The sequence below is a fragment of the Pseudoalteromonas sp. S16_S37 genome (genome assembly GCF_014694405.1).
Taxonomy (GTDB): domain Bacteria; phylum Pseudomonadota; class Gammaproteobacteria; order Enterobacterales; family Alteromonadaceae; genus Pseudoalteromonas.
Genome location: NZ_JAAUWV010000024.1, coordinates 1 through 57,671, shown reverse-complemented (window position 1 = coordinate 57,671; position 57,671 = coordinate 1). Strand labels below are relative to the sequence as shown.

Annotated in this window: 49 protein-coding genes; 19 read left to right on the top strand and 30 right to left on the bottom strand. The window is 42.3% G+C overall.

Features of this window, described 5'->3' with window-relative positions; all coding sequences use genetic code 11:
• The first annotated feature begins 134 nt into the window (after positions 1 to 134).
• On the top strand, positions 135 to 290 hold the full coding sequence (locus HC733_RS12150; protein WP_190365308.1) for a hypothetical protein: 156 nt from the start codon (positions 135 to 137) through the stop codon (positions 288 to 290).
• A gap of 26 nt (positions 291 to 316) precedes the next feature.
• Positions 317 to 877 carry a hypothetical protein gene (locus tag HC733_RS12145; protein ID WP_190365307.1) on the top strand — a complete coding sequence of 187 codons (561 nt, stop codon included), beginning with the start codon at positions 317 to 319 and terminating at the stop codon, positions 875 to 877.
• Positions 878 to 971: 94 nt separating this feature from the next.
• On the opposite strand, the gene HC733_RS12140 is transcribed toward HC733_RS12145, so the two are convergent.
• Entirely contained in the window at positions 972 to 2,363 is a 1,392-nt protein-coding gene (locus tag HC733_RS12140) for a YHYH protein (protein ID WP_190365306.1), read from the bottom strand.
• A gap of 254 nt (positions 2,364 to 2,617) precedes the next feature.
• Here HC733_RS12140 and HC733_RS12135 point away from each other — a divergent pair, with 254 nt between their 5' ends.
• Positions 2,618 to 4,261, top strand: coding sequence for a methyl-accepting chemotaxis protein (locus HC733_RS12135; protein WP_190365305.1), 1,644 nt, complete (start codon positions 2,618 to 2,620; stop codon positions 4,259 to 4,261).
• Positions 4,262 to 4,311: 50 nt separating this feature from the next.
• Here HC733_RS12135 and HC733_RS12130 read toward each other — a convergent pair whose 3' ends face one another.
• Both HC733_RS12130 and HC733_RS12125 read right to left on the bottom strand, forming a co-directional pair.
• Positions 4,312 to 5,382, bottom strand: a complete 1,071-nt coding sequence (locus tag HC733_RS12130) for an SGNH/GDSL hydrolase family protein (RefSeq protein WP_190365304.1) — start codon at positions 5,380 to 5,382, stop codon at positions 4,312 to 4,314.
• 189 nt (positions 5,383 to 5,571) lie between these two features.
• The gene (locus HC733_RS12125; protein WP_190365303.1) at positions 5,572 to 7,032 is read right to left on the bottom strand and encodes an alpha/beta hydrolase; all 1,461 of its coding nucleotides are present in this window, start codon (positions 7,030 to 7,032) and stop codon (positions 5,572 to 5,574) included.
• Positions 7,033 to 7,052: 20 nt separating this feature from the next.
• On the opposite strand from HC733_RS12125, the gene HC733_RS12120 reads away from it, so the two are divergent.
• Complete coding sequence (locus HC733_RS12120) at positions 7,053 to 8,735, top strand: LytR/AlgR family response regulator transcription factor (RefSeq protein WP_190365302.1); 1,683 nt, start codon at positions 7,053 to 7,055, stop codon at positions 8,733 to 8,735.
• Between the two features lie 181 nt (positions 8,736 to 8,916).
• Here HC733_RS12120 and ahpF read toward each other — a convergent pair whose 3' ends face one another.
• Both ahpF and ahpC read right to left on the bottom strand, forming a co-directional pair.
• Complete coding sequence (gene ahpF, locus HC733_RS12115) at positions 8,917 to 10,491, bottom strand: alkyl hydroperoxide reductase subunit F (RefSeq protein WP_190365301.1); 1,575 nt, start codon at positions 10,489 to 10,491, stop codon at positions 8,917 to 8,919.
• A 67-nt stretch (positions 10,492 to 10,558) separates the two neighbouring features.
• A complete protein-coding gene (ahpC, locus tag HC733_RS12110) occupies positions 10,559 to 11,128 on the bottom strand; it encodes an alkyl hydroperoxide reductase subunit C (RefSeq protein ID WP_190365300.1) in 570 nt (189 codons plus the stop codon).
• Between the two features lie 259 nt (positions 11,129 to 11,387).
• Here ahpC and HC733_RS12105 point away from each other — a divergent pair, with 259 nt between their 5' ends.
• From HC733_RS12105 to HC733_RS12095, 3 genes are all read left to right on the top strand, one after another.
• On the top strand, positions 11,388 to 11,813 hold the full coding sequence (locus HC733_RS12105) for a DUF3429 domain-containing protein (protein WP_190365299.1): 426 nt from the start codon (positions 11,388 to 11,390) through the stop codon (positions 11,811 to 11,813).
• A 138-nt stretch (positions 11,814 to 11,951) separates the two neighbouring features.
• The gene (locus tag HC733_RS12100; protein ID WP_190365298.1) at positions 11,952 to 12,752 is read left to right on the top strand and encodes a Rossmann-like fold-containing protein; all 801 of its coding nucleotides are present in this window, start codon (positions 11,952 to 11,954) and stop codon (positions 12,750 to 12,752) included.
• A 202-nt stretch (positions 12,753 to 12,954) separates the two neighbouring features.
• On the top strand, positions 12,955 to 13,809 hold the full coding sequence (locus HC733_RS12095; RefSeq protein ID WP_190365297.1) for an EamA family transporter: 855 nt from the start codon (positions 12,955 to 12,957) through the stop codon (positions 13,807 to 13,809).
• An 83-nt stretch (positions 13,810 to 13,892) separates the two neighbouring features.
• Here HC733_RS12095 and HC733_RS12090 read toward each other — a convergent pair whose 3' ends face one another.
• The 3 genes from HC733_RS12090 to HC733_RS12080 all read right to left on the bottom strand — a co-directional run bounded on the left by HC733_RS12090 (position 13,893) and on the right by HC733_RS12080 (position 18,006).
• Positions 13,893 to 14,852 carry a S41 family peptidase gene (locus HC733_RS12090; protein WP_190365296.1) on the bottom strand — a complete coding sequence of 320 codons (960 nt, stop codon included), beginning with the start codon at positions 14,850 to 14,852 and terminating at the stop codon, positions 13,893 to 13,895.
• A gap of 223 nt (positions 14,853 to 15,075) precedes the next feature.
• Complete coding sequence (locus HC733_RS12085; RefSeq protein ID WP_190365295.1) at positions 15,076 to 15,471, bottom strand: hypothetical protein; 396 nt, start codon at positions 15,469 to 15,471, stop codon at positions 15,076 to 15,078.
• Between the two features lie 18 nt (positions 15,472 to 15,489).
• Entirely contained in the window at positions 15,490 to 18,006 is a 2,517-nt protein-coding gene (locus HC733_RS12080) for an alpha/beta hydrolase family protein (RefSeq protein ID WP_190365294.1), read from the bottom strand.
• Positions 18,007 to 18,312: 306 nt separating this feature from the next.
• On the opposite strand from HC733_RS12080, the gene HC733_RS12075 reads away from it, so the two are divergent.
• Positions 18,313 to 19,548 (top strand): glycosyltransferase, encoded by a 1,236-nt coding sequence (locus tag HC733_RS12075; protein WP_342366012.1) that lies wholly within the window; start codon positions 18,313 to 18,315, stop codon positions 19,546 to 19,548.
• Between the two features lie 121 nt (positions 19,549 to 19,669).
• On the top strand, positions 19,670 to 20,896 hold the full coding sequence (locus HC733_RS12070; protein WP_190365293.1) for a threonine/serine ThrE exporter family protein: 1,227 nt from the start codon (positions 19,670 to 19,672) through the stop codon (positions 20,894 to 20,896).
• An 18-nt stretch (positions 20,897 to 20,914) separates the two neighbouring features.
• On the opposite strand, the gene HC733_RS12065 is transcribed toward HC733_RS12070, so the two are convergent.
• From HC733_RS12065 to HC733_RS12045, 6 genes are all read right to left on the bottom strand, one after another.
• Positions 20,915 to 21,454 (bottom strand): M48 family metallopeptidase, encoded by a 540-nt coding sequence (locus HC733_RS12065; RefSeq protein ID WP_342366014.1) that lies wholly within the window; start codon positions 21,452 to 21,454, stop codon positions 20,915 to 20,917.
• 9 nt (positions 21,455 to 21,463) lie between these two features.
• Positions 21,464 to 21,886 carry a hypothetical protein gene (locus tag HC733_RS12060; RefSeq protein ID WP_190365291.1) on the bottom strand — a complete coding sequence of 141 codons (423 nt, stop codon included), beginning with the start codon at positions 21,884 to 21,886 and terminating at the stop codon, positions 21,464 to 21,466.
• Positions 21,887 to 21,932: 46 nt separating this feature from the next.
• Positions 21,933 to 22,421 (bottom strand): DUF898 family protein, encoded by a 489-nt coding sequence (locus tag HC733_RS23400; protein ID WP_342366011.1) that lies wholly within the window; start codon positions 22,419 to 22,421, stop codon positions 21,933 to 21,935.
• Positions 22,422 to 22,461: 40 nt separating this feature from the next.
• The gene (locus HC733_RS23395) at positions 22,462 to 23,001 is read right to left on the bottom strand and encodes a YjgN family protein (protein WP_274602027.1); all 540 of its coding nucleotides are present in this window, start codon (positions 22,999 to 23,001) and stop codon (positions 22,462 to 22,464) included.
• Between the two features lie 119 nt (positions 23,002 to 23,120).
• Positions 23,121 to 23,747 (bottom strand): response regulator, encoded by a 627-nt coding sequence (locus tag HC733_RS12050; protein ID WP_194710045.1) that lies wholly within the window; start codon positions 23,745 to 23,747, stop codon positions 23,121 to 23,123.
• Complete coding sequence (locus HC733_RS12045) at positions 23,728 to 24,882, bottom strand: sensor histidine kinase (RefSeq protein ID WP_190365290.1); 1,155 nt, start codon at positions 24,880 to 24,882, stop codon at positions 23,728 to 23,730. Before HC733_RS12045 ends, HC733_RS12050 begins: the two co-directional genes overlap by 20 nt.
• Before the next feature lie 167 nt (positions 24,883 to 25,049).
• Between HC733_RS12045 and HC733_RS12040 the strand changes: the two genes are divergently transcribed.
• Positions 25,050 to 26,195, top strand: coding sequence for an acyltransferase family protein (locus HC733_RS12040; protein ID WP_190365289.1), 1,146 nt, complete (start codon positions 25,050 to 25,052; stop codon positions 26,193 to 26,195).
• A 53-nt stretch (positions 26,196 to 26,248) separates the two neighbouring features.
• On the opposite strand, the gene HC733_RS12035 is transcribed toward HC733_RS12040, so the two are convergent.
• The 6 genes from HC733_RS12035 to HC733_RS12010 form a co-directional block, all read right to left on the bottom strand.
• A complete protein-coding gene (locus HC733_RS12035; RefSeq protein WP_190365288.1) occupies positions 26,249 to 26,707 on the bottom strand; it encodes a helix-turn-helix domain-containing protein in 459 nt (152 codons plus the stop codon).
• A gap of 270 nt (positions 26,708 to 26,977) precedes the next feature.
• On the bottom strand, positions 26,978 to 27,367 hold the full coding sequence (locus HC733_RS12030) for a hypothetical protein (RefSeq protein ID WP_190365287.1): 390 nt from the start codon (positions 27,365 to 27,367) through the stop codon (positions 26,978 to 26,980).
• Complete coding sequence (locus HC733_RS12025; RefSeq protein WP_190365286.1) at positions 27,355 to 30,171, bottom strand: reprolysin-like metallopeptidase; 2,817 nt, start codon at positions 30,169 to 30,171, stop codon at positions 27,355 to 27,357. The genes HC733_RS12030 and HC733_RS12025 overlap by 13 nt, the downstream gene beginning before the upstream one ends.
• Before the next feature lie 166 nt (positions 30,172 to 30,337).
• A complete protein-coding gene (locus tag HC733_RS12020) occupies positions 30,338 to 31,840 on the bottom strand; it encodes a trehalase family glycosidase (protein ID WP_190365285.1) in 1,503 nt (500 codons plus the stop codon).
• 9 nt (positions 31,841 to 31,849) lie between these two features.
• Positions 31,850 to 33,112, bottom strand: a complete 1,263-nt coding sequence (locus tag HC733_RS12015; protein ID WP_190365284.1) for an MFS transporter — start codon at positions 33,110 to 33,112, stop codon at positions 31,850 to 31,852.
• 107 nt (positions 33,113 to 33,219) lie between these two features.
• Entirely contained in the window at positions 33,220 to 34,227 is a 1,008-nt protein-coding gene (locus HC733_RS12010; RefSeq protein ID WP_190365283.1) for a substrate-binding domain-containing protein, read from the bottom strand.
• A gap of 299 nt (positions 34,228 to 34,526) precedes the next feature.
• Between HC733_RS12010 and HC733_RS12005 the strand changes: the two genes are divergently transcribed.
• From HC733_RS12005 to HC733_RS11990, 4 genes are all read left to right on the top strand, one after another.
• Positions 34,527 to 36,776: a TonB-dependent receptor gene (locus tag HC733_RS12005; RefSeq protein WP_190365282.1), complete on the top strand. Its 2,250-nt coding sequence runs from the start codon at positions 34,527 to 34,529 to the stop codon at positions 36,774 to 36,776.
• A gap of 122 nt (positions 36,777 to 36,898) precedes the next feature.
• Entirely contained in the window at positions 36,899 to 37,396 is a 498-nt protein-coding gene (locus HC733_RS12000) for an MgtC/SapB family protein (protein ID WP_190365281.1), read from the top strand.
• Positions 37,383 to 37,850, top strand: coding sequence for a redox-sensitive transcriptional activator SoxR (soxR, locus tag HC733_RS11995; protein ID WP_190365280.1), 468 nt, complete (start codon positions 37,383 to 37,385; stop codon positions 37,848 to 37,850). Before HC733_RS12000 ends, soxR begins: the two co-directional genes overlap by 14 nt.
• Positions 37,851 to 38,009: 159 nt before the next feature.
• On the top strand, positions 38,010 to 40,175 hold the full coding sequence (locus HC733_RS11990; RefSeq protein WP_190365279.1) for a cation:dicarboxylate symporter family transporter: 2,166 nt from the start codon (positions 38,010 to 38,012) through the stop codon (positions 40,173 to 40,175).
• Here the strand turns inward: HC733_RS11990 and HC733_RS11985 are convergent.
• The 7 genes from HC733_RS11985 to HC733_RS11955 all read right to left on the bottom strand — a co-directional run bounded on the left by HC733_RS11985 (position 40,164) and on the right by HC733_RS11955 (position 50,061).
• Positions 40,164 to 40,562: a DUF1294 domain-containing protein gene (locus HC733_RS11985; RefSeq protein WP_190365278.1), complete on the bottom strand. Its 399-nt coding sequence runs from the start codon at positions 40,560 to 40,562 to the stop codon at positions 40,164 to 40,166. The two genes, HC733_RS11990 and HC733_RS11985, sit on opposite strands and share 12 nt — an antisense overlap.
• Before the next feature lie 61 nt (positions 40,563 to 40,623).
• Positions 40,624 to 41,631 carry a tetratricopeptide repeat protein gene (locus tag HC733_RS11980; RefSeq protein WP_238937534.1) on the bottom strand — a complete coding sequence of 336 codons (1,008 nt, stop codon included), beginning with the start codon at positions 41,629 to 41,631 and terminating at the stop codon, positions 40,624 to 40,626.
• 84 nt (positions 41,632 to 41,715) lie between these two features.
• Positions 41,716 to 43,875 carry an exonuclease domain-containing protein gene (locus HC733_RS23535; protein WP_190365277.1) on the bottom strand — a complete coding sequence of 720 codons (2,160 nt, stop codon included), beginning with the start codon at positions 43,873 to 43,875 and terminating at the stop codon, positions 41,716 to 41,718.
• Between the two features lie 42 nt (positions 43,876 to 43,917).
• Positions 43,918 to 47,244: a PAS domain-containing hybrid sensor histidine kinase/response regulator gene (locus HC733_RS11970; RefSeq protein WP_190365276.1), complete on the bottom strand. Its 3,327-nt coding sequence runs from the start codon at positions 47,242 to 47,244 to the stop codon at positions 43,918 to 43,920.
• Positions 47,241 to 48,437: an ABC transporter substrate-binding protein gene (locus HC733_RS11965; RefSeq protein WP_238937533.1), complete on the bottom strand. Its 1,197-nt coding sequence runs from the start codon at positions 48,435 to 48,437 to the stop codon at positions 47,241 to 47,243. Before HC733_RS11965 ends, HC733_RS11970 begins: the two co-directional genes overlap by 4 nt.
• Before the next feature lie 183 nt (positions 48,438 to 48,620).
• Complete coding sequence (locus HC733_RS11960; protein WP_190365274.1) at positions 48,621 to 49,472, bottom strand: alpha/beta fold hydrolase; 852 nt, start codon at positions 49,470 to 49,472, stop codon at positions 48,621 to 48,623.
• Positions 49,462 to 50,061, bottom strand: coding sequence for a TetR/AcrR family transcriptional regulator (locus HC733_RS11955; protein ID WP_190365273.1), 600 nt, complete (start codon positions 50,059 to 50,061; stop codon positions 49,462 to 49,464). The genes HC733_RS11960 and HC733_RS11955 overlap by 11 nt, the downstream gene beginning before the upstream one ends.
• Before the next feature lie 381 nt (positions 50,062 to 50,442).
• Between HC733_RS11955 and bla the strand changes: the two genes are divergently transcribed.
• Positions 50,443 to 51,159 (top strand): subclass B1 metallo-beta-lactamase, encoded by a 717-nt coding sequence (gene bla / locus HC733_RS11950; protein WP_190365272.1) that lies wholly within the window; start codon positions 50,443 to 50,445, stop codon positions 51,157 to 51,159.
• Positions 51,160 to 51,235: 76 nt separating this feature from the next.
• On the opposite strand, the gene bfr (HC733_RS11945) is transcribed toward bla, so the two are convergent.
• The 3 genes from bfr (HC733_RS11945) to norR all read right to left on the bottom strand — a co-directional run bounded on the left by bfr (HC733_RS11945) (position 51,236) and on the right by norR (position 54,223).
• The gene (bfr, locus tag HC733_RS11945) at positions 51,236 to 51,721 is read right to left on the bottom strand and encodes a bacterioferritin (protein WP_190365271.1); all 486 of its coding nucleotides are present in this window, start codon (positions 51,719 to 51,721) and stop codon (positions 51,236 to 51,238) included.
• A gap of 3 nt (positions 51,722 to 51,724) precedes the next feature.
• On the bottom strand, positions 51,725 to 52,195 hold the full coding sequence (gene bfr / locus HC733_RS11940) for a bacterioferritin (protein ID WP_190365270.1): 471 nt from the start codon (positions 52,193 to 52,195) through the stop codon (positions 51,725 to 51,727).
• Between the two features lie 465 nt (positions 52,196 to 52,660).
• Entirely contained in the window at positions 52,661 to 54,223 is a 1,563-nt protein-coding gene (gene norR, locus HC733_RS11935; RefSeq protein ID WP_190365269.1) for a nitric oxide reductase transcriptional regulator NorR, read from the bottom strand.
• A gap of 160 nt (positions 54,224 to 54,383) precedes the next feature.
• Here norR and HC733_RS11930 point away from each other — a divergent pair, with 160 nt between their 5' ends.
• The 4 genes from HC733_RS11930 (at position 54,384) to HC733_RS11915 (ending at position 57,581) form a co-directional block, all read left to right on the top strand.
• Positions 54,384 to 54,608, top strand: coding sequence for a hypothetical protein (locus HC733_RS11930; RefSeq protein WP_190365268.1), 225 nt, complete (start codon positions 54,384 to 54,386; stop codon positions 54,606 to 54,608).
• Positions 54,608 to 55,825 carry an NnrS family protein gene (locus HC733_RS11925; protein WP_190365318.1) on the top strand — a complete coding sequence of 406 codons (1,218 nt, stop codon included), beginning with the start codon at positions 54,608 to 54,610 and terminating at the stop codon, positions 55,823 to 55,825. The genes HC733_RS11930 and HC733_RS11925 overlap by 1 nt, the downstream gene beginning before the upstream one ends.
• A gap of 21 nt (positions 55,826 to 55,846) precedes the next feature.
• The gene (gene hmpA / locus HC733_RS11920) at positions 55,847 to 57,010 is read left to right on the top strand and encodes an NO-inducible flavohemoprotein (protein ID WP_190365267.1); all 1,164 of its coding nucleotides are present in this window, start codon (positions 55,847 to 55,849) and stop codon (positions 57,008 to 57,010) included.
• Between the two features lie 118 nt (positions 57,011 to 57,128).
• A complete protein-coding gene (locus tag HC733_RS11915) occupies positions 57,129 to 57,581 on the top strand; it encodes a helix-turn-helix transcriptional regulator (protein WP_238937532.1) in 453 nt (150 codons plus the stop codon).
• Positions 57,582 to 57,671: the final 90 nt, after the last annotated feature.

Genomic DNA, 57,671 nt, shown 5'->3' with positions numbered 1-57,671 from the left:
GAATATAAATAATTTTATACAAACCAAGCCGTTAGCCCAAAACTAGATTGATTATTTTGTTGCTAGTTTGTGTACCAAGAGTTAATATTGGGCAGTGAGGTGAGGAATGTATACCAGATATAAGGAATTGGATAATGAAAACCTCAATTAAATTAAATATCAAAGCTAAAAAATTAAAAGAGCTATCGAAAGACAAAGCTAAGTTGGTTGGTGGTGGTGCAGAAGATACATCTAGGCCTCATCAGATACAGGGTAGCTATTGGCCAACACTATTTACATGTAATTGCTAGGAAAGTAAAAAGCTTAAGGAGAGATCATGAATGAGATTTTATATAAACTAGGATGGGTTTTAAAAGGAGTAGAATTTTTAATATTACTTTTTTGGCTTCATAAGTTTACAAAAATGCGCTGGAAGTTGTTTTTTGGTGTTAAAAAAGATTTGGCTTCTGTGCAACATCATGAACTTTATTCCTGCTTTTTAACCGCCTTTTGCGTTCTAGTTTTTCACTTACTCGACTCCGAGTTAGATCAGTTTATTTTGAGCATAGAAATGGATAAGCTAGAACACATTAAACTATTTTATACTGCAGGCATTATTATGCAATTTTCCCTAATTGCAACTCTCTTTTGCTTACACCTAGTTCGTGGATGTACCTTTTCTTCTACAGCTCGAATATGCACATACACAACGCTGGTAATTATGATGATGCAGGGAACTGAATTGATTGTAAGAGCCTACTACGATTATCATGAGTTAGGGCTTATTTACATAATAGTCGGTTGGACATGTAACATCATTGCAACTGCTGCATTGGCAACCTACCCCATCCGTTCTCTCAAAGAGCACTTTAAGCAAAGGCGCGCTGCCGCTGAGTAATCTATTTCCAAAACTAAAATTTCATTCATGCAAAAATGGCGACTTGGGTCGCCATTTTTATTACCTACAGATTTATTGCCAATACTAATAAATGTTAATGACTATGACTTACGCCACCTAAATGACGGTGGTCATGTAATAAGTTGTCTAGTGCTTGGCCAGATGGTCTGAACGAGCTATTAACTTGCCCTCGATAACACCCCACCACCCAAGGGTAACTGTCGGTAATATAGTAACCATATTGACCGTTAACGACCATGCCATTACATTCATCAAGGTCGCCCGCACCGCTAATATATTCCCAATCAGAGCGAAACTGCCCATCGTAGTTATTGCTGGCAATCTCCCCAACCCCTGCTTGAGGCGTTTGATAACCTGAGACAGCTTGCCTTGGCCCGCCATTATTTTTTAGTTGGTAACTCGCGCGTGCGGCTCTCACCTCGCCATTTGCTTCAATACAAGGGCCAAAAATAGGAAAGCCATCAGCCGCAAAGCCAATCACAGGCGACACCACTTGGCAGTCAAGATTAAACAAAGCTTTTGGATTACCATGATAGTGATAACGGCCATTGGGTTGCGGATGAGCATTATGACTGTCGGTGCCAAACGAGTTTAGCGGCGACATAGGGTCATAGCGCCACGGGTGATCTTGTTGGTTTGCGCCGCAGCCTATCTTCTCGCGACCTAAAGGCTCATTGCCCACCCCGTAACAAGCTGCGGCCATAATATCCACGCTCACACCATTGAGAAACACGCCGTTTGATACACCAATTTCAACCTCGGTCTTAGTTGCCGACATAGCGGGACTTACTGGCACCGTGTAGCTTGCACTTTGGGTGCTTACATTAGTGGCAAATTGTGCTTGTTCATCGTTAAAATCATGATTTGGGATCTCATTAACCGCAAAGGTGCATTCACTACCATTGCTAGTAATTGACACCTGACCGTTAAAATCCAGCCCTCTTTTAATATCGATAACATACGACTCGTAATCGCCAACATAAGCAGCACAAGAGGCATCACTTTTTACCAGTATTGCATTGGTAATATCTTGACTGCCCGTAGATGATTGTAACGCATTAACAACCACCTCATCTTGTGCGCTATCGGTGCCATCGCTCACGGTCAGTATAAATGTATACACACCTTCAACATCGGGTGTGATCGATGCCGATACGCTCGCGTTGTTGACCAACACCGACTGGCTGTTGGCTGGTGCTGTAGTTATTTTCCACAGATAGCTCAACTCATCCCCATCGGCGTCTTGACTGGCGCTACCGCTGAGCGCTACAGTTTGCCCCACACTAACGCTTTGATCTTGCCCCGCATTAGCCTGCGGCGGTGTATTAACAACAGTAACAGGTTGATTGGTATCACTTGGCTGAGCACTTGTACTTTGGCCACTTGCGCCGCCACAGCCACTTATAGCAATGCTTAAAGCCAACATCGCTATTTTAAGTTCACTATTATGAGAAGAAGCGTGCATATATCCACCTTTGTCGTCGTATATCGCTGGTTGTTAATTGTAGGCTAGTCATACAATGAGGAAATAATATGAAAGTAAATCGCACCATAAAAGGTACACACGCACTTGCTATGCTAATGCCCAATTGGTTTACGTCAGGTTGTTGTTAACCATGCTAAAAAAACGATTGCGGTGATTGATAATAGTTAATTGAATTAGCTAGGTTACCCGCTAGACTTCAGTACACTGTGCTTAACTTAGAGAAGATCATAACAATGGATTTCTTAACAAAAATGACGGTTAAAAGCCGTTTATTCACCGGGTTTGGTTTTATTTTAGCTTTACTTATGCTGTTGACTATTCAAGGGATCCAAAAGGTAAACTTTATCGACCGCACGCTGAGCGAAATTACGGATGTAAATTCAGTCAAGCAGCGCTACGCCATTAACTTTCGCGGTAGTGTTCACGACAGGGCTATTGCCATTCGCGATATAGCCATTGCAGATAATAATGCGCAAATAAATCAATTTGTTAAAGAGATAAGAGAGCTCGAGAAGTTCTATCGCGAATCAGAAGTTAAAATGAACAAAATGCTCAGTGAGGACAGTAGCCAGTTCTCAAGCCAAGAGCGCAATATCCTCTCCCGTATTGACGATATACAAGATGAAACTCTGCCACTGGTTAATAACATCATTGCAGCAAAACAAGCAGGCAACGATGTCTCTAAACAGGTTTTAAACGACGCGCGCCCAGCCTTTATTGATTGGCTGAACACTATTAATGAGTTTATCGATTATCAAGAAAATCAAAACCAAAAAGCCACGCCTGAGGCGCGCTCTGTGGCTGGTGGGTTTCAAAATCTTATGCTGATCTTGTGTGCTATTGCAATTGCCGTTTCCATATTCGTTGCTCTACTGATTGAGCGCAGTTTACGGGCTACACTGGGTGGCGAACCGTTTGAAGCACAAAATGCTATCAATATCACTGCCAAAGGTGATTTAACTCAAACGATTAATTCACCTTACCCGCAGAGCATTATAGGCGCTATTGCTGATATGAATAAAAAAATTATCGGTATTGTCAGCAATATTATCGATGCATCAAATAGTGTTGCAACACAAGTTGAACATGTATCACAGGGCTCTAAGTCGGTACTTAACGCAGCAAAAAATCAAGCAAAGCTAACCTCACAAACCGCTGTAAAACTCAGTGAGATGCGTGAAAGTATCGATCAAGTGTCGCATATTGCCCACCACACCGAGGAAAACTCGGAGCTAACGGCCAAATACGCCGAACAAGGCAGGGAAATAGTTGACGCAACCGCCACCGAAATGGAAAAGATATCGCAAACGGTAAACACAACAGTTGAGCAGATAAGCAAGCTTGAGGAATACACTAAACAAATCGGCGGCATTATTAATGTGATAAGTAGTATTTCAGAGCAAACTAACTTATTGGCATTAAACGCCGCCATTGAAGCCGCACGCGCAGGTGAGTCTGGTCGAGGCTTTGCCGTTGTTGCCGATGAAGTACGTCAGTTAGCACAACGCACAGGCGAAGCCACGTCACAAATAGAGTCAATGATCAACGACGTACAAGCGCAAACTGTGGCCTCGGTGAGAGCAATGGAAACCGTACGACCCCAGGTTGAAAGTGGCAAAGAAAAAACCGTAAAAGCCACAGAGCTACTGCTTAATATTGAACAACAAGCCAGTGATTCTTTAAAGCGTGTTAGAGAAGTTGCACAAGCCTCGTCTGATCAAGTGGCTGTAATAAGCGATATTAACTCTACCATGGAAAAGATAGCTGCGATGTCTGAAGACTTTATAGATTCTATGCAACAAAACGACGCTTCAACAAATACCCTTACTAAGCTTTCTACTAAGCTTAAAAACGACATTTCATTCTTTAAGATTTAAATCGACAACCCCCTGTCACTGGCATAGAAGACAGGGGGCATAACAGCAAACTACATAACCTTATTTAACTTTATAAAGTTAACTAGCTGCTCAGCAATTGCTTTATGCTCTTGCTCGTTAGGGTGCCACACACAACCGCTTAATGCAGAGTAAAATGTATGGCTATACAAATCTGACTCACCTTTGGCTTTGAGCTGCGAAATCGCTTCATTGGTTGCCGGAATAATAAAGTCATATGGGTAAGCTGGACGAGGCATAAATACGATAGGCTGTTTTGGATAACGCGCACGGATAGTGCCAACAAATTCAACCATGCGTTTTATCCAAGCTTGTTTTACTTCTTGAATAGTTTGCCACGGCTCGTGGGCCTGAGGATCGGTACTGAAGTCATTTGTACCTACTTCAATTACGATTAAATTAGGAAACCGGTCTTCAAATTCGCGGTTATCTTCAAACAGAGCGCCTGCTTTATCTAAATAATGTGTAATCGTATGATGGGGTTGGTTACCACTCCAGTTGCGGATCAAGCCAAGACCAGACATAGACACTTGCGTTAAAGTTGACTCTAACATTTGCGCACTGACGTAAGGAAAGGCAAGTCGTGCATTGCTGGTTTGTTGTACTTCTTGCCAAGTGCATTCCCGCTTATTTGACTCGCTGCCAAAGCCAGCACTGATGGAATCACCGATAAATAAAATATGGTTTTGTTGCTGCCATATGCCTTGCAAACTGCCGTCAACATCAAAGCTGAGTATTTCGCTAAAATTGGTAGTATCTTCCGAACGTTTAACCACTTCAATTTCAACCGTTTTGGACGCCAAAGCGCTAAACAGTTCAATTTTTTGTGGCTGGGGGCTATAGTCGGTGACTATTTTTTTATGCAGCTGACCGTCAACCAACACATCAAATTGATTACCCAAGCCTACAATTGTGGCATGTAAGCTTTTGCCTGTTAGTTTTGTTTTAAAATTACTTCCAGGCCAGTTAATGCTGACGTGCCCCTGGTCGTATTGTTTTACTACCCTGCCTTCATAAATCACGCCATGATGCGTTGCGGGGACTGATGCCGCAAACGACGCAGTGCTCAGCAGCGCGCTGAGTAACATTATTGCCTTGTACATGTTGTATGTTCCTTTTTTATGGATTGAAAATACAACATAAATTTAACTTTTGAACAAGGCAATGGAGTTTTCTTCATATTAAAACAGTATGACAATAGTTACGCCATTCACCAGCGAATAAAGCTTTGCCAAACAAGCTGTGCAGAATGTGTTCTGCACTCTTTCTCAAAAATGCTATATATGACTACTTTATTGATTGAAGCTCAAATCAGGAGTAGGTAAATCTATATGCGATTGAGTTACTTTTTCGCCAGCTAAAAACAATTTCATAACATCAAGTACTTCTTTTGAAGAGGTATATAAGTTATGACCCGCATTTTTTACCATTACCTGCGTCAAATTAGTTAGGCCTCGCACTGCAGAGCGCTGCTCCTGTGGGTATGTTCTACCATCGAGTGTGCCTGTAAATAACAAAGTAGGAATATTATTTTTTGGTGCCTCTCTGAAGGTATCACCAAGGTCAAAACTTGCATCAAAGCGATTGAGCATAGGCATCGGAAAGTTTAGCATATCGCCAAGCAAAGATGTTTTAGCTTGTTGATTTACAAGTTTAAGTCTTGAGTCTGAAATCCCTGAAGCGACGTCCATAACTAAGGGCATTAGCTTAAAGCTGATTGCTTCGTCTTTAAATATGCCTCGCTGCAAGACCTGTACGAGCAAATCTGTATTACCGCTATCGATCCCCAAATAAATATGTATCAACATGGCCAAATACTGGTTTGGATCGGCAATCATCATACTCGATAGCATTCTCATATGCTGCTTTTGAAACAGCATGGTCAGCTTACTGCCATCTTTGTTTGGTACTTCCAAAATGATTGGCTTGATATCTAATTTATCATGTACCCGCTTAATCAAGGTTGGCAGATTTGGCACCAAGCCTTTTAATGGCTGTTGATCTATAACCGTTTGTATATCTGTAAAATATTTGTCGCTCATAGCAGGCTGCTTAACTGTTTGTTCTAACCCTTCTGCACTTGCGATAATGACTTTATCAAGGCGCTCTGGGAATAGTTTCATCGCGGCAAGCGCTAAATGACTGCCATAGGATATGCCCCACAGTGTCACTTTATCTGCTTGCAGGTGTTCACGCAGACTATCAATATCATATGCATTTTGAACTGTATTATAAGCTTTAACATCAACACCTTGTGATTTCCAATGGGCTACACATTGATTGGCAGCTTGATGGTATTTGGCACTTATTGTGGCCTCACTGACTTTTTTATTGAGCGGTATTTTTACATCCGAGGTACATGCATCTGGTTGCTGTGACGCGCCAGTACCTCGTTGATCAAGTGCAATCACATCACCATATTCTCGCAGCGCCATAAACAAAGGAAAACGCCGCCACTTAGCCGTCGCAATACCTGAACCACCGGGGCCTCCTGCCAAATATACAATGGGCGCACCTTTAATTTTGCCCGTTGCGCTAAAACGCACATAGTTTACTCTGATCATACGACTAGTCGGATTATCACGGTTTTCTGGCACCATGTAATAGCCTTCGATAGCCTGAGTCTGTTCACCACTGTTGGCAATAAACTCAATGTGCTTTTCATTTTTATATAAACTTGGTGTGGCCAGCCCCCATTGGCTAACAGTTATTAGTCCTGTGCAAACCAGATATATTGCAGTTTTTAGTCTCATAAAACCTCTCCTCAACAAACATGATGACTATTGAGCTGCTAACTGAAAAACAAAGCCAGCAGAATTCTTTAAACGGCTTTAAAACACTGACTTACATGCTAAACGGTAGTAATATCTCGACAAACGGACATGTGGATAGTGCAATTATGATAAGAATCACACTAATAAATGCGATACTTTTACTGGTGTTTTGTGCGCTTTCGTTCGTGGCACATGCTCAAGATAAACTCCTATTCTTACCTTATAACCACGGTGCTACCATATGCGATGTTGACGACCAGATTACTGAAAATACGTTGTTATCGTTTAATGACCTTGGCTGTGTTCACACTACTCTGAAAAGTATTAACCCTCAGTCAAAAAGTATCTGGGTAAAAAGCTATTTCGATTTACCTAATGAGTGGCTGCAACGCCAAAAGCCATATGGCTTATATATTTCAGGCAAAGCGGCAAGTCTTGTATATCTCAATGAACAGCTACTTGGCGCAAATGGATACCCAGCAACTTCGCCACCCGGCACTGAGCCCCAAGAAATCGCTGGCAAAATGGACAGTGTCTTCTACATTCCCGATAACTTGCTAAAAAATGAAAGTAACGAACTTATTATGTATATGTCAGGGCATCACAGTCTTATTGAACTCGATAGCCCTATGCATCTGTTTGCGATTGGGCAATATGGCTCACCGAAACGGTTTATTCAAAACCATAGTGAGTTAGGACTTATCTTGGTGGGCGCATTTTTTGTCGGTGCGCTGTATTTTTTTATTTTGAGCCTTGGTGGCACTGATATTCCCGCTTATAGAATTTTTGCTGCCATGTGCTTCATCGCTGCATGCCAATTGAGTGCTGAAATATCCCGAAAGTTCATCGATTATAGCTATATGTGGCATGACATTCGGCTGATATCGATTACAACGCTATCATTTATATTCGGTACGCTCGTGCTGTTATACAGTTCTAAAAAGCTGGCCAGAAAACACGCTGTTCACTGGGTGTATATAGGGGTTTTAACAACCGCGATTGTACTTGTTTTTGCGCCGGGGTTTGACACTAAAACCACTGCAGCTATTTTCATCCCTTTATTGATAAGCTTAATCCAGCTCATGTATTACTGGCTCAAAAATAAAAGTACACAAACTCTTCGCTGGCTGCTCTTTCAGTTTAGTGTTGCTGTAACTATTGTTATCAGTGCAGCAAGCTTTCACGAAATAATCCATTTTATTATTATCGGCTTGTTACTTTGTTATTTGTTTATTCAACAAGCAGGTGACATTCGTGAACAACAAAATAGACTTCATTATGAACAAGCAAGACTGGCAAAGTTAGAGTATAAGCTTGCCCAAAACACGCAAGCTAAGGTGCCAACAAAGTTAGAAATTTCGATAGCTGGCAAGATTGAATATATCACGACAACCGATATCGCCTTTTGCAAGGCCGCTGGCGATTATGTCGAGATATTTCTCAAAGATAGATCAGAGAAACTTTTTTCAGGCTCTTTAAAGCATCTAGAAACGGTATTGCCAGACACGTTTTTGCGCGTACACCGATCTTACATTGTAAACCTTGCTGAAGTGGTATCACTGTCATCTAATATGACACAAGAAGGGGGCGTAAATATGATCACTTTGACGACACAACACACCGTCCCTGTCAGTAGGCGATTAATGCCAACGGTAAAAGATACCCTTAAACAACAAATTTAATGAACTAAATTGTTTTTGTGTTGCCTACTATTATGATGCTACTAAAATACTAGTTTATGAGTTCAAATGCCAAGGCTTGCCTTGGCATTTTTATGTGTAAAAAAGCCACTCCAGACGAAGAAGTGGCTTTGAATTGCTGGGTGTTGCCAGCTACCTAACAAGCTGGCATGCAATGTTGGGTTTACGCAGCTTGCTCTGATTTTTGTTCGCTATGGCGAATAAGGTAATCAAAAGCGCCTAAGCTTGCGGTGGCGCCAGAACCCATCGCGATTATAATTTGCTTGAATGGTTCAGTTGTCGCATCTCCTGCTGCATACACTCCCGGTACTGACGTTGCACCTTTGTTGTCTATTTCAATTTCGCCAAACTGAGTTAAGGTAACCGGTGAATCCTGCAAAAACTCGGTATTTGGTACTAAGCCAATTTGTACAAATATGCCGGCTAAAGCGACTTCATGCTCCTGCTTAGACACTCTATCGGTATACCGCAAACCCGTTACGCGCTTTCCATCACCAAGCACCTCTGTGGTTTGTGCATTTTTAATAATAGTGATATTGCTCAAGCTCTTCGCTTTTTTAACGAGCACTTCATCAGCGCGCAAGGTGTCGGCGAACTCTAGCACCGTCACATGCTCAACTATATTTGCTAAATCAATCGCCGCTTCAATACCTGAATTACCACCGCCTACCACTGCTACAGGCTTGCCTTTAAATAGCGGCCCATCACAATGCGGGCAGTAAGCAACGCCACGACCTTTGTACTGTGCCTCTCCTGGTACATTCATGTTTCTCCATCGTGCCCCAGTGGCCAAGATTACGGACTTAGCTTTGAGTGTTGCGCCACTTTCAAGTTCTATATTGATTAAGTTATCTAAACTTAATTTTGCTGCACGCTGGCCAGCCATTACGTCAACATCATATTGCTTAACGTGCTCTTCTAGCTGAGCAACCAGCTTAGGGCCTTCTGTGGCTTTTACTGAAATAAAGTTTTCTATGCTCATAGTATCAGCCACTTGGCCGCCAAATCGTTCGGCAACAACGCCGGTATTTAGCCCTTTACGCGCTGCATATACAGCAGCGGATGCACCTGCTGGGCCACCGCCCACAACTAGTACGTCAAATACCTCTTTATCGTTGAGCTTTTGGGCTTGTTTAGCTGCGGCGTTACTGTCTACTTTATTTAAAATATCAGTAAGCGTTACAGCTCCTTGCGAAAATAGTTTGCCATTTAAATACACCGCAGGTACTGCCAGTACATTACGCTCGCTTACTTCGTCTTGGAACAAGGCGCCATCAATCATGGTTGTCTTAATCAACGGGTTTAGTGCCGCCATTAAATTTAACGCCTGAACAACTTGCGGGCAGGTTTGACAACTCAAAGAGATATATATTTCGAAGTTTAATGGCGAATCAAGCGCCTTTATCTGGTCAATGTCATCACTTGACGCTTTAGATGGATATCCGCCAGTTTGTAATACAGCAAGTACCAGCGACGTGAACTCATGTCCCATCGGTACCCCTGCAAAGCGAATATCAGTATCACGTACAGGTGAGTGCACTGTCATACTTGGTTTTCGCACGCTGATATCAGGGTTATTCGTCACAGTGATTTGCTCACTTAACGAGGCAAAATCACTTGCTAGGTTTTCCAACTCCTTTGACTTGTTGCTGTCATCAAGTGCAATGACCAGCTCTACAGGGTCTTTTAAGGCGCTGAAATGGCTTTTTAATTGGTTTTTTAAGTTTTGGTCTAACATGATAGGTCATCCTCACAACAACAAAGATTCAAAGTAAGCTGAGGGTGGCAAAGCCACCCTGTTGTTATTAGATTTTTCCTACTAAATCTAAAGAAGGTGCTAACGTCTCTTCACCTGGCTGCCAAGATGCGGGACATACTTCACCATCATGACTTGCAATGTATTGAGCTGCTTGTACTTTACGTAGTAGCTCTTTTGCGCTGCGACCAATACCTAGGTCGTGAGTTTCTACCACTTTGATCTCGCCTTCAGGGTTGATAACAAATGTGCCGCGAAGCGCTAACCCTTCTTCTTCAATCATCACACCAAAGTTACGGGTAATACGCCCTGTTGGGTCGCCAATCATAGGGAACTGAATTTTCTTAATGGTATCTGAGGCATCGTGCCAAGCTTTGTGCGTGAAGTGTGTATCAGTTGATACCGAGTAAACCTCTACGCCCATTTCTTGGAGCTGTGCATAGTAGTCCGCTAAATCACCAAGCTCAGTTGGGCACACGAAAGTAAAATCAGCTGGGTAAAAGAATACGATTGACCATTTGTCCAGTAAGTCTTGTTCGCTTACTTGTACAAAGTCACCATTGTGGTAAGCAGTTGCATTAAAAGGTTGAATTTTTGTGTTAATCAACGAAGTAGTCATAGTTTTCTCTCTCAGTTAACATAATTAAATAGTGAATTTAAGCAGCGCCATGCTGCTCGTTTTGCTTGACTACTAAGATAGAGAGAATGAACCAATAAATAAAATGGCTTATTTAGATTAAATCAATCAATTTTTTAGATTGCTTTGTGTTTTGCGCTGTAAAAGTGATCTTTTATGAAAAGTTTTCCATAGAAATTATTACCCTAGTCTTGGCTAGGTTATACTCGCACTGTTAATACTAATGAGGAATGAGAGCGCAATGCATCCATATATGAATCACATCCAATTAGGCTATTATGGCGTACTCCCTTTTTTAGCATGTGTGTTTTGGCCGTTATTGTTAGGCTCATCGCCACAAGCGATTGATGCCTTTAGCTTGTATAGTATGGGTATTTTGGCGTTTATGGCGGGCACTTTATGGCGAGCAGGTGAGCAATCGTACACCCATGCAGTTATGGCCGTATTAGTGGTTATTCCTTTTCCGCTACTGGTTTTTGCATCAGCAACTACCACGCTTATTTACTTGGCAGTGTGCTTTCCAATTGTGCTGCTATTTGAACGAGGTATGCCCCCTTGGCAGCAGTATCACAAGGATTATCACAAAATGCGCTTTATCCTTACCTCTGTAGTGTTTGTTTGTCATTTATTTATGATTGCGCAAAGTATTGAGCTTGCAAGAGGTTAAATGACTCATGCCAAATTTAGCGAGTTACATAAAAATTTAACTCAATCCGTTTTCAATAGCAGCGATGTAAGGCAACTATGTCCTGTTTATCAGCAATCGGTGATACAATCCCCGGCGTTTTAACTTAGATGTAGCACTATGATTTTAGAAAAACACTGGCGAGTATTAACCGTTGGCGATGGCGATTTAAGCTTTTCACATGCCTTGCATTCCCTTATACCCTGCGGCCAAGTTACTGCAAGTACGTATGACAGCGAGCAAACTATTCGTGATAAATATCAATATCATGTGCTTGAATTACTAGCCAAAGCAAACATACCTTATGTTGACGAATTTGATGTCACAGACTCAAATGCATGGCAGCGTTTAGCACCACAAAAGTACGATTTAGTGATCTTTCAGTTTCCTCTGATCCCCGCATTTTCCAGTCACAAAGAGTTTCAAGCATCTGAGCTATCGGTCAACACCTTAAACCGGGCTTTACTTCGCCAATTTTTAGATAATGCTCACCACTTTGCACTAGACCCAAATGGTCCCATGCTGTGTTACATCACCTCAAAAGATGTTAAACCATACTGTGAATGGGATTTAGAGGGAGCACTCACCGACAACTCAACCGTTCAATATTTAGGCCAGCAGCCATTTAACATTGCGCAGTTTCCTGGCTATAAAATCCGCAATGTGGACCGTGACAAGCACGTTAAAGATACCAGTGGTATCACTTATGTATTTTCAGCAAAGCCAAATCAAGCGCTGGTAAAACACCTCCATGTACCTCTCTACCTAGGCGATAATCACTGCAGTATTTGCAGGGCGGGCCCATTTTTCAGCGAGACAGACATGCAAGCGCATCTTGATTCCAAAAAGCACAAAGCGATGCAAAAACACCAGCAAGCTTGGTTGAATTATCTGGCAAATTACCAAAGCAATTTGGTTTAGCATTTATCACCTTTTACACCCTCTTAGGAATGATTTTAACAACAGAGGTAACTAGGAAATCGCAATAAAGTTACATCTTGTAAACACAGCGAAATTATCTGGTAAAGACCGTGAATAATGTATACAAAAAACTTGATAGCAAGTGTTTAGCCCTTTAGACTAGCCACCTTCGCATGATCGACCCATTAGAGACCAATACTGGATGAAACTCGCTAATAGAGACTTTTTATTTGCCGTATTTTGTTTATTAATTGCAATGGTGACTATTCAGTCTGGTGCCTCTATCGCTAAACAATTATTCCCTCATGTTGGTCCTGAAGGCACAACGGCCTATCGGCTTGGGTTTTCAGCTTTAATTTTGTGCTTGGTGTTTCGTCCTTGGCGTTACATTCCAGCCAATAAAAAATCTATTTTGGTTTATGGCCTGTGTTTGGGTGGCATGAATATCACCTTTTATTATGCGATAGAACGCATTCCGCTTGGTATCGGCGTCGCATTAGAGTTTACCGGCCCATTGGCTGTGGCGTTGTTTGCTTCTAAACGAAAGCGTGACTATATCTGGGTGTTATTTGCCTTACTTGGCATCGTATTGCTGTTACCTGATATGAGTGCAGCAGATGGACTAGACCCTATCGGTGTGGTTTTAGCCTTAGTTGCAGGTGCGTGCTGGGCTGGATATATCTTGTTTGGTAAAAAAACAGGCAATCAAGGCTCTGGAGGTGCAACGGTCGCATTAGGCATGAGTGTAGCTGCGATAGCGGTTGTGCCTTTAGGTGTGGCATCGCAAGGTAGCGCGTTGCTCAACTGGGAGCTTATACCTTTGGGTATTATGATTGGTGTGCTCTCCAGTGCCTTGCCTTATAGTTTAGAAATGGTGGCTCTGCGTAATATGCCAGCCCAAGGCTTCAGTATTATGATGAGCTTGGAGCCCGCAATTGCTGCATTAGCAGGCTTTATCATTCTAGGTGAACTGCTAAGCATCTGGCAGTGGCTAGCTATTTTTATGGTGATCGTTGCGTCCGTTGGCAGCTCATTGGCAAGTACAAAAGCACATTAAAGAAAATGGCTAGGCTAATGAGTGTCGTTATCAGATCTTTCAAGTGAAATACTGTGACAGCAAGCTGCCACAGTAAACATCTATTACAGTGTCGTCAGCACCCAATCGAGCGCTAACTCTTTTCTCATCTCTACATCTGGTTTAACACCTACTTGTTCCCAGTTGGTTTTAGTAAAAGGGTTTACTGGGCGCATCAATGGTAATCTCAAAACTAGCCAATCATTCACTTTGCGCACACCTGTGGCATGGGCCAGTCCTTCAGTTTGCTCACCCACAATACGGGCTCGTCCCAAGTGCTTTAAGGTGTAAGTGAACAACTCAGCTGCACTTATAGACTTATGTCCAATTAAAATTGTGATCGGTATATCCAGCAGTTTTGCTTCTCTTGCAACAGCGTAGCTGTGTACACGATCAGCAAGTACATTTCTTTGATAAATATCCCAAAGGTGTGTTTTTTCCTTCACAAAGTGGCTAATTAAATGAGTAACCAGCTCCATTGAACCACCCGTACTTTGGCGTAAATCAATGATAAGATGCGATGTATTACTCAAAAAGTTAAGCCCGTAGCTTGCAACCTGCTTAGCCTGCTCATCTGGATGAAACTTATTCAGTTTCAAATAGCCAATATTACCGGGCAAAACTTTCGCCTGCTCCAAAGCAAAGTTATTGATACGTATTTCATCGTGCTCTTGCAAAATATGAGTCACTTTTTTATCGCTACGCATGGCGGTAAGCCCCAGATGACCATCCTTACTTTTTTCACGCAAAAACTGGCCTATTTCGTCTATAAACTGCTTTTTGCTATTTATGTGGCTGAACTTTCCCTGCTTTTGGGCACTTTTAAGTGCCGCAGCAACATCCTCACCTACTTTTGGCAATACATAACTGCTGATGATGTACTGCTCTATCCCATTTAACGCCGCTAAGCGCTCACTTCCAGATAGTTGATCTGAATGGCTATTAGCATAAGCTTCGCTAATTAACGACACGCATAGATAAGCGACACACAAGAGCGTGCTTACAAATAATCGAATTGTTTTCATTTTGATTTCCTTTAATTTGTTATTAGCCTCAGATTTGGATAAGCGTTTTGAGATGAAAACTTTTTGAAAACTGGCATTGCCTTAAAACCAATAAAGATATTTTGTTCAATTACAAGATGCTGTCACACAGTAATAACAACACAAGCAATGGTAAAATAGCTTAGTTCAGCAAGTTCACATATCCAGATCTGAATTTAGTTAATTATTTGAATTAAATAACAAATTAAAGGGCAAGCGAATGGCTTGTTTGGCGAATTAAAATATTGCTATCTCGCCATAAAGACACTCGTAGTTTATTGGGTGCGTGACAACGCCAATACCATGGCAACAAATGCAAAAAAATCAACGCATCGTAGGGCAAAAGCCTCACACACAAAAGCGCAAACACAAATAACAAAACAACTTGTGGAGAATTTTGTAGCTCATGCAAAAACTGTTGTGCTTTAGAGAGTTGCCTTATTGGCACAAGGCTTTTCAATTCGCCTTCTTGAGTCTGTGACACCGCAGTATTGACCAATGTGTCATGCCCACCAGCAAAGACCCCCTGCGAGTTTACTAACAAACCACATAACACAAGTGCTGCGACAATCCCCAGCACTATTATGAATTTTGCTAGCATTCTCTTCAACGGCATTAATTAACGATTCTCAGTGAACGTTTCTAAACTACTCTGAGGCGTATTATCCTCAGCGCCTGAGTTTTGCATGTCTTCTTGCTGCTCTTGGCTTTGCTCCACCTGTGCTTTAGGGAACAAATACTTTTTAAGCCACTGCTCCTGCTCCCATAATACGTGAAGAATGCTTTCACGCGCTTTGTAGCCATGGCCTTCGTTCGGCAACATTACTAAACGCGCCTGTTTACCTAGGCCATTTAAGGCCGCAAACATACGCTCAGACTGCATAGGGAATGTGCCGGAATTTGGGTCGTCCTGACCATGGATCATTAACATTGGTTCGTTAATTTTCTCAGCATGAAAAAACGGCGACATGTTGGCATATATCTCTGTGGCCTGCCAAAAATCGCGCTCTTCGCCTTGAAAACCAAACGGTGTTAAAGTTCTGTTGTACGCACCACTGCGTGCAATTCCAGTTACAAACAAGTCCGATTGAGCCAGTAAGTTGGCAACCATAAAGGCGCCATAGGAATGACCAGCAATCGCTATTTTGTCTTTATCTGCAATGCCTTTTTCAACTAATACATCAACGGCCGCTTTAGCACTGGCAACTAATTGCTTTCTAAAACTGTCGTTTGGCAATGCATTACCCTCTCCAACAATTGGCATTTTAGGGTCGTCAAAAACAGCAATGCCGTTGGCAAGATAAGGCATTGGCCCCCAATAGCCAAAATAGGGAAACTCATACTGTGATTCACGAACCTGAGAGGCTACTTTTTTGTCTTTATACTCAAGTGGGTATGCCCACATAAGCACAGGAATTGGCCCCTGCGTCACGTCATAGTTGGCTGGCAAATATAAGTTACCCGTTAATTCAACACCGTCATCTCGCTTATACTTTAGCTGCTCTTTTTTAACGCCATTAAATTCAGGGTAAGGGTGAGCAAAACGCGTCAACTGGGTTAGCGTGTCAAAATTCAAATCACGGATAAAAAAGTTAGGCTGCTCTGTTTGTGACTCTCGAATCGTTACAAAACGCATCCCTTCGTCATCGAGTAACCCTTTCACGCGCTCATAATACGGCGTTTGAGATTGCCAAATTCGCGTTGAGCTGTTGGTTTTTATGTCGTACCTATCTAAAAACGGTTTACTACCGTCTTTTGATGCGCCTTTACCATGTAAGAATAAGTAGCGTCCTCCCACTAATTTCAGCACTTCAGAGCCAAGATCGCTGCGGGTCGTGATAAATTTACCGGGGTTTTTATATGCATCGTTGTAGCTGCGCTCAGAAAACACCACTCTATTTACATCGGCCGCTCTTGGGGTGATCACTGAGGTGCGCATTGAGCGGTCGCTAAAGCGCCACTCTGTTAATAATGCAACCTCATCGTCCGCCCATAGTATCGACGAAAAGCGGTTTTCTACTTTTGCAAATAATTCAGGCTCGCGTTTAAACGGAGCGCTAATAGAATACAAATAATCATGATGGGGCACATCATTTTTCATATTGCCTTCATCTTGTGCCTGAGCCCAAACTACCGTTGCGCCCTCATCAGCTCGCCACTGAAACTCTCGCGGTCCTGTGCGCACACTGTCAAACCCTTGAGGAATATTGTCAGCTAATGGCTGTTTAGCCAGCTCATAAAGTGGGAAGCCGGTCATCCCCCATACTTGCCAAACACTTGCAAAGCGCTCATATGGCACTTGATAAGAAAATGGTTCAGCAATCATTCCTACAATTAAGCTTGTAGAATCAGGTGATACACTAAAAAATTTAACCAACGTTGGCTTACCAATCGCTTTTGCTGGCGTATTTAATGAAATTTTTGCCAACTGCCCTTGCGCATAAAACTTAAATTGCGCTTCATCAAAGGGACTCTTTAACAGGTTTTGATAAGTTCTTGCCGGTGCTTTCTCTCCACGACTTTGCTGAATAACTGGCACGGTTTCTTGCGCTTTTGGCGCTAAAGGGGATTGCCCATGGTTGATAGCAAAGTTAACCACAATTGCTTTGCTATCAGGCAGCCACTCATAGGGTGTTTCTGTCACAATACCATTAAGGGTTGATTGAGTTAGCTGTTTAGTCTCTCGTTCTTTAATATCATAAACCCAAAGTGTGGCGTCGTTGTCTTGTTCAACGACAAAGCTCAAATAACGACTGTCAGATGACCACTGTGGATAACGTATTACGCCATTTGTAGGTAAGCCAGTAGGACGTAAAACAGAGCCGGTATCAACATGTTTAAACTCTAATGACACATAGCTGTTCCCTGACTTGCGCATAAACGTTTGTGGGTTGAACTTTATACCAGCCAGTGCTAATTCAGGGCGATTCAGTTCGCTCAGTGGCACCACGCGCTTTTTATCTAATAAAGCCAACCACTTACCATCTGCACTTAAAAAACTACTGGGAATTAATTTGGCATCTACTAATTTTGCTAGTGCAGGGCTTGGGGTTTGATAACCTGTTGCTTGCTCTGCTTTACCAAGTGCTGGCATTAAAGTGACGATGATTAGTCCTAACAGCCAAATTTGCTTCATTATTTTTGTCGCCCTAACTCAATTCGAACCTATATATCAACGCTGCATAATATACCTAAAAATGAAAAATTTCAGCCCCCTAAGCACTTTTACCTGAAGCTAGAACTTTTTCTACTACAGTGTTTACGATATTATATGGGCTTGCCAAGCATTACCCAATGGGTGGATGAACTCACCTTTTAATGCGCTACTGGCTGGTCAAACATCACTTCTTTGAACGTTATCGTCGGACTGGGTGTTATTAATAAAACCTTAAGTACACACCTTAGTAGTAGATGTGTCGTAGTAAATTTGAGAATCATCACTGTGTGTAAACAAGTTTTAGTTATTGGCTATGTGTGGCCAGAACCCAACTCATCGGCTGCTGGCAGTCATATGATGTCGCTGCTGCGTTTTTTTAGGTCGCAGCAATGGCAAGTTGAGTTTGCAAGTCCGGCGCAAACAACTGAGCACATGGTGGATTTATCTCAATATGATATCACCAGCAAACATATTCAACTCAATTGCGCTAGCTTTGATGAGTATGTGCAAACATTACAACCAGACATTGTGATGTTCGACCGCTTTATGATGGAAGAGCAGTTTGGCTGGCGGGTAGATAAATATGCGCCTAATGCCCTGAAAATTCTCGACACGGAAGATCTACAATGCCTTCGCAACGCTCGACATGAAGCGCACAAAGCGCATCGCGAGCTTGTAAAGGATGATCTGCATTCAGACTTGGCAAAAAGAGAAATAGCCGCCATTTCACGGTGCGATTTAAGCCTCATCATCTCAAGTTATGAAATGACCTTGTTAAGTGACATATACAAAGTCGACCCAGCGTTATTACATCATTTACCATTTATGGTCGAGCTGAATAACTTGCCAAACGCACTACCCACTTATAGTGAGCGCCAGCACTTTATGACCATTGGTAACTTTCGCCACGCGCCAAATTGGGATGCCGTACTTTACTTACAAGAAATATGGCCGCTTATACGCAAGCAACTACCCAAAGCAGAGCTGCACATTTATGGCTCGTACCCGCCGCCTAAAGCAACAGCGCTCAATAACCCTAGAACAGGCTTTTTAATTAAAGGTTGGGCCGAAGATGCGCTGCAAGTGATGCAAAACGCCAGAGTGTGTCTAGCGCCTCTTCGCTTTGGTGCCGGCATCAAAGGTAAGTTACTTGAAGCCATGATCACGCAAACACCAAGTGTCACAACCGCAATTGGAGCAGAAGGTATGCATGCAGACTTGCCGTGGTCAGGTAGCATCGCGACTAGTGCGCAAGAGTTCGCAGACCAAGCAGTTGCACTTTATAATGACGAACAAGTGTATACTCAAGCGCAAATGGCTGCAAAAAATATACTGAGCCAAATCTATGATAAAAGCCTTCTTGAGCCTCAGCTACTCAAAAAAATAAACAATATAATCAATAATATAAAACAACATCGCCGCGATAATTTTGTTGGCCAAATGCTGAAACACCATACCATGCGCAGTACTCAATATATGGCACAATGGATTGAAGCAAAAAATGTCAATAAAATTCGTTAAATAGCCTAGACTTTGCAATGAAAGCGATTAGAATGCGCAGCAATCCAATCGCACCATTTATTGCCTTTTATCTCATAGATGATAAATGGTTGGTCATTCTCTAATTTTAGGTTTCACGCAGTTGAACACAGCTACCTTTACTCAAAAGCGCAAGTTTATTGTAAAACTTGGTAAGATGTTGCACAAATATGGTACGCCCGCATACCGTCTTGAGGCGCACCTTATGGAAGTTGCAACACACTTAGGCTTAAAATCGTCATTTGTCATGTCTCCCACGTCAGTGACATTTGTGATTTGGACTGAAGGCCACGAGGAAGAATATACCCATGTGGCGCGTGTAGAACCAGGCGATCATGACCTTGGCTCATTAGCAGATACCGATGACGTGGTGAATAAAATGCTCTCAGGTCAACTCACCGTTGAGCAAGCCGATGCCGATTTAGAAGCCATCAGTAAACAAAAAGCACCGTATAACAAGCTTATGACGGGGTTTGCTTTTTCTGTTTCAGGCGCTGCATTTGCAATGTTGATGGGGACAAGCTGGAACGATGTGCTTTGGTCCGGTGTGTTATCTATCTTAGTGTATATGTTTGTGCTTTGGTCAACTCGCTCTAAACGCGTAACGCACATGCTTGAACCATTAGTCGCGATTATGGCTGCGATTGGTGCGTGTGCCGTAAGTAGCTACGTTGACCCAAGTGTTAATATTCGTTTAGTCGTGCTCTCTGCCATTATCGTGTTTATTCCCGGTCTGGCGTTAGCGCTTGCTTTTGCCGAACTATCATCACGGCATTTGGTCTCTGGTACCGCTCGTGTTATGGACTCTTTGATGCAGCTGTTTAAGTTATACTTCGGTGCGTTCCTTGGTATAAGTATTGGCTTTTCATTATTTGGGATCACAGACTTTGTTCAACCTACACCGCTTCCGAAATGGACAGCTTGGTTGGCTATTCTGTTGTTATGTTCTAGCTTAATAATCATTTTTAGAACCAAACTAAAGCATGCAAGTTGGTCAATCGCCTCTGGATTTATTGCCTATGCAGCCAGTATTAGTGCCGCTGTATATTTTGATTATTCCATTGGTGCATTCGTTGGCGCTTTTGCTGTTGGAGTATTTAGTAACTTATTCAACCGCATTGTTAACGCGCCTGCATCAATCGTTGCTATGCAAGGCTTGATAGTACTGGTCCCAGGCTCTAAAACGTATATTGGCTTAAACTCATTAATCGAAGGGCAAAGCTTTGTACATGCAGAGCATATTGGACAACAAACATTTTTGATCTTTATGTCGTTAGTGGCTGGCTTGATTTTTGCCAACGTCGCACTACCTCCGAAAAAAGCCCTTTAATATAAGGGCTTAAAATCTTTAGTGCTGTTGCTTATAATTCCGCGCTTTTTCAATTCTTGACTTCACTTGAGGATGCGTAGACAAGTATTTCGACCACGGATGAGAATCATCAATGGTACCTTGTGAGATTATCTCTAGTGCCGTAGCAAAATGCTCGGGTTGATAGCCCAGTTTTAGCAAGCTTTGTAGCGCATAGTCATCCGCTTGGCGCTCCATACCTTGCGAAAATTGTTGCTGCATAATAGTTGTACCAACCCCTAGAGCAAAATCAACTATGCCTTGCAAGTCACCAAATACAATTGCTAACGCAACAGTAGTACCCGCAGTTTGAGCCGCAATTTTTACACTATGGCTGTGCTCAACGTGACCAATTTCGTGCAGCAGTACCGCTCTGAGCGCATCATCGTACTGTGTCAACTTAAGTATCAACTCATCTGTCACGACTATCTGACCGTGGGGTAAGGCAAAAGCATTCGCCCCAAAAAATTCCGACCGATAAAAACCTAACCGGTATTTCTGCTCATCTAGCTGCAATTGGTTGATAAGTTCAAGCCAAATACGTTTAGCTTAGGCTATTTTTTGCTCGTCAAGTTGTGTAGGTTCAAGCGCAGCTTTTTCTATTAAGGTCATAGACTGCTGGCCAATTGTCTCGACCACGCTGTCAGGGAAATGCGCAGCGCTACTCGCTGCGACATGCGGGATCGCAACAAAAAACAACCAATACAACAGTAATGGGCAAAGCACTATCGCGCCTATTGCTAACCCTTTGTGCTGCTCGCAGCGTTCTATAAAGCTGCTAACTCCGCGTTGATTTAACCTAAATGCGCTATCGTCACATAAAAAGCGACGCCCTCCTGGCAAAGTAATATCTTGGGCTTGACCTTTAATTGCCATCCCCAAAACCAATTGCTGCTTGGGTAAACGCTCGTGCAACCCTTCGTCATTACTAAAAACAACACATTCATCACTGACTGTTAATTTACAATGCATAAATGTGTTGCTATTTGCGTGATATAAACGCCCTGTAGTTTTCATATCAAGTAAGAGAAATATCTATATCAAACACATTTGCCGCTTCTTCAGCAAACGATGACTGGCTGTCTTGTTGAACATTAATGACTTGTTCAGCACCTGGGTATACGCATACCATCGTTGCTGCAGCCAACATTTTAGCTTTACGAACTTTTGCCCAAGGCAGCGCTAAACCAAGCGAGCATACTATCGCAAGCGCATTGGTAAAAACGAGCACTACATAATCAACGGTGGCCAATGTAGATTCAAACCGAGCAACCTGTTCAAACTGAGCATTATTGAAAATATGATTACGTACCATAGCTTGATACATCCCCGCCACAATGGTTACCATCAAAAAGTTAAACAGTACGATAATACCGCCTAGTAGCTGAGGTTGCTGTGCAAGATTATCAATACTACCCAGTACAACCGTAAAAACGCCTATGACAATAGTGACACCGATAACGGTAAAGAAACAGGCAAAGGCCATTTTGAAATACTCCGATGTCACCAATTGTACATTCAGTTTTTTGTCGCCATAAAAAATATTGTTATGAATGAATGTATGTATCTATACGTTTTAGTACCCACGGCATTGCTAAGTAAAGCGTAAAAAGACTCAAGAATGGGAGTACTATAAAATTAATAAATGCGTCTTTATAGTTGCCAGCAAACGAGAACTGAACATTCCGGTAACGCGTCATACGCAAGTTAAAACGCAACCCTTGGTTAATCACCCAAGGTAAAGCAAACATCCAAACTAACAAGAACAACGCTGCGATTAAAGGAAAGTAGCTACTCGAAACAATATAAACTGTAAAACAGATGGCCGCTAAAACGCGCCCTTTTAGGATTTGCATTGGCGTTGCTAAGTAGTCAAACCTATGACCATCAATTGAGGTATGCCCATAGAAATATTGCTTGTTTCTAACAGTTGCCCAAGCTGAGTATATGCCCAATGTTAGAATGGTAAAAAGAATATTAACAGCCCAAATACTAAAGTAGCTGGCTGCATCACCGCTAAATTGCACTGTGTGCGTTTGTACCTTAGGCGGCGTATTTTCGATATCATTGACAGACTGTAAGTCCATTTAAATTATAACTCCAAATTTGTCTAACACCCCAAAAAGGGAACAGCGCGGGAGTATAGCTAAAACTTGACCATTGCCACAACGCTAAGTTTTTTATTTTTTACAATTATTCATCAGCACTAAATTAAACATTCGTTAATGGCTTTCACCACGGCTTGCGTTCTATCACTGACGTTTAATTTAGCCAGCACCATAGAGACATGATTTCTAATTGTTCCTTCGGAGTTGTTTAAATGCTCAGCAATTGCTTTATTAGAAAGCCCAAGCGACATACATTTAAGAACTTCGTGTTCCTTTTTTGTCAAAGATTCGCTCTTCGCGATTGTTTGCTTCAGCATATACTGCGTGATGGTATCTTGCAGAACGAGTTCACCACGGTGTACCGCCTTAATAGCCAAGATTAAGCTTTCAAGCTCAGCATTTTTTAAAATGTAACCACGTGCGCCAAGGTGTATCGCTTTAACCAACACGTCGCAATCTTCAAAAGTAGTAATAATTAAAACTTTGGTGGTGTTGTTTTGGCTTTTCATCGCCTGCAACACTTCAAGCCCTGTTTTTACGGGCATTCGCATATCAAGCAAAACCAGATCATAGTGATTGCGCTCTAATAGGTTCAGGCAGACCTCGCCATTTTCAGCGCAATCTATAACGCGAATGCCATCATCTAATTCAAGCAAGTTTTTTAACCCCATACGAACCAGCGTTTGGTCTTCAACCAACAAACAATTAATGATGTCGTGATCCATTGGCGTCCTCTGTTTGAGTTAACGGAAATGATATTTCACTGAACAACCTATCTTCACAAATATATTGTTTAAACGTACCGGATAACAATTGCAGCCTTTCATCTAATCCTTTTAACCCGTTAGCCGGTTTGGGTCGTTTAAGTTCTTTTTGATTATGTAACGCACTGGCTACTAACCAAGGAGTTTTGTCTTGCGCATCGTTTGAAGGTTTAACTTGCACCGTGAACTGAATTTCAGTGGCTTTGGTATGCTTTAGGGTATTGCTGATCATTTCTTGGCAAAAGCGTACCACACAGATGCTTTGTTGCTGTGTGAGCGTATCAATCTCATCCGAGATAGACAATTTACAGATAAGTTGAGGCGTGGCGGCAAACACTTGTTGTAAGCTATCGTTGAGCAAGGCATGCTTTTGACGTTGTTTTGAAACAATTTCCCTGACTTCTTCGAGCACTTCCTGACTTAAACGATGACATAGCGAGATGGCTTCTAGTGATTCTTCAGCAGCTTGGCGTTTAGCAAAATCTAAGTTGATGCTTAACGCTGTTAATTTATGCCCTAGTGTGTCGTGCAATTCTCTGGATAAACTCAGCCTTTCTTGTTCAGCTCCCATTGCAGTCACTAAACTTTGCGTCGCTTTTAGCTCTTTGTAGTTTTGCTTTGACTGATAATGAATGTTTAAACTTTCTATAATTCGGCGACTGACAAACCAATTCATAAGAGAAAAGAAAAACCAAACCAACAAAGTAACCCATGGGATATCTCCCTCCCACCTTTGCCAATGGGTAATACTATAGGCGCTTAAAATAGCGATAACACACAATAGCATTTTGCCCGCTGAAAAATGCGCACTGAAAATGGCGGTAAACATCACTAAATGAATAAACACTAAGCTCGTGGTCGTCAACTGCATCAATAAAACCAGCAGCACGAAGTAGGCACTGGCAGCTTGGTTCACGTAATCATTAGGTCTTTTGATAATAAACCACAATAAACCTAACAAAGCCAAGTGAATAGGTGTTTGCATCCATATATTTTGTTGGCCATTGGTGTAATAAAAACATGCAATTGTTACCCCCAACCAAGAGGCTATCGTCGAGTAAGTCCAGTCTGTTGTATGTCTTATGGTTTGTTCCATTATTATTTTTCTTATAACCCTGCGAAGAGCGTACCTAGATATTATCGCAAGCCATCAGCCCCGATACCAGTGATAAATGTCATAGTTAATTACATGATAAGCGTCACATTTTTTACCATGCCATATCCGCTACGCTAAATGCACTTTCAATTTTTATGGGTGTTAATATGTCACACGATACGCGATATCATTTTATGGACAATTTACGTGCTCAAGCTTTACTGCTCGGTCTTTTTTACCATGCAGCTTTAGCCTACAGTCCATTTATGCACAACCTTTGGTTTACGTCAGATGCCAATCCATCCTATGTATTTGACTTATTTAGCCACTGGCTACATCTGTTCAGAATGCCTGTATTTTTTATTATTGCAGGTTTTTTTGCACATTTTTTGCTGGACGCCAAAGGCAGCAAAGCTTTTTTATGGCACAGAACAAAACGCATCGCTTTGCCATTGTTGATTTTTTTACCTCTGCTTACTATCGCCTTTGTCGTCGCGCTTAAGTGGGAAGCATCCACTGTTAAAAATTTGCCAGCCATTTTTAGTGCGTTCAGTTATATGAAAGAGCCCCAATTAAGCACCATGCACCTATGGTTTTTGTGGAATCTATTTGGTTTTTGTCTGGTTTTTGCTCTGCTGTGGCAAAGTAAAACAACACTACTTTACATCTTCAAACTGTTTAGCAAGCCACTGTCAATCATTGTGTTGTTGCCCTTAATCATTTCATGCTCGCTGTATTTTCAATACGTGCCGTTTAGCTCCCCAGACAAACTAAAGATTGAGTTTTGGTCCTATGGTTTTTATGGGGTTTTCTTTTTACTTGGCGCTAGTTTTTATACCAATCTGGCAATACTAGAAGCACTCAAACCTTATACTAAGTATTTGTTTATTATTGGGGCAGTTAGTTACAGTGTATATTTGCAGCGATTACCTGAGCCAATGAGCATCGAGCAAGTTATTCACTTCATGCAGTTAGGCCAGGCCAAAGCACAAGGAATTGAGCACCTTTTTACTGTGCTTGTACAAAGTATATCCGTGGTTAGCTGGTCTCTTTTGGTAATCGTGCTGGCGTATCAATTTATGGCTCAGACGAATTCACTTTTTCGTTATATCAGCGATGCATCGTACTGGGTTTACCTCATTCATTTTCCAGTATTAATGTGTGTGCAAATACCTTTGATAGATGCATCCGTGTCTATCTTTATTAAATACGCCATAAGCGTGATTATCACCTTGCTGATTTGTTTTCTAAGTTATTACCTGTTTGTAAGGCACACTTTTATCGGCTTATTCTTAAATGGCAAAAGAGCCTAGTTCCCAGCAAACATAGGTGAGGAGCCCTCACCTATTCAAAGTCAAAAGTCCGTTTAATCTAAGTCGGTGTCGTACCAAATACCATATTTATCCCCTTGATATATGAGGATATTAAATAGGTAGGCACTGGCTAATAAAATTAACCCACCTGCCAATGCAGCTTCACTGATAAAACCCAAACAGCAAAATAAAAAGCCACTAACATGCCCAATGAGCTGAACACGACTCGCTGATCGCCTTGTTGGTTTAGTCTGCAAAAAGTTAAATACAAACCACACTTTTAAAAAAAGTGGCAAGGCTTGCCAATTATCTTGATTTTTATTGATCATAAATTGCTCCTGCTGTAGTTGCTGAATATCTACATCAAGTGCGCTGGCTAAACATTTTAATGACTCTACACTGGCTTTTTGACCGCTCTCTATGCGTTGAATCGTCCTTACATTAAGGCCTGCCATATCCGCAAGCTGCTCTTGAGTTAAATGTCGGCTCAAGCGTAGTTGTTTTAAAATCATGTTGTTTACCCTTGCACTGTACTTTTCACAGGTTTGCATAAATTTCATTGCTTGCTTACGACTTTCTCCCGACTTTGCAGCAAAAATAAAACAATAAGCTTGGAAATCAAAATATTATAAAAAACACAAACTTTACAGTGCATGTTACAGAAGTCGCTTACCACTTATTTTTAAGCCTGAAGAATAGATTTTGTATGTTAGAAGAGGAGTCGTAAGAGCCAAAGGCTTTGAAAAACGAAACGGCCAACCTTCGTTAGCCGTTTAATTATTTTAGGGTAAACACTTAGATTCCATGTGCATATTAAACTTAGCGGCAAACGCTTGCATTGCTGCAGCTTGTTCACGTTCGCTATCATTGGTAACCACGTCATTTGAGGCGGAGATTAGCCAAGTTTGGCAACCCGCTTTTAAAGTTAAAGGGCCTCTTGCCATGCCAATTTTAGGATAAAAGTGACCTCGCCGATTAAGCGCAATCAGACCAAATATCTGCTGCGCTTCATGCGCTTTAATGACTTGTTCAACGCTCGTATTTACAAACCACTCCAATGGTCTATCTATATTGACTAACTCAGATGCAGGCTTGCTTGGCTCGCTATTAGTTACCATTTCACAACCACTTAAGATACCTAATGCGAGTAAACCAATCATCAGGCTGCGCATGTTTCCCCTCCTTTAACAAAACGCCTCGATACTAAGCACAAGCATAACACGTAAATCCAATAACCAAATGAACCTCCACCAGAGCCGCTATCCAAATTATTTGTAAGTGGCGCAACAGGTTGAGCTTGCACATTAATACTTACCGTTGCTTGTGCCATTTCTCCGCTAGCGTCTTCTATCGTATAAACAATTTGCTCTTGCCCTGTAAACCCAGAAGCCGACTGATAACTGATCACGTTACCAGAAATCGCAGCTGTTCCAGTACCTTGATAAATTAAGTCGCTTATTGTTAGGCTATCGCCATCAATGTCTGAGTCATTGGCCAATACATTAAAAGTGGTTGATGTACCTGAAATAGCACTAACGGTATCGTTACCAGCAACAGGTGCATCATTAACAGGCGTTACTGTTATCTGCGCGGTAAAGCTTGCATTTGCCCCTTGTTGGTCACTGACTTTAATGGGCACTTGCAACAAACCATTAAAGTTTTCCTGTGGACGAACCACATTCGCATCCACGGTATAATTGTCACCAGTGTCGATAGCTAGTGTAAAAGTACTGCTATCTACGTCTACAACTTCAAATAGGGCAACGCCCAACGCAATACTCTCATCTTCTTTTACTGACAAAGCTTGTTGCGACACTACTTGTGGCGCGTCATTTACAGCAGTAACGGTTACTTTGGCAGGATAACTGGTGGTCGTAGTCCCATCGGTTAGGCTGATATTAACATTCAGTTCGCCGTTAAAATTAGTTGCTGGTGTTACGGTATTACCCGCAAAGGAATAGTTACTACCAGAGAGCACATTTAAAACCAGTTGCGATCCTGTTTGTTGATTCACCACCGAAAACTGCGACGCTTGCAAGGTGACACTGTTGTCTTCTGCAACCGAAATAGCTTGTTGCGAGGTAACCGCCAACGTGGTTGCTAATTCAAACTCTTTAGACAAAGCATAAAACACACTAGAGGCACATTGCACCATTACTCTTGCTTTGTTGTTTTCGCTGCCGACTAAATTCACTTGCTGCTGCCCATCATTGGGCGTGTTGGCAACTAGAATTTGGGTTTGGGTTGCATCGCTATTAGTTTGCATAATGTTGACACTGCTACACGACACGGGCGCTTGATCTGTATTAGCTACATTCCAGCTCACAGTGATCACGTTATTATCACCTGCTGTGGTATTTTCATCTGGTGCGGTAATTGTAAAAGGACCCGCGGCCGACTCAGTAGTCACCTGAGCCGTGTCAAAACTCACGCCCCCTTTGCCGTCTCTGACTATAAAGCGGAACGTCATCGTTCTATCAGTTGTTGGGTAACCATCACCTTTGGTCACTTGCCCAGATATCACATCCGCGAGTAATGGAAAGTAACGAGTTGCCGAAGCGCTTGGCAAATAGGGCCGAAACATTGGGCCATTACCATTATCTTTGAGATCTGTACTACTGGAAGTTTGAGAGCCCAGATCCAATTGCTCCCACGCATACGAAAGTGTGTCACCGCTATTTGCATCCGTTGCTGAACCGGTGAGCATAAATGGCGTATTGACCGGAATAGTATGATCGCCTTTAGCATCTGCGATTGGCGCTTTATTGCCATTGTCGGTCAGTGTGCCACAGGTAGCGCCGGAGCTTTGCGTTAGGTGAGTATTAATTTCATCAATACTGCGCGAATGGAACATCGCAATAGAATTTGAGGCCAAATTTTCGCTGCCACAAATGCCCGCATAGGCCATGATAGTAATGCCACTGCCAGGCTCGTAAGCTGAATTAGCTACGCGTGTTGTACATGACCCATCCGAACCATTATATGTATGATTTGCACCAAACTGATGGCCGAGTTCATGGGCTACATAGTCCACATCAAACGCATCACCCTGAGGCGTTGCAATACCCGTCATGCCCTGAGCTTTTGCTCCGTTTGCACAGATAACACCCAGCGCCGCAAGACCAGCCCCTGAGGTTGCCATTAAGTGGCCAACATCATAATTAGCTGAGCCAATTAAGGCATCAATTTGGTTTTGCACCTCTGATAACGTGTCGTCCAAGTTACCATTATCGTAAGGGTCATTTGCGGTAAAAATTAACGTGTCATTGTTGGCAACCAGTTCAAGTTTTACGGCAATATCGGTTTGGTAAATCTGATTTACGCGGTTTATGGTGGTCACAATACCATTGAGGGCTTGGGTTTTACCGCCATAAAATGTGGTGTACTCATCACTGGTGGTGACTGCCAAACGATAAGTCACCATTTCTACGGTGCCACCATTGCCAATAAGCGGGCCTCTTTTATGATTATCACCCAAAGGCATATTGCTTTGCGACAACGTTATCACCTCATCTTGCCAAGGCGTATTATTACTGTCTTTTCGATAGAGCTTATAAAGATCATTGTGAGGGTCAAGGTACAGCGCGTCACTGTTAACATGATAAAAAGCAAAAAAACCATTTGGACCGAGATCAAAGCGCCCCGTATTGTGCGTTGCATTGCTTTGATATCCTGCAAAGCTTCTGATCATCGGATATTTATTCTGTAATTGCGGCGCCATTATGGAGTCATGCCAAATCACATACTCAACATACCCACCTTGCCCATCGGGCAAATGAACTCGCAACTTATGTTGCGCGTCAACAAGCGCCATTAAGTCGGCTGTGATTCGCAGGCTATCTAACTTAAAGAGGTTTGCTTGCGGTAAGTTATCAGATTTAGCTTGGACTTCATGCCACTGCCAATTATTTACATTTGCAGCATGAGTAACGTGAGGTAAAAATACAAGGCACAGAAAAAGCAGGACACGATTCATAATCAGCTCCGCAGAAAAGACGTTAAAGCTGAGTATAGACGGGCGTTTTAGAATTGCTTATTTTTCAAACAAAAACCAAACCGAAAAATAAGCCAGTGTTTTTAGTTAATCAGCAGGATGATAAATTCCAAAAATAGCAACAACCTGCCGATTTAGAGACATGTACCTACAGTTTATGTTGATATAAAACCTGCAAGCGACTTGTTACCCCGTTGGTCCATCCAAACCCTTGCTGAACTTGGTACTCGCCACCTCCTGCTGTTTGAAAAGGGTCACACACATTGTATTTTTCAAGCAGACAGCCGCGTTTAGCAAAGTCCTGCTCAAGCATAGCTAGCCAACGCTGAGCTATGTTCTTGGCCAAATCGTGTAGTCCATAATCGCGCAATCCACTGATAGCAAACCACTGTAATGGCGCCCAACCGTTAGGTGAGTCCCATTGCTGTGCGGTTTCACTTAAGCAACTTACCAGCCCACCGGGGCGTAAAAAATCACACTTGAGTTTGTTGGCAATAGTATGCGCTTGAGATTGTTCAGCGATCCCCGCAAACAATGGCACAGTCCCTGCCAAACTTAACATTGGCGAAGCTCGCTTCTTAGCCAAGTCAAAGTCACAAAACCAGCCATGTGTATCATTCCAAAGCAATTGTAAAATGGCCTTTTTACGCCTATCAGCACGTTGCGAAAACGCTTGCGACTGACTTGTCTGCTCAAGCATTATTAAACACTCGCTTAGTGTTTTTTCTAAAAGATAAAGCAAGGCATTTAGATCAACAGGTACGCGATTGGTGGTATTAATGCTTAGCAAGCTATCAGGCTTATCTAACCAGCGAGCACTGAAATCCCATCCTGATTCGCAGGCCGCGCGGATATTTCTAAAGAATGCTTCTCTTTGCTCAGCTGGTAGTTGCTCTGCATCGGCCACATCCTCAGCATAAGACTCAGGCCTTGGCTCGGGCTTATCGTCCCAATAGCGATTTAACTGTGCGCCATTTGCAAATTTGACTACACGCTTAAACTCTCCACAGCTATCACCAAGCTGCTGTTCACCTTGATGCCAAAATGCGTGCTCTTTGGTCATCGCATCAACCATACGTTTGAGCCACTCAATATCGGACTTTTTGTAAGGCATCAGCAGCTTTACCATTAAAGCAAGCACTGGTGGCTGAGAACGACTGGTGTAATACACTCGGTTACCGTTGGGCACGCAGCCAATACGCTCAATTAAGCTGACAAAGTTATCTACCATTGCCTCAATCAGTTTGATGTTGCCACTATCTTCAAGACCTAGCGCGGTAAAATAGCTATCCCAGTAGTAAATTTCATTAAAACGCCCACCTGGCACCACATAGTCGTGCTGCAGAGCAAGTAACGAATTATTGCTAGTGCTAAAGCCCTTACGCAGCAACTTTGGCCATAAAGCCTGAATATAATCTTTAACACAACTAACATCGTTTAGCGCTTGCAATTCAGGCTGAGCTGCAAACGAAAAATGCTCAGCAACAAAGCGTGTTAGTTCACTGTTAGTCAGTGGTAAATCCATTTGCTCGTAGGCTTGCTGTGCTGCTTGCCAACTTTGTTTAGGAATAGCATCAGCAAACGTTTTGCTATCTGCGAAAATACCACTTAGCTGCACATCCTTAAACAAGGTACAGTATTCAAATTTCATTTAGACCTCTTAAGCAGTGACAGCTTGCGCAGGAGTGCTGCGCTGTTTGAACAAATAAACAGAAACAATCAGTAAACACAAAGGAACCAAGGCACAATAAAATGCATGTTGACCACTAAAATGCTCAAAAATATAACCAGTGAGAATTGAGCCAGTTGTACCGCCCAATGCAGAAAAGATAACGATCATCCCCGTCATCGACGCTTGCTGATGTTTGGCAAGACTACTGAGAATAACCGAATTTAGAACTGGATAGACAGGGGCCATAAACAAGCCAATCATCGGCATCAAATAAGCGGCAAGTGGCGCTTTAAAAACCGAGGTAACCCCCTGAGCAGAGACGTTTTGTGTTAACGGCAAGGTAAGGAGAATAAGTGCCCCCATCGCCAATAAACAGACATTCAAAAGCGTATACCAATGACACACTTTTAGTATTTGCCCCGCGAGCAATCGCCCTATTGCTAAGCTTGCCGCAAAAATACTGGTGAGCTGCACACTTACATCCACAGGCAGATGCAAAATCTTGTTATTAAACGTGGGTAACCAAGTACCTACGCCCTGCTCGATTAAAACATATAAAAACGCAGAAATAATAAACACCAGCACCAATGGCTGATAACTGAGCTTAAGCATTGCGGTAAATTCGCTCACAATGCTGCTTCCAGCTGGTAAAGCTTGTTTTTTAATCGGCGCTAGTAAAATGCTCAATAAACAGACCAAGCTTAACAAAGACAAAACGTAATACACATTTAGCCAGTTAAGCGCTGAAGGTTCATCGGTAATAAAAAAACTAAATATCCAATAGCCACTCAATACACCCACCATAAACATCCCTTCTATGGTGTTCAGTAGCGCAGAGTGCGACGAGGGCGAATCACTGAGTTGACCCACTAATGTATAAACACTGATTTTTACCACTGCAAACGCACAACCCACCACAGCAAAAAGCAGCTTGAAAGCATAAAACTGCCCTAACTGCGGGGTGATTAAGCAAATCAGCATCACCGCAGCCAAAGCGCCTAGCAACGCTAATTTGTAACCAAAACGGGGGATCATGGAAGCAACTAAAAACGACATCAAGGCGATAGACAAGTCCTTAAACCCCTCTAACCCCGCCGCTTGCGTTTTGCTCACATTAAAAGTGTTGATTGACTGTAAAATAACGGTCCCAACGCTGTTTAGCAAAACCGCAAATAAGAAATAACATGCCATCATGGCAAATATAATACGCGCTCGCGATGCATTGGTTAGTGTAGTTGGTGCACCCGTCATAAGCTGAACTCGTTAACTTTGAATGAATTTAAGTCTAGCCTCGCAAAATTATTTTGCAATCGTTTGCAAAATAATTTACTCGCCAGATAGCAACCCAAACTAAGCTATCAACTAGACTGGCGGCAACATAGTTCAATCGCTATTTCTTGCGAATCAACTACTTCATTGTTTAGCTGTGCTAACAATTTATCGACCAGTATTTTAGCTGCTAATTGTGTATTTTGTTTGATGGTGGTTAAAGAGGGATGGCTTACATCTGCCATGGCGATATCATCAAACCCAACCAAACGAACATCATTAGGCACGCTGATATAGCGCTCTTTTAGAGCTTTGAGCGCCCCCAACGCAACCATATCACTACATGCAAAGATACCGTCAAAGTTAAGACCTTGTTCACGCAAAAGATGATTGATTGCATCATATGCCGCATGACTGGTGATATCGATTTTAATGGTCTGTGGCTGTGCCAGCGCCCGTGATTGCGCAATCGCAGCATTAAACCCACGGAAACGTTCACTAATTTCGGCATGACCTGGGTCGCCTAAAAATAATAACTTAGTAGCCCCTTTAGCAATCAAGTGTTCTGTCGCTTGTAAACCGCCGAGGTAGTTATCGCTACCCACTATTGGATAATTGCTGGGGGTTTTAGGGTCGCCCCACACCACCAGCGGTGCGCCAAGCTTAGCAGCTAATTCGATACGACCTTGGTGCTTGCCCTGACCTACCACTATCAAGCCATCGGCACGTCGACCATCGATAAAATAACCATGCCAATCGTCACCTGCCATATAAGAGTTTGATAGCAATAGCTCATAACTCTGGCGATTAACCGCTTGATTTATATCACTGACTACCTTTAACAAAAATGGGTCGTCTATCGATTGCTCGGTGTTGGCGTCTAGATTTATCACCACCGCTATCACTTTGGTTTTTTGCAGCCTTAAGCGACTTGCCGCGGTATTGAGGCTAAAATTATGCTGCTTAGCAAGCTGTTGCACATGCTCTCTGGTAGCGTGCTTAATCACAGGATTATTGTTAAGCGCTCTGGATGCGGTTGAGGTTGAAACGCCAGCAAGTTTGGCTAAATCAGCCAGTTTTAATTTTTTTTGCGCCACAAAAACCCCTTTATCACCTTACTTATAAAACTTAAAAAGCATACTAAATCTCTGGAAAATAGCATATTACCGAACTGAACATGTTATTTAATTGCCATTAAAACGAAAAGCAATAAAGCAAAACATGTAAAAAAAGTTACATCAAAATTATTGCAAACGTTTGCAATAACCTCTATTTTAATTTCAGCGCCATCTGCAAACTCCTCTCTGTTGGGTTACAAACTTGGTTATTACGGCTAAGTTTTGAGGAGTGGCGCACACAATGATATGAACCATATGACAACAAAAGGGGCTTTCCCATGCGCAAACTCAAGCAATACTCACTGCTCGCTTCAGCCATTGCTGCAGTTTTGAGTAACCAATCGATAGCACAAGACACCCAAAGCAAAGAACAAAAAGTCGAAACTATCGTTGTATCAGGTACCGCCGGTGGTCGCGGAATTCGAAAAATCGACGCTGGTTTTGCTGTAACCAATATCGATGCCGTTAAAATCGATAAACTGGCACCTAAAAGCACCGCCGACTTACTAAAAGCAGTCCCTGGTATTTGGGTGGAAAGCTCAGGTGGTGAGTCTGGCGCTAATGTATTTGTTCGTGGCTTTCCAGGTGGTGGTGATGCCCCATTTCTCACCGTAAGTCTGCAAGGTTCACCGGTTTATCCGGCACCAACACTGTCCTTTTTAGAAAACTCTTCGATATTTCGCTTAGACGAAACCATCAGCATGATGGAAGCTCTGCGCGGTGGTCCAAACCCTGTGGTTTCAAATGGTCAACCAGGTTTAACGACCAACTTTCAACTTAAGCGCGGCCATGAAGGCACCGAAGGTACCTTCAAGTACACCACCAGCGACTATGGTCTTCAGCGTTTAGATGCGGTACTCAGTGGCGAGCTAAGTGACGATTTGTATTACATGGTCGGTGGCTATATCAAGCGCTCATCGGGTATTCGTGATGCAGGCTTCACATCTGAACGTGGTCAGCAAGTCACTATTAATATCACCAAAGAATTAGACAACGGTGAAATCAATCTTTATACCCGTCAAACCGACGATACGGGGGCATGGTATTTACCTACCCCATTGAATGTTGACGGAGTAGACGCCGAATATACGCAATTAGGTACTCTTAATCGTCAAGCAACTATTTATGCAGGCACCAGCGCGCAAGCGATGGAAATTGACCTTGGCGAAGGCCGCGGCTGGAAAGGCCATGTATCTGGCGGCAGCATCAAGTTAGAGTTAAAAAATGGCTGGCACTTTATTGACCGCTTTAGTCTTACTCAAGGCGATGCCAATACCTATGGTCTAGTACCCGCAGGAACTGCAACGACTCTAAGTGAAGTAGCAGACAATGGCGTTGATGCCACAGGTTATGTCACAGGCAAAACCTATTCAGCAGACACCGAAGTACAGAGCATGGGCCGCTGGGTGGTATTAAAAGACATCGAGTCGTTTACCAACGATCTGGCATTTAGCAAAACCTTTGGCAAACTTGATAGTGCATTTGGTATTTACAGTGCGTCAACGTCAGCAAAAGATTGGTGGAGCCTAGGTAACGCAGCCTATTACGTGCTAGCACCTGGTGGTGAAATGCTTGATGGCATTGAGTGTAATTCATCGGTTGAAGGCTGTGCATGGAATTACGATATAAACAGTACAGGTGATGCTAAAACTTTGGCTTTTTATACAACTCAAAGCTATAAAGCAACCGATACATTAACCCTAGATTTAGGGCTGCGCTCTGAGCGTCACCAAGTAGATTATTCAGTAGATGAAGACCTTAATAGCACCATAGATAAGGTGGTTGACTACAGTGAGCGTAAAACCTCGTGGACTATCGGTGCCGATTATAAGTTAGCCGATGATATGGGCGTATTCGCACGCGTCAATAAAGGCTACAAAATGCCTTACTTTGATGACTTTAGAGACAACTACGGCACGTACCAAGCTGGCAACCGACTATTAAAAGAAGTAACGCAAGCAGAGCTTGGCTATAAGTTTATGGGAGATAACACCGACTTCTTTGCGACGGTATTTAAAAATGAAGTAAAGGGCGATACCTTTGTACGCCGACCTGGTGCACCTGCAGAGATTTTAACCAACGAAGCATTAGGATTAGAGCTTGATTACAACTATAACCATGAGTCAGGCCTCTCGGTAAACCTTAACGCAACCATACAAGATGCGGAGATAACCGACAGCCCAACCAATGAAGGCCATGACAGCCAACGCCAACCAAACTGGCAGCTGCGTATCACTCCAAGCTACGACTTTGAGCTAGCGGGCATGTTTGCAACTGTTTACGGCACATTCTCAGCGGTTGACGACCGTTACGGTAATAATGAAAACACCGTAGTACTTGAAGGCTATGAAAAATTAGACTTAGGTTTAATTGTTGAACCAGCAGAAGGCGTAAAACTACAACTTGCAGCGGATAACTTGACCGATGAGCAAGGGATCACCGAAGGTGATCCACGAAACGTTAACTCACCTAACGGGCGCTACATCATGCCTCGCAGCATAAAATTCAGCGTAAGCTACAGCTTTTAATTAACACACTCCCTATGATCACAAGCCCAGTTTATCTAACTGGGCTTTTTTCATATTCGCATCTGTCATAGCTACAAAAATTCGATTAAACTCATGGTTTAACTTGTTACAACTTGATGTTCATGGACTTAGCAACCTTATTTAGTATTGCCCCTCTTCGCTGGCCCGATATCGGCGCCGCAATTTTAGCTGGCACCATCGTTGGACTTGAGCGCCAACTACGCGGTAAGCCCGTAGGAATACGCACTTCATCACTCATCGTGCTAGGTACTTACGCATTTATCATGCTGTCGATTCAAGTAAATAACGAAGTAGCTGATCCATCGAGAATTATTGGCCAAGTTGTCACGGGAATTGGCTTTTTAGGCGCTGGTGTCATGCTATCCAAAGAAGGTGTGGTCGTGGGTGTGACCTCAGCCTCAACCATTTGGATGCTCGCTGCCATAGGCGTATCTATTGCTGTTGTAGGGCCCTTGGTCGCTATAAAGCTGGCAGTTATTGTTGTGGGTATTTTGTATGGTGTAGATATACTTGAATCTAGCTTTACCAATCTGACCCGCGGTGTGCATGGCAAATATACAGGCTGGAAAACACGGACAAAAAAAGATGCCAACAAGTAACGCTAAGCGATTACAAGATGCCAACCTGACACCCGGTTATGTTGCCAAACGCAGTGACGTAAGAGTCTCGGCACTGCACTTTTATGAACAAAAGGGGCTGATCCGCAGTTGGCGAAACAGCGGCAATCAGCGCCGCTACAAACCTGACGTATTGCGGCGCATCGCAGTTATCAAAGCGGCGCAAAAAATGGGGGTGACTCTTGAAGAAATAAAGCAAACACTGAGCACGCTCCCCGACAGCCGCACGCCAACCAAAGAAGACTGGGCCAAGCTTGCAAAAGCCTGGCAACAGCAGCTAGATGAAAAAATCGCCTATATGCAAAAAGTCAGGAACCAAGTTGAAGGTTGTATCGGCTGCGGTTGTTTGTCTATGAGCAACTGCCCAATTTACAACCCCGATGATGTATTAGGTGAAACAGGCAGCGGCGCACTGTTGTTTGGCAAAGACTGGTAAATTCAAAAGTTCAGAAGCAACGTAAACCCTCTGTGTTTCTGAGTATTGCCTGTAGTTTTGTCATTAATTCACCTTCTAGTCAGCTTTGAAGCGTAAAATCCCCGCTCTTTTCATTTTCTATTATGCTTATAAGCACAATAAGTTACGTTATTATCAATTATGAAAGCGCTGTTAGAGTTTATAAAAAATCGCAATTGGATGTTATGGGCCTTAATTTTAGGCATTGCCACGGGCCTTATTTTTGGTGAACGCGTGGCATTTTTACAGCCTATCGGGGCTGGTTTTGTCAAACTGATGCAGATCACCATTTTCCCTTATATCGTTGTCAGCCTCATTGTGGGGTTAGGTAAGTTTAATCCAGAGCAAGTACGTAGCATTTTACTCAAAGCGGCAACGGTGATGGTGTGCTTGTGGGGCGTGGGTTTATTTGCTATTTGGTGCTTTACCTTTACTTTACAACATCATGATGCGGGCACGTTTTTCTCACCAACTTTGGTTACCGCTAACAGTGAGATTGATTTTGCGCAGCAGTATATTCCCGCCAATCCATTCGCATCGTTAGCCGAAGGTAATGTGCCCGCTATCGTGATATTTTGTATCGCTTTAGGGATGGCACTGATCGCCAACAAGCGTAAAAACGCGGTGTTAGAGTTTCTTGACGTAATTGGGCAAGGCCTAACGGTTATCTCTAAAAAAGTCATTAGTATCTTCCCCATTGGTATATTCGCCATGACCGCAAGCACCGCTGGCACGCTAAGCGTTGAGGAGCTAAATAATCTGCAAGTGTATTGGGTATTGGTGTTATGTCTTGGCCTTTACTTGATGCTGGTGTTATTGCCGATGTTGGTGGCCGCGCTCACTCCCATAAAGTATCGCGCTTTGATCATGGTAATGCGCAACGCGTGGATAACCGCATTTAGTACTGGCAATGTGTTTATCGTGTTACCGGTCATCACCGAGGGCATAAAAGAGCATTTACGACATATCAAAAAGGCCGATGAGCAGGCCGACCATATTGCTGAAGTGCTAGTGCCCATTGCCTATACGTTCCCAAGCTTGGGTAAGTTAACAACGCTTATTTTCGTGATGTTTGCAGGGTGGCTCACAGGTAACCCTGTGGGGCTTGCTGACATTCCCAATGTGACACTCTCTGCCATGTTAAGTTATTTCGCCAATGTACACTTGGCTATTCCATTTATGCTAGATAGCCTAAAGATCCCCGCAGACAGCTATCAGTTGTACTTATCCATGTCGGTGTTAACCGCAAAAGTGGTCTCACCAACTACGGTGGTGTATATCTTTGCTTTTGTATTGCTAAGTATATTTTACTGTCGTAAACAGCTGCATCTAAAACGGTTACGCTCAATATACTATTTAACCTTATTTAGTGCTTTGTTACCTGCATTTATGCTGGCTAGCTACACACTTAATAGTTATTTAGCCAAAAAGACCCAAGCTGCAGATGAAGTTATCGCCAATATGGTGGTCGCCGATAAAGTCCCAAGCCATGTTTTAAGTTATGTGCCTAAAGCCTATCAAAGTGGCGAGTTGTCTTTGACCAACATTGACGTTATTAAAAAGCGTAACCTATTACGTATAGGCTACCTGATAGACAATGTGCCATTTAGTTATTTTAACCAAAAGAATGAATTAGTTGGGTTTGATATCAGCCTTGCTCATCGCTTAGCCTCAGACCTTAATGTAAAGGTTGAATTTATCCCGTTTAAAAAGCATCAGCTTAGTGAATATCTCAACAAAGGCTATTTTGATATTGCTATGTCAGGGCTTGAGATAAACGTGGCTGATTTAACCAAAGTGCGCTTTAGCGACCAAGTGCTACAACTGCAATTAGCATTACTGGCCAAAGATCATCAATTAGATAAATTTGCCACCCTTAGCCAAATTGAAAAGCAAAACCTAACGTTTGCTCATGTTGAGTATGGGCCACTACTTACCAAGGTCAGCAAAGATATGCCCAACATAAAGTTTAAACAACTGGCGAACCTTAAAGCCTATTTTAATCAACCTGAAAAGTACGATGCGTTGGTAATAAGCGCCGAAGCGGGCTTTGCTTGGAGCATGTTTTACCCAGAGTTTGGGGTGATTGTGCCTCAAGGTGGGGTAAGTAAATATCCAACGGGGTTTGCGGTTGCCAAACGTAACTACGACCTACTGAACTACTTAAATGCTTGGTTAGATATCCAACAAGCCAGCGGCCAAGTTAACGCGAACTATCGTTATTGGATCTTAGGCCAAGGCAGTCAAAAAACGACCAAACGGTGGTCTCTTATTGATGAATATGCGCCAGAATTATTAAATGAATAACCAATAGCACAAACAAAGCAGCAATGCACTTTGCAATAGCGTTAACGCACATAATTTGGCATTAAAGGCCTGTTTTTGTGTTTTATGGTGTAGCTGCTTTTGCGCTGCAAACATACTAATGTTTGCACCCAAGCCAGACAAACATATCAGGCTTATTTCACTGACTCTTTGCGCAGCGTGTTGTGCCCTGCGCTTATCTAACCAAAACAACCAAATAAACAACACATTGATAGTCGCAAAGTAAGCCGTACTGGCTATCGTTAAAAACATAAAATAACCGCTATTACTGGCCAAATATAACACCACTAAGGCGATTAATAGCCAGTTACATCGAGATAAAGAATAGCTCAGCGCTTTAAATAACACGTTAACAGAAAAAGCTGACAAGAGGGATTAACCAAGGATAATTTGGCGCTATTTTAGCGCAGTTTGTGCGAATGTTTTAGCGCTAGTCCCAATTACATGCTTCTACCGCGCTAAACCAGCTTGCTGCAAAGTTTTGCTTTGCGCTCTGTAATGGCAAGCTCACATCGACATTAAGCTTAGGTGCTAAGTACTTATGCACCTGCGCTTTAACTTTGTCGCTTTGTAACTCTTCATAAGCAACTTTAAGCGCTAGCTTAAGTTTATCATCAGGTTCATTGCCCTGCAGTTGCTCAAAGCGCGCGTTTAGCCATAACAACAAGGCCTGTTTGGATTGATTTGGGAAGATAGCGGTTAATTTAGAAGTCGACTCAATCAAGCGCTGATAATTTACCACTTGCTCTTTAATTACGAATACAAACAATAAATTAATACCCGCCGAAATTTTTCCTGAGCGTTTATCAATTTCTTGGTAATCGCTTAATGCTTTACGAAACAGTTGCTCGGCTTCGTTAATATTGCCTTGATCTAACGCTATGATGCCAAGGTTATTTTCTATCATCGCAAGCACCGGAGTTTGTTGCATCTGCTCAGCGAGCAACTTAGAGCGCGCATACAGGTTACGCGCTTTTTTGTAAGCGCCTTGCTCGCGCGCTACTAACGCCATGCTATTGGTTAAAGTCAAGCGCTGTCGATCATTTTGTGCGTATTTAAACGAGCAATCTAAGCTCGTTTGCGCATCTTGATAATATCGCTCCCTGCGTAACCAAATACCAAGCGCACTGGTTATTGAAGTAATATTATTTTTAAAGTAAGGCGTGCTTTGTTTAGTAAAAGCTTTTTCCAGAGAGTCCATCAATCTGGTCAGTTGATTTGTAGGCACTGAAGCTCGCATCATAATCAAATGCCACCGAAGAAATAAGTTATCAGGGAGTTCATCGGGTGCTTCTATTTGTTCAAGCAATACGATTGAGTGGGCAGGATTTACTGTTAGGTAATCTTCCGCCTCATTCATTATACCAACAGGGTTCACAACGCGAGCAACTACTGTAAAGCTGGCCAACATCGCCGCCATGAATAATAGTAAGCGCAATACAACCTCATCACATCGCTTATCAATACTCTTAACTTTAGTTGCAAAAGATTAAATATACAAAACACGGATTGTTAGCCTAGCCTAATTAACGACCTGTTCGCACGCTCTTGCATCATTTATCAAAAGTAGTATTTTCGCAGCAGCTAAAGCATCATCCAATGCTCTGTGATGTTGATGTAACTCTATATTCAAAGCTATACACAGATTCCCCAGCGAATAAGATGAGTAGCCCGGCAGATATTTACGAGCAAGCTGAACAGTACACAACTTGGGTTTACTAAATGCGATATTTAAACGTTGAAATTCCTGCTTTAAGAATCCCATATCAAAGTTAACATTGTGCGCCACAAATATAGCGTTTTCACAAAACTCGCTGACGGTTTGTGCAATCTCACTAAACCTCGGGGCCGTTGCAACCATTGCATTGTCTATACCGGTCAGTTGCGTGATGTATTTTGGAATGTGTCGCTGTGGATTCACGAGGCTTTGCCACTTTGACACAATTTTACCTTGCTGCACTTTTACAAGGCCAACTTCCGTTATTCTATCAGTCTCTTTTTTGCCACCCGTTGTTTCCAAATCAACCACCACATATGTTTGGTTTGGGTCAAATTGCCAGATGGTTCTTTGTACCCTCACAGCAAAGCCACAGTCTGTAAGACGGTTAATAGATACCAACTGATTACGGCGCAAAGCATCACCTGGGGCTTTTATTTCTTCAAATCTTAAGGTGTTCCGCTCAAGCACCATTAGATCTGGATAACCATCTTTTAGATTATGAAAATCTTTGCTCATTGAGCGCAATAACTTAGTGATCGCAGTCATACTTGAGTGTTTAACAAGTACCTGTAATTGTTCTAAGAGCGCATCGCACCATATAAATAACAAGCCAGGCTTGCCAAAAGAGAAAGCAGCTTGTTTTAGCAGCCACTTTGATAAGTCTGATAACTGACTAATATACGCCAGCTTTTGTTCGATTTCGGGGCCAAGTACCTCATAGAAGCGATTTAATTTCAGCAATTGAGGATAGCGTTCAAACTCATTGCTAGGCATGCTTAGTTCGTTCTCGTATATTTCTTGCCAAAAAACCAGTGAAAACAATGCCAACCATAACTGGTTTTCGGTATGCCATGCTTGCTGGCCACCGTTAGCGTAATAGGCAATAACCCCCTGCTCGGTGTTACCTTTATAGGCCTCATCTGTGGCAATGAGCTGATCATTTTCGTACAGTAAATCAGTTAAGATAGAGGTGCGCTTTTGTCCATATTTGCGTAGTAAAAAGTCCTTTGCAAACAGCAACAACTGTTCATCATTTGGAGTGGCAAGAATAGTTTCAAGCAATAATTTGCAGCGCTCAATTTCACCCAGTGAATATAATAAACGAACCAGCTTTTCTTGCCCTTTTGCGCTTTGGCAGCGCTCAAGCAATGATAAGGCTAACTCTGGGTGTGATTTTTCCAACATACATGCGAGTTTGTACAACACCTTTTCTTTTCTCAACAAGGCGTGCTCACCAAGCTCAATATCCAGACTTTGAGATAAAAGCGTCTCAGCCATTGCAATGCTTTGTGAAGCATTAATGCTTTTTAATTGTTGGCCTTGCTTAGCGTAATGATAGGCGTGCAGGGCATGCTGCTTGTTATCAAAATAGCTTGTGCCATTCACTTGACCATGGGTTTTCATAACCCCTAAGTCTCGCATCGAGAAGTGGCTTAAGTTGGACTCTAATCGATTAAAAAATAAAAATAAAAAGTACTCAAACTGCGCAGCAATACTTACATATAGATAACTATTTAATACATCGTGATGCGCCACATCAGCATATGATAAGTGCACACGCGCAAAATCCAGCCATAGGGACTTTTTTGCACTGCGAGGGGGTTTGTTATCGACTTCGCTTAATTCACACAGCGATATCAGTTCAGGTTTGGTAATGATCTCAAGCCACGGTGTAAATTGTGCGGCATCAACACTTGCCACCATACTTTGCTTAAACAAGCCAGCTAGCGACTGCTCAATATCATTGATTTCTTCGTATTTAATAGACGAATAAGCGATAAAGCTCGATTTACGATTTAACAACCTGACAATTAAACACTGTTCGTCTTCTGCTAGCCTAGCTATTTGTGCCAATAACACTTTATGTTCGTCATCTAGCAAATGCAGATTATGCTTGCTGGTAAAAGCAACAAACTCATTAAAATGATCAAGATAGTATTTTTGCGGAAGCTGTTTTTGCACAAGCACACCAAACTGTTTTTTTATACAGTATTACATGCTTCACTATTTTGTGCCAGATGCCTTAAGTGTATGGGGTAACCACTGCATAAGCTTTTCAAGTAATATGTCCTGAGCAATGGGTTTGGCAATGTAATCGTCCATACCCGCTTCCAAACATTTGTTTTTATCTCCAACCATCGCATTGGCGGTCATTGCAATAATGTTGACGTTTGCATAGCACTGCCCTGCTTCTGCATTTCTAATCGCCCGCGTTGCTTGATAGCCATCTAACTCTGGCATCTGACAATCCATTATCAATAAGGTGTATTTATCTGCGTCTTGGCGCTGTTTAAGTAGGCTCAATACTTCTTGTCCATCTGCTGCAACGTCAACCATCTTGAGCCCAAGCTTTTGCAACATACTGGTTGCCACTATTTGGTTCACTTGATTATCTTCTGCCAGCAAGATGCGAATTGACTCATCCCATTCAATTTGTTTAGGGTCAATGACTGCATTTTTTTGCAGCGCTTTAATATAACCAGATGTCACTAGAGGTCGCGCTTGTGCCAAAGCTTGACCATTATCAGCAACGATGGACAGCGCGGCAAATAAATCTGACGTTGTGGCCGGTTTTGGAAAATACGCAGCAAAACCGAGCTTGGCAAAATACTGTTCATCACCTCGAGTACTCATTGACGTCATCATGACCAATTTCATTTTATTAAAGCTGGGGTTGTCTTTGAGTTTTTCGGCTAATTGCGCACCATCCATATAGGGCATTTGCATATCCAAAAATGCAATATCAAAACAATACCCTGTTTTACTAACATACGCTTCGCATCTTCGTAAGGCTTGTGGGCCCGACGCTGCTTCGTAGGTATGTGCGCCCCAGTGCTGAAGCTGTGTGGTTAAAACCTCTCGATTGGTGTCGTTGTCATCAACCACTAAAATATGCAGCTCTGACATATTAATGTCTGGTATAACATGCTCCGATACGGCACTTGCTTTCATTAGTACTTCAAAACAAAAACAGCTGCCTTTGCCAGGCTCACTCGTTACCCACACTCGCCCGTCCATTAGTTCGCATAGTTTTTTAACTATGGCGAGGCCTAATCCAGTGCCACCATACTTTCTAGTTGTTGATGCATCCACTTGAGAGAATGATTGAAACAGCTTTTGTTGCTGCGCTTTAGTTATACCAATCCCTGTATCTTTAACTTCGCAGCAAAACCGTAATTGTTCGTCATCGATTTTTTGCAAACTCGCAGTAACAACAACCTCACCATGCTCCGTAAACTTAATTGCGTTACCCACTAAATTGGTAAGAATTTGTCTTAACCGTCCGGGGTCGCCTCTGACTACCGACTCATCAACACCAGTCATATCCAATATGAGCTCAAGATCCTTTTGCTGAGCTTGCATAGCGGCAGATTCTGCAAACTCCCCAAGCATACCTCTGAGATCGTATTCTAATTCTTCTAGCTCTAGCTTACCTGCGTCGACTTTAGAAAAGTCTAAAATATCATTGATCAAACAAAGTAATGACGTAGCACTATTTAATGCAACGCGCGCACGGTGATGTTGCTCTTTATTTAACTCACCATTCAGTAACAAATTGAGCATGCCAAGGACGCCATTCATTGGAGTGCGAATTTCATGGCTCATTGATGCCAAAAACTCACTTTTTGCCTGACTTGCTTGCTCTGCCGCAGATTTGGCCTCTTCAAGTGTTTTCTCAAATTCAACTCTGTCGGTAATGTCTTGCTGGATCCCGACGTAAGCTTTTAGTTTACCAGCTTTATCAAATACGGGGGACAACTGAAGGCTATTCCAAAATTTGTCGCCATTTTTTTTGTAATTCAGTAATTTGACTTGCAGCTTATGGCGATTTTTTACTGTCTGCCTCATTTGTGTTACAGCTTCTACAGCTGTGTCTTCACCTTGTAAAAATCGACAATTTGTACCTAACACTCGCTTGTCGTACCCCGTCATATCGCAAAATGCTCGGTTAACAAACACCAGAGGAAAGTCTGGCTGGGTTGCATCCGCAATTGAAATACCCACCGTACACGACTCTATCGCCTCGGCAAGCATATCATTGTGCGCTTTAGCTTCTTGTAATGCCCCTTGAAACAAGCGTTGCTCGGTGATGTCAGTTAACGAACCTGCCATGCGCGATGCCCTACCCGTGCTATCTTTTAGCGCAACGCCTTTGACACGAAAAAATCGATACTCTCCAGAAAATGTTTGCAAACGCAGCTCTATATCAAACGGTTTGCTGTACTTAAAATGGTTTTTTAATTCTTCTTTCAAACGGGGGAAGTCTTGCTCATGAATTCGCTCTTCAAGTGCAGACAACTTATTTGCAAAGCTATCTACATCGTCTTTGTCAAATCCTAAAAGCTCCCTAAAACGCGGTGCAAAATAAATCTCATGATGCTCTACATCCCAGTCCCATAAACCGTCATGACTGCCTGTTACAGCCAATTTATACCTTGCTTCACTCGCTTTTGCTTGATGTTCTGATTTCTCAAGGCGCCTAAAAGGGTTTAGTAGCAAATGCCGACCAAACATAAATAGCAGCCCAAACGATAAGCTCAAGCTCAGTATAATTGACCAGCCAATACTCTTTTGAAACATCATGACTTCGTTATCAAGCCAACTTGTTTTAACAAAGTATTCGTAGCTTATTCCTGTATCACCAATAACTTCTTTATCAATACTGATATAACTACTTTGTGAGTCTTGATTACTAAACTCAACCCACTCCCCATTTAGTGAAACCGCCGTGGAGTAGTCTTGTTTCGTTGAAAGTAACACCTCATTTAAGTCAATCTCAAACCCTGCAATCAACACACCTTCCGTAAAGCCGTTATAACGAATAGGCACCGCAATTTTAAGCAGCTGTGGATCCGTATTTTTTACCAGCACAATCGCTTTACTATATTCTGCGCTTAATACCTTTTGTAGCCATGGCGTTTGGTTATCTACAAAATCATCATTAAAGTTACCGGTATACACGGTATCACTGAGTACGTTAACGATTCTAATCGGCGCTTTTCGACCTAAAAGTCTTTGCCCATCAAGAAAGTCTGATAAGGATGCTCTTGACGTACCACTACCCATAACACCTTGAACAACCAAGGGTTGATTAGCCAAATCAAACAGCAATTGCTCCCGCGTTTCAATAAATTGCTGCAGATAGTTTTTTGTAAGCTTTGCTTCAACCTGGCTAGTATTTATTTGTAATTCGGTCACGGAACGACTCGCCTGCTGACCCACTAAAAAGATGCTAACGAGTATAGAGAGCAGTAAGCTCAGAATAATAAATGCATAAAACAGCTTATTTGACCTAAGCCTCTGCCACTTTCCTAATAACTGACTTGTCATTGTGCTCCTGCTTTTAATTCTGATAGCAAAGTAACCCCTCCATCATCAGCATATTGCGCCATACAAAAATCTTCTAATCCTAAGGCCTCATGGGCATCATCATGCTTTTCAGACCAAGGAGAAAATGGCGAACGATAAGTTTTTATCAGTCCTGATATGGGGGTTTTAATATTTTCCAAAGTGTGACGTAAAGCTGAGCGATTTTGTTTAATGTCGCCTGATATAGCGATTTTTGAAATTGCTGCTACAAAAAGCCTACCAAGGTCATAACTGTGTATAAACCCCGTTGGTGCAGGCAAAACTTCTATCTTCTCAGATAACTTTGGAAAAACCGCTTTGGCAGACTCAACAGCTTTTCGAGCCTGAGGGAGTTGCTTATAATCTCTTAATGAAAAGCAACTTTGAATAAAGTGTAGCTTCACTCCTTGTTGTAGCGCATCTTTCGTTGATGCGAGGAAATTACCACCGGTTATTCCCCAATGGCTCACAATAGGTAGTCGAGAAGACTCAGGAAAGCTTGCCATTGCATTAACAAAGTGGCTTCCTTCCACTGCATTACCAACAAATATGATACAGTCGGCGCCACTATTGATGATATCTCGGATAATAATCCGTGCACTACTTTGCTGAGTATTCCAATTAAACCAAGTCACTTCTATTTGACTATCATCACCAATTGTTGCTGATATTGTTTTGTGATTTGACTTACCCCAAGCGGTGTTTTCTAAAAGCACATGCATAGACTTACATTGCAAAGCTTGGCGCGCATGTTCAACTAACTTAAACCCAGCTTTGGTATCATCAATCGATAAGCGATAAACCCAATTTTCGCCATCGGGATAGCGAGTTATTGGTCCACCTGCGGCCCATGGAACGAGCAGTAAAATGCCATTTTCATTGATAAAATTGCGATACTTTATATATGGCGGAGAATGCAGTCCGCCGAGTATGGCAATCGCATCTGGGTCTGCCAAAAACTGCCTCATCGTTAAAAAACTACGATTGCTATTACCTCGGTGATCTTTTTCAACTAAAACTAATTTATACCCTTGAACTTCATTATTTATTTCCCCCAAGGCTGCCATGAAGCCCATTTTCATCGCATCTGCAGATGCCTTGTGATTTGAGTAATCAGAGTCGTGATATATTTTTAAAACCCGTGTGCTGTCGTCTGCACTAGCGTACGTACACATAAAAAATAACAGTAGAAGCCAGAGTTTAAGTCTCATATGCGCAATGTTCAGTTAGCGATAACTTTAAAAATAGCGCATTTTCTTATAATTTGTAGTTGATACATGGTTTTAAATATAGATTTTATTGCCCAATAAATCATACGATGGTGCCAAATCGGCACCCATATCAAGGCATATCGACAATTAAGCTACCAACACCGTTAACTGTGTTTTAATAGATTGCCAAGTGAGCTCATCATTAATTACTCGGCTGTGCCCAAGCCCTTGAGTACTCACTAACTTCAAGTGTGGAAATTGCCTTGCTACTTTTTCGCTAAGGTGATGAAACGCAAATTTATCTTCCAAATCATGCACCATAAATATGTTTTTATGCTTGGAGAGGTGTAGCTCTGGTAATAGGCTTTTAAAGGGCATGCCATGCTCGTTTTCTACAGACTGAATTAAATCTTCAAAGAGGTTTTTGGAGATGCCGGTTGAAAGAATTCGCTTCTCAAAATTAGTATAAAAATCAAAAGGCGGAGCAATTAATATATGTGCCTTTGTAGTGACTTTATTAAGTGCCGCTATACAGCCCATAGAATGACTGATAGCCGCAGCAACAGGTGCGCCAATATGTTTTTGTACGGCTGCAACGCCCTTAACAAAAAGCGGAAGATTTGCCTGCTTTCCGGCACTGTTGCCATGCGCATAATGGTCAAAGGCAACCGCTTTAAATCCTAACGAAGCGACCTTTTCCATTAATGGGTAAAATTGGCTTGCGCTACCTGACCAGCCATGTGTAAACAACACAACAGGCCCACTGCCAAGCTCATAAACATGTATGTGAGCGTCTAATAAATCTAGCTTATGTTCTTGCATAGCGGCAGGTTTTTCAACTTTGGATTGATGACGAACCGGTGTGAGCAATAACTTTTGTACCAGTTTATTGCCTAATCTTGGGGCAACACATGCAATCGAACCTGTGATTAGTTTAACTGTATAGTAGCTTAAAGGTTTGCGTACTGATTTTTTTGAAAAGTATATTTTACTGCTCATTTTTCTCTCCTGTGTGGCGCTCAACCAATTGTTTCAGAGCCAAATGAAACCGAGAATGTGTATTGTCTTCAAAACCTACCCAAGACATATGTTGTGATCCCAGATAGAGTGAATATAACTCGTAGGTAAATTGCTTTGCGTTAGTGTGCGCATCCAGCTCTTTCTTTGCTATTGCTTCAACAACCAGTTCATTGAGGTAATGTAAAAGTTCTAAAAGTTGTGATTTAACAAGATCTCGTACCGCTCCAGGTTGGTCATCAAACTCCACAGCGGCACTGATAAAAATACAAGCATACGCTTGCTCTCTATACCAACCTTGCCAAAGCTCACAAATTTTCAATAATTTTGCCAGCGGTGATGGCTCTTCTTTGGTAGGAATAACAACGGTTTCAATAAAAATTTGTTCGGCATAGTCCAGCACAGCCAATTGCAAATTTTCTTTTGAATTAAAGTGAGCAAAGAGCCCTGATTTAGACATGCCCGTAGCTGTAGCAAGGCGACCAATCGTTAACTCATTAAAACTTTTACTCGTTGCGATTTGTAATGCCGCCGCCAACACTTGCTGTTTTGTTTGCTTACCTTTACTCATAAATCCACAAAAATAGAACGAACGTTCGATTTATAATACAGCTGTTTTTGCGCATTGCAATCTATGTTTGCTATTGCAAGTATGTGTGGGGATATTCAGTCGCATTTGCCGTGCACTAAAGTTTTTATCGTTACCGCCTAGAACTGTGATGAATGAATACATCTGATGTTCATATATCTATGATTAGAATAAAATTTTTAGTTAGACAAAAAGTTTTGAAGTGTTAAAAAGTTGTGCTCACTTACATTACGTACCCTCAAAGAAGGTAATTTGTTCGATATTACTGCGCTTTTATGCAGCAATATCGAGCCTTTACAGGTTAAAGCAATAAAAGTGTGGGCAAATTCTTCTATCCTACACTGAGATTTATGAGGCCCAAACATGCATATAATTCTACTATTCACGTTACTATTTTCAGCCTTGGCTATAGCCAAAGATAGTGCGCCTGAAATTTCCATATTTAAACTCTCTGAAAATGTTTATCAGCATGTTTCTTATCAAGAAATAATGCCTTGGGGGATGGTGGCTGCCAATGGTTTAGTGATTGTTGATAAAAGTGACGCGTATATTATTGATACGCCATGGACGGAGGAAGACACTAAACAACTCGTTGAGTGGGTTAAAACACATCACCTAACACTCAAGGGCGCGATTATTAGTCATTTTCATGAAGATGCCAGTAGTGGTATTGAGTATTTAAACAAGATTGGCATCACTACTTACGCAAACAAAGCAACCAATCAGTTACTTAGGAAGCACAAGCGAGCGCTAGCAAGTCACTCTATTGATACACCAAGCGATAAGATCGCCAATGATCGGATTGAGGTTTTTCATCCTGGCGCAGGCCACAGCAAGGATAATGTTGTTGTTTGGTTTGCAGAGCAGCAAATTCTTTTTGCAGGCTGCTTTGCCAAAAACCTTAGTAGCACAAACTTGGGTAACCTAACTGATGCAGATGTTAAACAATGGCCTAAATCCATAGCAAATTTAAAGGCTCGCTATCCTAATATTAAATTGGTTGTGCCTGGACATGGAAAAGCTGGGGATACTAGCTTGCTCGACCATACAGCACAGTTGGCTTTAAGCGCAAAGCATTAACAGAAAAGCAGCCTAAACTAGGCTGCTTGAGATTGTATGGTACACACCATACAAAGGTACTTGTATCTTAAGAGCGCTAGTCTGGCGAGCCACCGCCCATTTGGCTTTGAATATAGTTTGGCAAGCCAATAAGCTTTATCAGCCCTAGATGCTGCTCTAACCAATAAATGTGATCCATTTCTGTATCGTCTAATAGCTTTTCAAGCATTTCTCGGGTCACATAGTCATGCTCTTTTTCACACTCAGCGATAATCTTTTTCAAACTTGCTGCAACTGTCATTTCAGCCGCTAGGTCATTTTCGAGCATCTGCTGAACATTATCACCAACATGAATGGGTGAGCGAGACGCGGTATCAGGCGTGCCTTCTAAGAACAAAATACGCTCGATGATATGTTTTGCGTGATCAAGTTCTTCGTCATATTCGTGAGCTAGTTTGTGGCCAAGTTTACCAATGCCCCAGTCTTCATACATTTTTGAGTGCGCTAAATACTGGTCCATTGACGTTAACTCAAGTGTTAACTGCTTATTGAGCAAGTCGATAATCTTTTGATTGCCTTGCATGAGTTACTCCTCAATCTGCGATTGCAGATAATTTTCAATGCCGGTGTGTTTGATCAAGAATTGTTGCGCCTCAATCCAATCAACATACTCTTCTTCATATTCTAAAATATCTTCAAGTAGTTCACGGCTGACAAAATCATGCTCTTGCTCACACAGCGCAATCGCCGACTTAAGCTCAGGAATTTGCTCCATTTCAAAGGCCAGATCACACCCTAGCATTTCTTCAGTATGCTCACCAATACGCAGCTTCTCTAAGTGCTGTAAATTCGGCAAACCTTCTAAAAACAAAATTCGCTCAATCAAGTCATCAGCTTGCTTCATGTCTTTAATCGACTTTTTATACGCTTTTTCATTAAGCTCTTCCAAGCCCCAGTTTTTGTACATGCGAGCATGCAAAAAGTACTGGTTTATCGAGGTTAGCTCTAATGTTAGTATCCTGTTTAGTACATTAAGTACTTGCTTGTTACCCTGCATGGGGCCCCCTAAAAAACAAACATACGCCCCTTAAACCTAGTTCAAAATACTGAGGTCGCAAGACTGATTAGCACTAAATAAATATTTAATATATTCTTTTAAAATAAACGACTTATAACATTATTGAGAGTGATTCACATTGTTAATCGCAGTTGTAATTACAATGCTTTTATCGTAGTGATGTAAGGCTAGTCACTGAGTCTCGTTTTTGCCATTCGTTTAGGGTGATGAGATTCTGAAACCAGTTCAGAATGACGCGAGGGGTTTAGAATAACGCTAGGGGTTTAGAACGACCCAGTTAGTTCGCAATAATGTAATAGATTCATAACGATGAAAGCAATGAAGAAGACAGCGCAACCCAAACATGTCGTCTTCCTGACGAAGATCAAGATCTTTTAAGCGAATTGCATTAAGCTACAGAGTTATTTTTGCCACCCAAATATCAGCCGACAGGCGCCCCCCCCTTTACAAATGCTTTTTGACGTGAATATTTAAACGCTTGGCTAAGCGCACTAAGTTTGCTCGGTCTAGTTCCAGTTGTCGAGCAGCGCCAGACCAATTTAAATCGTTTTCTTCAAGCGCCGCTATTATTTCAACTCGTTGAAAATCTTCTACCGCTTGCTTTAAAGGTTTGCGGTTTGAAAGAGTCGCACTGGTAGGTTGAGCGATATTTTGCCCCCGCTTGCTATCTTGCAATTCACAGTACTTCGGCTCAATACTAATGATATCCGCAGGCCATTGTGCTTGTTTTGCTCTGAGTGCGCTGCGGCTGATCACATGCTCAAGCTCTCTAATATTCCCCGGCCATTCGTACTCTACCAGCAGGTTTTCGAGCTTGGAATTTAATGTTAGCTGCTTTAGGGCAAGCTTTTTTCTGACTTGCTCAACAAAAAAACCAGCTAATAATAAGATGTCATCACGGCGCGCCTTAAGTGGCGGCACATTGATTGGATAAACGCTTAACCGATGGTAGAGATCAGCTCTAAAGCGGCCTTGTGCAATTTCCTGCTCTAGATTGCGGTTGGTTGCAGCAATTACTCGCACGTTTACTTGCTCTGTTTGGTCCGCTCCTACAGGTTGGATCTCGCCGTTTTGAAGCACGCGCAGTAACTTACTTTGAATGCTAAGCGGTAACTCGCCAATTTCATCTAAAAAAATAGTGCCGCCGTCGGCAAGCATGAACTTACCTTCTCGATTCTTATCAGCACCCGTGAATGCTCCTTTGCGATGACCAAAAAACTCGCTCTCGGCTAAGTTTTCAGGGAGCGATGCACAGTTTACTTGCACAAATGCTTGATCAGCGCGGCGAGAGTATTTATGTATGTTACGCGCAACCAGCTCTTTACCTGTGCCAGTTTCACCTTGAATAAGCACGCTAAAATCTGAACTAGCTACCAGCTGAATATCACTTTTAAGCGATTGCATGGCCCCACTTTGCCCTACCATATCATGAGTAGCTTGGCTTAGCTCAGAAACCAAAGCATGACCATGTTGGGCCTTGCGCAATAGCTGTTCATTGTATAAAGCACACTTTAGTTGCTCGGTAACAATATCGTTCACATGCTGTAAAAACGACTCGCTGTATTTTGCAAAACTTCCCGGAGTTAGGCTGTCTAGGGTGATTATTGCCATTAGCTCTTGTTCATCAAATAGCGCTAAGCCCATACAAGAATGCACTGGTAAATCGCCATCATTGGCAAGCAATAGGCCATCATAAGGATCTGGTAAATCACAATGCTCATCAAAGCGCAAAGAACCCCGAGAGTGGCTAATTGCTGCTAAACGAGGGTGCGCGGTAAGCTCAAAGCGACGCCCAAACGTATCTCTGGTTAATCCCTCTAATGCAACAGGAATAAGCGTGTCATTTTGATTAATCAGCAAAGCCACTGCATCGGCGTTGATACACGCTTTAACAGCCTGAATTACGGCACTGTAAAACCCGTTTACAGTATGAGACAAGCGCGAAGGTTGGGCACGCGTTAAGGTAACACTTAACGTCAGTAACTGAGAGAGTATTTGCGGCTTCAAGTCAAAATGACACTTATGTTTATTTTTGAATAAAGAAAAGATAGGTCAAATTAACACAAAAAACAACAATCAAAATATAAACAATTGATTTTTAATAAAATAAAAATTGGCACATACGCTGCTATACAAGATGCATGATAATCTGTCATTGAGGCGTACCATGCACAATCCCACTCAGCTATTAAAAGTCGCAAATATTGCTTTAGGATTTTTTGCACTCAGTTTCACCGCCACTATTGTAGCTAGTTACCCGCTGGCCGGGTACTTTGCACTACCCTCGCAAGTTGCATTTCATATTTCTACTATCGTCACGGCGGGGTTGTTCAAACTTAGTTACGTCATTCGCTGTGTTTGCCAATATCAACTTGGCATGGAGGTAAAGTGATGCGCCCTATAAACCTAGTTGAACCTATTGCGAAACAAGCACCTTGGTATGACGTTAAACAATGGCCAATCTTTATGTTGGCATTTAGGCCAATGTTTTTGGGCGCGGCCATTTGGGCGGTGGTAAGCATTGCACTTTGGGCTGGGTTATTAACAGGCACGCTAATTTGGGATAGCTCAACCCCTGCCACCCTTTGGCATGCACATGAAATGATTTTTGGTTTTGCAGGGGCCGTTGCCGTTGGTTTTTTGCTCACAGCGGCGCAAAATTGGACCAACATACCCAGTGTAAACGGCTATAAGCTTGCATTGTTGGTTGCCATTTGGCTCGGCACACGCTATGTATTTTTTGCACACCCCTCTTTGCTCGCTTTGGTGCTTAGCGGCCAAACAGCGTTTTGGCTGATAGCCATCATATGTTTGAGCAGTATGCTGCTGCAAGCAAGCTCCAAAAACAACTACATTTTTATTGTGATCCTATGTGCTTTATGCACATTTAATGTCTTGTTTTTTATTCTTTTATTGCAAAATAATTTTGAGCTTGCACGCAGTTTTACGCACATTGCCGTGCTGTTATTTATGCTTCTGATCGGCATCGTCGGTGGTCGCGTTATTCCCTTTTTTACCGCTCGTGGTCTAACGCTCAACCAGCAAGTACGTACGCCAAGAGTAGACCGCTTACTGCTATGGACGAGCATATTAGGTATCGCTGGTTTTGTGTTAAGTCAGGTTTTTAAGCTACCACTCAACCCCGGTTATCTAATCGCGCTGGGCGCTTTTATGCATCTAATCCGTAGTGCTTTGTGGTTTCAAAAGCGCGTTATTTTCGTACCTCTGCTGTGGTCTTTACATTTAGGCTATGCTCTGAGCGCACTGGGTTTAGCACTTGTTGCCAGCAGTTTTTTTACAACTCAAATCTATTTTAACGATGCACTGCATTTAATAACGCTAGGCGGCATTGGTCTTACCATCATGGCAATGATGGCTCGGGTATCTTTAGGCCATACCGGAAGACCTTTAAGTGTGCCTGTGAGCATCAATATCGCCTTTATAACAATCACCTTGGGTGCACTGTGTCGAGCATTTTTACCTTATTTCATCAGTCCTCATCAAGCATGGCTTTACAGCGCAGCGCTTTGGTGTGCGGGCTTTAGTTTATTTGTATATCACTACTTTAACGTGTTGACGCAAAAGCGCGTTGACGGTCGTCGTGGTTAATTTTTTACCTTTGGAGTTTATATGTTATCCGAGCGCACTATTTCTTTAGTTAAAAGCACTATCCCCTTGCTGAGCGGCGCTGGTAGTGCCGTTACCGCGCACTTTTATGAGCGAATGTTTTCTCATAACCCTGAGCTAAAGCACATTTTCAACATGACCAATCAACAAACGGGAAAACAGCACTTTGCTTTGTTTAATGCCATTGCCGCTTATGCAACACATATTGATAACCCCTCTGTGCTGCAAGAGGCCATAAGCCGTATTAATCACAAACATGTGAGTTTGAATATTCAAGCCGAGCATTACAATATTGTGGGTCATCATTTGATAGCAACACTCAAGGAGCTGGCCCCAAACGAATTTACATCTGAGATAGAGCAAGCATGGCGTGAAGCCTACACGCTACTTGCTGATTTGTTTATCACCCAAGAAGAAGGGCTTTATCAGCATACTGAGCAGCAAGTGGGTGGCTGGCGCAATCAACGTGCGTTTATCATCAGTGATATTGTGCAAGAGTCTGCTAATGTTAAAAGCTTTTACCTGATGCCTAAAGATGGTGGGCCCATTACAAACTATCAAGCAGGTCAATTTATCGCACTGAGTGTGCAACCACCTAGCTGCGACTATACGCAAATTCGCCAGTATTCACTGTCACAATCGGCAAATAAAAACACCTATCGAATTAGCGTCAAAAAGCATGGTTTAGTGTCTACTCATTTACACCAGTTAGCAATTGGCGACACAGTATTGCTCTACCCGCCAGCTGGTGATTTTATTTTTCGCAACACCCTGACTGACAAAGTATTTATCAGTGCGGGCGTTGGTATTACACCGATGATGGCTATGCTTGAGCAAGCACTTTGTACACTTACAGATAATCAACTGTTGTTTATCCACGCTTGTGCCAACGAGAATGAACATAGCTTTAAGCAAGTCATTGAATCAAAAGCACAACAGTATAAAAATGTGACAAAAGAAGTGTGGTATGAAAATACCTTAAATGGCGACCAATCGGGGCGAATCGAATTGTCTCAAAGCAAGCTTGATTTACCGCTCGAACAAGGTGAATTTTACCTGTGTGGCCCAACCCCATTTATGGCAGCGATAAAGCAACAGTTAGTATCGTTAGGTGTAGCACCTGAGCGTATTTTATATGAAGTGTTTGGCCCTCATGAGAGTTTGTAGCGTGTAAGACCTGATCATAGGAGCCACTTCAGGATAGTGGCGCCTATAGTTTGAGCAGCGCATCTCCAAAAAATGTGAGCTAAGATCAGACTAACCCACACTTGGGTTGGCTAATTATATGTCACAAAATCATAGAGATACTCTATTACTCTTTGTCGATGACATGAGAGTTACGTCAAGTTATCATAAGAATAACGTAACAGCACAGGGAGTTTCTTTCGATAATTTAGGGGTATCAAGTTATCAGAGAAAAACGATGGAAATGAAATTAGACAAAAACAAGTTAAAACACCTCCGAGAGTCAAACGCGTGGACACAGTCACACTTAGCTGAGGTAAGTGGTATCAGTTTAAGAACCATTCAGCGCATTGAAAAACTAGGTATCGCTTCTCCTGAATCTGTTAAGTCTTTGTGCGCCACATTTAATATTAAAATCAATGACCTTATGGCTACTTGTGACTCAGACACCACTATTTCGCCAAACTTACTGAGTTTACTTAAGTACAAAATAGAAACCATGAATAGAAAATCAACTGCAATTGTGAATCGCCCCGAGTTCATCGGAGACTAGTTGTTTAAGTCAGGCTACTTTACCTGACTCTTTTAAATTATCATAGAAATCAGCTTCATATTGAGCTGGTGAAATATATCCAATAGAAGA

Excerpts from the sequence above, each read along its gene's own strand:
- HC733_RS12150 (WP_190365308.1), top strand. The coding sequence starts at position 135 with ATGAAAACCTCAATTAAATTAAATATCAAAGCTAAAAAATTAAAAGAG.
- HC733_RS12145 (WP_190365307.1), top strand. The coding sequence starts at position 317 with ATGAATGAGATTTTATATAAACTAGGATGGGTTTTAAAAGGAGTAGAA.
- HC733_RS12140 (WP_190365306.1), bottom strand. The coding sequence starts at position 2,363 with ATGCACGCTTCTTCTCATAATAGTGAACTTAAAATAGCGATGTTGGCT.
- HC733_RS12135 (WP_190365305.1), top strand. The coding sequence starts at position 2,618 with ATGGATTTCTTAACAAAAATGACGGTTAAAAGCCGTTTATTCACCGGG.
- HC733_RS12130 (WP_190365304.1), bottom strand. The coding sequence starts at position 5,382 with ATGTACAAGGCAATAATGTTACTCAGCGCGCTGCTGAGCACTGCGTCG.
- HC733_RS12125 (WP_190365303.1), bottom strand. The coding sequence starts at position 7,032 with ATGAGACTAAAAACTGCAATATATCTGGTTTGCACAGGACTAATAACT.
- HC733_RS12120 (WP_190365302.1), top strand. The coding sequence starts at position 7,053 with ATGATGACTATTGAGCTGCTAACTGAAAAACAAAGCCAGCAGAATTCT.
- ahpF (WP_190365301.1), bottom strand. The coding sequence starts at position 10,491 with ATGTTAGACCAAAACTTAAAAAACCAATTAAAAAGCCATTTCAGCGCC.
- ahpC (WP_190365300.1), bottom strand. The coding sequence starts at position 11,128 with ATGACTACTTCGTTGATTAACACAAAAATTCAACCTTTTAATGCAACT.
- HC733_RS12105 (WP_190365299.1), top strand. The coding sequence starts at position 11,388 with ATGCATCCATATATGAATCACATCCAATTAGGCTATTATGGCGTACTC.
- HC733_RS12100 (WP_190365298.1), top strand. The coding sequence starts at position 11,952 with ATGATTTTAGAAAAACACTGGCGAGTATTAACCGTTGGCGATGGCGAT.
- HC733_RS12095 (WP_190365297.1), top strand. The coding sequence starts at position 12,955 with ATGAAACTCGCTAATAGAGACTTTTTATTTGCCGTATTTTGTTTATTA.
- HC733_RS12090 (WP_190365296.1), bottom strand. The coding sequence starts at position 14,852 with ATGAAAACAATTCGATTATTTGTAAGCACGCTCTTGTGTGTCGCTTAT.
- HC733_RS12085 (WP_190365295.1), bottom strand. The coding sequence starts at position 15,471 with ATGCTAGCAAAATTCATAATAGTGCTGGGGATTGTCGCAGCACTTGTG.
- HC733_RS12080 (WP_190365294.1), bottom strand. The coding sequence starts at position 18,006 with ATGAAGCAAATTTGGCTGTTAGGACTAATCATCGTCACTTTAATGCCA.
- HC733_RS12060 (WP_190365291.1), bottom strand. The coding sequence starts at position 21,886 with ATGCATTGTAAATTAACAGTCAGTGATGAATGTGTTGTTTTTAGTAAT.
- HC733_RS23395 (WP_274602027.1), bottom strand. The coding sequence starts at position 23,001 with ATGGACTTACAGTCTGTCAATGATATCGAAAATACGCCGCCTAAGGTA.
- HC733_RS12050 (WP_194710045.1), bottom strand. The coding sequence starts at position 23,747 with ATGGATCACGACATCATTAATTGTTTGTTGGTTGAAGACCAAACGCTG.
- HC733_RS12045 (WP_190365290.1), bottom strand. The coding sequence starts at position 24,882 with ATGGAACAAACCATAAGACATACAACAGACTGGACTTACTCGACGATA.
- HC733_RS12040 (WP_190365289.1), top strand. The coding sequence starts at position 25,050 with ATGTCACACGATACGCGATATCATTTTATGGACAATTTACGTGCTCAA.
- HC733_RS12035 (WP_190365288.1), bottom strand. The coding sequence starts at position 26,707 with ATGATTTTAAAACAACTACGCTTGAGCCGACATTTAACTCAAGAGCAG.
- HC733_RS12030 (WP_190365287.1), bottom strand. The coding sequence starts at position 27,367 with ATGCGCAGCCTGATGATTGGTTTACTCGCATTAGGTATCTTAAGTGGT.
- HC733_RS12025 (WP_190365286.1), bottom strand. The coding sequence starts at position 30,171 with ATGAATCGTGTCCTGCTTTTTCTGTGCCTTGTATTTTTACCTCACGTT.
- HC733_RS12020 (WP_190365285.1), bottom strand. The coding sequence starts at position 31,840 with ATGAAATTTGAATACTGTACCTTGTTTAAGGATGTGCAGCTAAGTGGT.
- HC733_RS12015 (WP_190365284.1), bottom strand. The coding sequence starts at position 33,112 with ATGACGGGTGCACCAACTACACTAACCAATGCATCGCGAGCGCGTATT.
- HC733_RS12005 (WP_190365282.1), top strand. The coding sequence starts at position 34,527 with ATGCGCAAACTCAAGCAATACTCACTGCTCGCTTCAGCCATTGCTGCA.
- HC733_RS12000 (WP_190365281.1), top strand. The coding sequence starts at position 36,899 with ATGGACTTAGCAACCTTATTTAGTATTGCCCCTCTTCGCTGGCCCGAT.
- soxR (WP_190365280.1), top strand. The coding sequence starts at position 37,383 with ATGCCAACAAGTAACGCTAAGCGATTACAAGATGCCAACCTGACACCC.
- HC733_RS11990 (WP_190365279.1), top strand. The coding sequence starts at position 38,010 with ATGAAAGCGCTGTTAGAGTTTATAAAAAATCGCAATTGGATGTTATGG.
- HC733_RS11970 (WP_190365276.1), bottom strand. The coding sequence starts at position 47,244 with ATGACAAGTCAGTTATTAGGAAAGTGGCAGAGGCTTAGGTCAAATAAG.
- HC733_RS11965 (WP_238937533.1), bottom strand. The coding sequence starts at position 48,437 with ATGTGTACGTACGCTAGTGCAGACGACAGCACACGGGTTTTAAAAATA.
- HC733_RS11960 (WP_190365274.1), bottom strand. The coding sequence starts at position 49,472 with ATGAGCAGTAAAATATACTTTTCAAAAAAATCAGTACGCAAACCTTTA.
- HC733_RS11955 (WP_190365273.1), bottom strand. The coding sequence starts at position 50,061 with ATGAGTAAAGGTAAGCAAACAAAACAGCAAGTGTTGGCGGCGGCATTA.
- bla (WP_190365272.1), top strand. The coding sequence starts at position 50,443 with ATGCATATAATTCTACTATTCACGTTACTATTTTCAGCCTTGGCTATA.
- bfr (WP_190365271.1), bottom strand. The coding sequence starts at position 51,721 with ATGCAAGGCAATCAAAAGATTATCGACTTGCTCAATAAGCAGTTAACA.
- bfr (WP_190365270.1), bottom strand. The coding sequence starts at position 52,195 with ATGCAGGGTAACAAGCAAGTACTTAATGTACTAAACAGGATACTAACA.
- HC733_RS11930 (WP_190365268.1), top strand. The coding sequence starts at position 54,384 with ATGCACAATCCCACTCAGCTATTAAAAGTCGCAAATATTGCTTTAGGA.
- HC733_RS11925 (WP_190365318.1), top strand. The coding sequence starts at position 54,608 with ATGCGCCCTATAAACCTAGTTGAACCTATTGCGAAACAAGCACCTTGG.
- hmpA (WP_190365267.1), top strand. The coding sequence starts at position 55,847 with ATGTTATCCGAGCGCACTATTTCTTTAGTTAAAAGCACTATCCCCTTG.
- HC733_RS11915 (WP_238937532.1), top strand. The coding sequence starts at position 57,129 with ATGTCACAAAATCATAGAGATACTCTATTACTCTTTGTCGATGACATG.